General features: G+C 39.4%; 44 protein-coding genes and 1 tRNA gene (2 of these 45 cut by a window edge). 16 read left to right on the top strand and 29 right to left on the bottom strand.

Annotation, left to right across the window (positions count from 1 at the left end):
• Both HDC90_RS12620 and glmM read right to left on the bottom strand, forming a co-directional pair.
• Window positions 1–514, bottom strand: the start of a protein-coding gene (locus HDC90_RS12620) for a cysteine desulfurase family protein (protein ID WP_184466856.1). The gene continues 635 nt to the left of window position 1, outside the view; only the first 514 of its 1,149 coding nucleotides appear in the window; its start codon is at window positions 512–514; its stop codon lies beyond the left edge, outside the window.
• Between the two features lie 128 nt (window positions 515–642).
• Window positions 643–2,028 (bottom strand): phosphoglucosamine mutase, encoded by a 1,386-nt coding sequence (glmM, locus tag HDC90_RS12615; protein ID WP_184466855.1) that lies wholly within the window; start codon window positions 2,026–2,028, stop codon window positions 643–645.
• A gap of 362 nt (window positions 2,029–2,390) precedes the next feature.
• On the opposite strand from glmM, the gene HDC90_RS12610 reads away from it, so the two are divergent.
• The 4 genes from HDC90_RS12610 to HDC90_RS12595 all read left to right on the top strand — a co-directional run bounded on the left by HDC90_RS12610 (window position 2,391) and on the right by HDC90_RS12595 (window position 5,112).
• A complete protein-coding gene (locus HDC90_RS12610) occupies window positions 2,391–3,122 on the top strand; it encodes a bifunctional 2-polyprenyl-6-hydroxyphenol methylase/3-demethylubiquinol 3-O-methyltransferase UbiG (RefSeq protein ID WP_184466854.1) in 732 nt (243 codons plus the stop codon).
• Window positions 3,119–3,682, top strand: coding sequence for a phosphatase PAP2 family protein (locus HDC90_RS12605; RefSeq protein WP_184466853.1), 564 nt, complete (start codon window positions 3,119–3,121; stop codon window positions 3,680–3,682). The genes HDC90_RS12610 and HDC90_RS12605 overlap by 4 nt, the downstream gene beginning before the upstream one ends.
• Before the next feature lie 3 nt (window positions 3,683–3,685).
• The gene (locus HDC90_RS12600) at window positions 3,686–4,402 is read left to right on the top strand and encodes a ZIP family metal transporter (protein WP_184466852.1); all 717 of its coding nucleotides are present in this window, start codon (window positions 3,686–3,688) and stop codon (window positions 4,400–4,402) included.
• A gap of 104 nt (window positions 4,403–4,506) precedes the next feature.
• A complete protein-coding gene (locus tag HDC90_RS12595; protein ID WP_184466851.1) occupies window positions 4,507–5,112 on the top strand; it encodes a Uma2 family endonuclease in 606 nt (201 codons plus the stop codon).
• Between the two features lie 48 nt (window positions 5,113–5,160).
• Here HDC90_RS12595 and HDC90_RS12590 read toward each other — a convergent pair whose 3' ends face one another.
• From HDC90_RS12590 to HDC90_RS12555, 8 genes are all read right to left on the bottom strand, one after another.
• The gene (locus HDC90_RS12590) at window positions 5,161–5,304 is read right to left on the bottom strand and encodes a DUF5522 domain-containing protein (RefSeq protein ID WP_167295111.1); all 144 of its coding nucleotides are present in this window, start codon (window positions 5,302–5,304) and stop codon (window positions 5,161–5,163) included.
• Between the two features lie 83 nt (window positions 5,305–5,387).
• Window positions 5,388–6,329: an exonuclease gene (locus tag HDC90_RS12585; protein ID WP_184466849.1), complete on the bottom strand. Its 942-nt coding sequence runs from the start codon at window positions 6,327–6,329 to the stop codon at window positions 5,388–5,390.
• Window positions 6,330–6,373: 44 nt separating this feature from the next.
• Window positions 6,374–6,991, bottom strand: coding sequence for a dephospho-CoA kinase (gene coaE, locus HDC90_RS12580; RefSeq protein WP_184466847.1), 618 nt, complete (start codon window positions 6,989–6,991; stop codon window positions 6,374–6,376).
• The gene (locus HDC90_RS12575) at window positions 6,991–7,938 is read right to left on the bottom strand and encodes a YbbR-like domain-containing protein (protein WP_255497625.1); all 948 of its coding nucleotides are present in this window, start codon (window positions 7,936–7,938) and stop codon (window positions 6,991–6,993) included. The genes coaE and HDC90_RS12575 overlap by 1 nt, the downstream gene beginning before the upstream one ends.
• A 119-nt stretch (window positions 7,939–8,057) precedes the next feature.
• Window positions 8,058–8,378: a preprotein translocase subunit YajC gene (gene yajC / locus HDC90_RS12570; RefSeq protein ID WP_184466845.1), complete on the bottom strand. Its 321-nt coding sequence runs from the start codon at window positions 8,376–8,378 to the stop codon at window positions 8,058–8,060.
• A gap of 68 nt (window positions 8,379–8,446) precedes the next feature.
• A complete protein-coding gene (locus HDC90_RS12565; RefSeq protein ID WP_184466843.1) occupies window positions 8,447–8,905 on the bottom strand; it encodes a DUF1573 domain-containing protein in 459 nt (152 codons plus the stop codon).
• Window positions 8,906–8,907: 2 nt separating this feature from the next.
• Window positions 8,908–9,858 (bottom strand): transcription antitermination factor NusB, encoded by a 951-nt coding sequence (nusB, locus tag HDC90_RS12560; RefSeq protein WP_184466842.1) that lies wholly within the window; start codon window positions 9,856–9,858, stop codon window positions 8,908–8,910.
• 49 nt (window positions 9,859–9,907) lie between these two features.
• On the bottom strand, window positions 9,908–10,996 hold the full coding sequence (locus HDC90_RS12555) for a Glu/Leu/Phe/Val dehydrogenase (RefSeq protein ID WP_184466840.1): 1,089 nt from the start codon (window positions 10,994–10,996) through the stop codon (window positions 9,908–9,910).
• A gap of 594 nt (window positions 10,997–11,590) precedes the next feature.
• On the opposite strand from HDC90_RS12555, the gene HDC90_RS12550 reads away from it, so the two are divergent.
• Together HDC90_RS12550 and HDC90_RS12545 are read left to right on the top strand one after the other, a co-directional pair.
• A complete protein-coding gene (locus HDC90_RS12550) occupies window positions 11,591–13,381 on the top strand; it encodes an ABC transporter ATP-binding protein (RefSeq protein ID WP_184466838.1) in 1,791 nt (596 codons plus the stop codon).
• A 79-nt stretch (window positions 13,382–13,460) separates the two neighbouring features.
• Window positions 13,461–13,784 carry a DUF3276 family protein gene (locus tag HDC90_RS12545; protein ID WP_108200124.1) on the top strand — a complete coding sequence of 108 codons (324 nt, stop codon included), beginning with the start codon at window positions 13,461–13,463 and terminating at the stop codon, window positions 13,782–13,784.
• 80 nt (window positions 13,785–13,864) lie between these two features.
• Here HDC90_RS12545 and HDC90_RS12540 read toward each other — a convergent pair whose 3' ends face one another.
• A complete protein-coding gene (locus HDC90_RS12540; RefSeq protein WP_184466836.1) occupies window positions 13,865–14,329 on the bottom strand; it encodes a DUF5362 family protein in 465 nt (154 codons plus the stop codon).
• Between the two features lie 288 nt (window positions 14,330–14,617).
• Here HDC90_RS12540 and ychF point away from each other — a divergent pair, with 288 nt between their 5' ends.
• Together ychF and HDC90_RS12530 are read left to right on the top strand one after the other, a co-directional pair.
• A complete protein-coding gene (gene ychF, locus HDC90_RS12535) occupies window positions 14,618–15,718 on the top strand; it encodes a redox-regulated ATPase YchF (RefSeq protein ID WP_184466834.1) in 1,101 nt (366 codons plus the stop codon).
• Window positions 15,719–15,800: 82 nt separating this feature from the next.
• The gene (locus HDC90_RS12530; protein WP_184466832.1) at window positions 15,801–16,343 is read left to right on the top strand and encodes a YcxB family protein; all 543 of its coding nucleotides are present in this window, start codon (window positions 15,801–15,803) and stop codon (window positions 16,341–16,343) included.
• A 462-nt stretch (window positions 16,344–16,805) separates the two neighbouring features.
• Here HDC90_RS12530 and HDC90_RS12525 read toward each other — a convergent pair whose 3' ends face one another.
• From HDC90_RS12525 to HDC90_RS12510, 4 genes are all read right to left on the bottom strand, one after another.
• The gene (locus tag HDC90_RS12525) at window positions 16,806–17,420 is read right to left on the bottom strand and encodes an HAD hydrolase-like protein (RefSeq protein ID WP_184466830.1); all 615 of its coding nucleotides are present in this window, start codon (window positions 17,418–17,420) and stop codon (window positions 16,806–16,808) included.
• Between the two features lie 9 nt (window positions 17,421–17,429).
• The gene (mgtE, locus tag HDC90_RS12520) at window positions 17,430–18,806 is read right to left on the bottom strand and encodes a magnesium transporter (RefSeq protein WP_184466828.1); all 1,377 of its coding nucleotides are present in this window, start codon (window positions 18,804–18,806) and stop codon (window positions 17,430–17,432) included.
• A gap of 450 nt (window positions 18,807–19,256) precedes the next feature.
• Window positions 19,257–20,429 carry a type IX secretion system outer membrane channel protein PorV gene (gene porV / locus HDC90_RS12515; RefSeq protein ID WP_184466827.1) on the bottom strand — a complete coding sequence of 391 codons (1,173 nt, stop codon included), beginning with the start codon at window positions 20,427–20,429 and terminating at the stop codon, window positions 19,257–19,259.
• 86 nt (window positions 20,430–20,515) lie between these two features.
• Entirely contained in the window at window positions 20,516–22,966 is a 2,451-nt protein-coding gene (locus HDC90_RS12510; RefSeq protein WP_184466826.1) for a beta-galactosidase, read from the bottom strand.
• A 513-nt stretch (window positions 22,967–23,479) separates the two neighbouring features.
• Between HDC90_RS12510 and HDC90_RS12505 the strand changes: the two genes are divergently transcribed.
• Window positions 23,480–25,177: a cellulase family glycosylhydrolase gene (locus HDC90_RS12505; RefSeq protein WP_184466825.1), complete on the top strand. Its 1,698-nt coding sequence runs from the start codon at window positions 23,480–23,482 to the stop codon at window positions 25,175–25,177.
• 81 nt (window positions 25,178–25,258) lie between these two features.
• Here the strand turns inward: HDC90_RS12505 and HDC90_RS12500 are convergent, their stop codons facing one another.
• Window positions 25,259–26,533 (bottom strand): alginate lyase family protein, encoded by a 1,275-nt coding sequence (locus tag HDC90_RS12500; RefSeq protein ID WP_221451843.1) that lies wholly within the window; start codon window positions 26,531–26,533, stop codon window positions 25,259–25,261.
• A 550-nt stretch (window positions 26,534–27,083) separates the two neighbouring features.
• On the bottom strand, window positions 27,084–28,751 hold the full coding sequence (locus tag HDC90_RS12495) for an alpha-L-fucosidase (protein ID WP_184466824.1): 1,668 nt from the start codon (window positions 28,749–28,751) through the stop codon (window positions 27,084–27,086).
• Between the two features lie 193 nt (window positions 28,752–28,944).
• Between HDC90_RS12495 and HDC90_RS12490 the strand changes: the two genes are divergently transcribed.
• Window positions 28,945–29,016 (top strand) — tRNA-Arg (locus HDC90_RS12490).
• Window positions 29,017–29,224: 208 nt separating this feature from the next.
• On the opposite strand, the gene HDC90_RS12485 is transcribed toward HDC90_RS12490, so the two are convergent.
• Window positions 29,225–30,304 carry a glycoside hydrolase family 5 protein gene (locus HDC90_RS12485; RefSeq protein WP_184466823.1) on the bottom strand — a complete coding sequence of 360 codons (1,080 nt, stop codon included), beginning with the start codon at window positions 30,302–30,304 and terminating at the stop codon, window positions 29,225–29,227.
• 47 nt (window positions 30,305–30,351) lie between these two features.
• Between HDC90_RS12485 and HDC90_RS12480 the strand changes: the two genes are divergently transcribed.
• From HDC90_RS12480 to HDC90_RS12455, 6 genes are all read left to right on the top strand, one after another.
• On the top strand, window positions 30,352–31,701 hold the full coding sequence (locus HDC90_RS12480; RefSeq protein WP_184466822.1) for a HAMP domain-containing sensor histidine kinase: 1,350 nt from the start codon (window positions 30,352–30,354) through the stop codon (window positions 31,699–31,701).
• A gap of 21 nt (window positions 31,702–31,722) precedes the next feature.
• Window positions 31,723–33,720 carry a cellulose biosynthesis cyclic di-GMP-binding regulatory protein BcsB gene (locus tag HDC90_RS12475; RefSeq protein ID WP_184466821.1) on the top strand — a complete coding sequence of 666 codons (1,998 nt, stop codon included), beginning with the start codon at window positions 31,723–31,725 and terminating at the stop codon, window positions 33,718–33,720.
• A gap of 9 nt (window positions 33,721–33,729) precedes the next feature.
• Window positions 33,730–34,560: a hypothetical protein gene (locus tag HDC90_RS12470; RefSeq protein WP_184466820.1), complete on the top strand. Its 831-nt coding sequence runs from the start codon at window positions 33,730–33,732 to the stop codon at window positions 34,558–34,560.
• Window position 34,561: 1 nt separating this feature from the next.
• Window positions 34,562–36,427, top strand: coding sequence for a glycosyltransferase family 2 protein (locus HDC90_RS12465; RefSeq protein ID WP_184466819.1), 1,866 nt, complete (start codon window positions 34,562–34,564; stop codon window positions 36,425–36,427).
• Entirely contained in the window at window positions 36,424–37,995 is a 1,572-nt protein-coding gene (locus tag HDC90_RS12460) for a hypothetical protein (RefSeq protein ID WP_184466818.1), read from the top strand. Before HDC90_RS12465 ends, HDC90_RS12460 begins: the two co-directional genes overlap by 4 nt.
• Window positions 37,996–38,334: 339 nt before the next feature.
• The gene (locus HDC90_RS12455; RefSeq protein ID WP_184466817.1) at window positions 38,335–38,634 is read left to right on the top strand and encodes a hypothetical protein; all 300 of its coding nucleotides are present in this window, start codon (window positions 38,335–38,337) and stop codon (window positions 38,632–38,634) included.
• 435 nt (window positions 38,635–39,069) lie between these two features.
• On the opposite strand, the gene HDC90_RS12450 is transcribed toward HDC90_RS12455, so the two are convergent.
• The 11 genes from HDC90_RS12450 to HDC90_RS12400 all read right to left on the bottom strand — a co-directional run.
• Entirely contained in the window at window positions 39,070–41,445 is a 2,376-nt protein-coding gene (locus HDC90_RS12450) for a glycoside hydrolase N-terminal domain-containing protein (RefSeq protein ID WP_255497624.1), read from the bottom strand.
• 165 nt (window positions 41,446–41,610) lie between these two features.
• A complete protein-coding gene (locus HDC90_RS12445; RefSeq protein ID WP_184466815.1) occupies window positions 41,611–43,221 on the bottom strand; it encodes a glycoside hydrolase 43 family protein in 1,611 nt (536 codons plus the stop codon).
• Between the two features lie 99 nt (window positions 43,222–43,320).
• Window positions 43,321–44,898 (bottom strand): DUF5013 domain-containing protein, encoded by a 1,578-nt coding sequence (locus tag HDC90_RS12440; RefSeq protein ID WP_184466814.1) that lies wholly within the window; start codon window positions 44,896–44,898, stop codon window positions 43,321–43,323.
• A 9-nt stretch (window positions 44,899–44,907) separates the two neighbouring features.
• Entirely contained in the window at window positions 44,908–46,779 is a 1,872-nt protein-coding gene (locus HDC90_RS12435; RefSeq protein ID WP_184466813.1) for a LamG-like jellyroll fold domain-containing protein, read from the bottom strand.
• Between the two features lie 23 nt (window positions 46,780–46,802).
• Window positions 46,803–48,452, bottom strand: coding sequence for a DUF5008 domain-containing protein (locus HDC90_RS12430; RefSeq protein ID WP_184466812.1), 1,650 nt, complete (start codon window positions 48,450–48,452; stop codon window positions 46,803–46,805).
• A gap of 8 nt (window positions 48,453–48,460) precedes the next feature.
• Window positions 48,461–49,165 (bottom strand): hypothetical protein, encoded by a 705-nt coding sequence (locus HDC90_RS12425; RefSeq protein WP_184466810.1) that lies wholly within the window; start codon window positions 49,163–49,165, stop codon window positions 48,461–48,463.
• Window positions 49,166–49,182: 17 nt separating this feature from the next.
• A complete protein-coding gene (locus HDC90_RS12420; RefSeq protein ID WP_184466808.1) occupies window positions 49,183–50,751 on the bottom strand; it encodes a RagB/SusD family nutrient uptake outer membrane protein in 1,569 nt (522 codons plus the stop codon).
• 9 nt (window positions 50,752–50,760) lie between these two features.
• Complete coding sequence (locus HDC90_RS12415; protein WP_184466806.1) at window positions 50,761–53,889, bottom strand: SusC/RagA family TonB-linked outer membrane protein; 3,129 nt, start codon at window positions 53,887–53,889, stop codon at window positions 50,761–50,763.
• A 49-nt stretch (window positions 53,890–53,938) separates the two neighbouring features.
• Entirely contained in the window at window positions 53,939–55,003 is a 1,065-nt protein-coding gene (locus tag HDC90_RS12410; protein WP_184466804.1) for a DUF5007 domain-containing protein, read from the bottom strand.
• 32 nt (window positions 55,004–55,035) lie between these two features.
• Window positions 55,036–56,244: a fasciclin domain-containing protein gene (locus HDC90_RS12405; RefSeq protein WP_184466802.1), complete on the bottom strand. Its 1,209-nt coding sequence runs from the start codon at window positions 56,242–56,244 to the stop codon at window positions 55,036–55,038.
• A 1-nt stretch (window position 56,245) separates the two neighbouring features.
• Window positions 56,246–57,671: the 3' portion of a RagB/SusD family nutrient uptake outer membrane protein gene (locus tag HDC90_RS12400; protein ID WP_184466800.1), read on the bottom strand. Its footprint extends 146 nt past the window's final position; the window shows 1,426 of its 1,572 coding nt (coding positions 147–1,572); its start codon lies beyond the right edge, outside the window; its stop codon occupies window positions 56,246–56,248.

Here is a 57,671-nt window from a genome sequence, read left to right as displayed (position 1 = left end):
CATTGTATTTCTCGCAGATATCGCCAACTTTAACCATATTGGTCAGGGTACCCAATTCGTTATTGGCATGCATCAACGAAACGAAAGTACGTTCATTATTTTGAAGTAGTTCTTCTAAGTGGTTATAATCGATATTTCCTTTTTCATCAATATTAACGAAACTTAGTTTATCGATCTCACCATTTTTAAGCATCGTATTTAAAGTATGCTCAACAGCATGGTGCTCTATTTTCGAAGTAATGGCATGTTTAATTCCATAGGCAGAAATTCCACAACGGATAGCTGTATTATCGGCCTCGGTGCCCCCAGAAGTAAAAAATATTTCGGATGGAGACGCGTTTAGCAGGCCAGAAACGGTTTTACGGGCTTTCTCTACAAGCGTTCTCACCTCACGGCCAAGCGCATGAATGGCAGATGGATTACCGAAATAGTTTTCCATCACGTTTGTCATTTCTGCGATTACTGCCGCATCTAAAGGCGTTGTGGCTGCATTATCTAAATAGACCCTTTTCATTTCTACGAATATTTAAAAGTTAGTGTTGCAGAGATATCCTGCTAAGGCGGTCTCTGTTTAAATGTTCGGGGTTTAACGTTTTATTAAACCCCGAACGTGTTATGCTTAATCCTGAAATCCTTTAGGGATTAAAGGTGTAATATTTCTTTAATGTCAGAAATAATTTTGTTCGCCAAATTCTCAGCGATGGTTTCATTTTCTGCCTCACTGTAAATCCTAATGATCGGCTCAGTATTAGAACGGCGCAAATGTACCCAAGTTTTATCAAATTCTATCTTCAAACCATCAATTGTACTGTAAGGTTGATTTTTATATTTTTCTTCTACCTGTTTTAGCAAATTATCGATATCCATTTCTGGCGTAAGGGTAATTTTGTTTTTAGAGATGTGGTATTGAGGGTAACTAGCCCGTAATACCGAGATTGATTTGCCAAATTTAGCTAAATGCGTTAAAAATAAGGCAATACCAACTAAGGCATCTCTTCCATAATGTGATTCAGGATAGATAATACCGCCGTTTCCTTCACCACCAATAATGGCATTGGTAGCTTTCATTTTGTTTACCACATTAACCTCTCCTACTGCCGATGCATTGTAGTCGGAGCCTGCATTTTCAGTTACATCGCGTAAAGCGCGTGTTGATGAAAGGTTTGAAACTGTATTTCCTGGTGTATTTTTCAATACGTAATCGGCTACTGCTACCAAAGTATACTCTTCACCAAACATGCTACCATCTTCATTTACAAAACATAAACGGTCAACATCAGGGTCTACTACAATACCTAAGTCGGCATGTTGTTTCTGAACTTCTTTCGATATTTCAGTTAGATTTTCAGGAAGTGGTTCCGGGTTATGTGGAAAATGTCCGTCTGGTGTACAATATAATTCTACCACCTTGTTCACCCCCAAAGCTTTTAATAAGGCAGGTATAAAAATACCGCCTGTTGAATTTACGCAATCGATTACTATTTTAAAATCAGCCTTTTTAATTGCCTCAACATCAACCAATGGTAATGCTAAAACTTTATCGATATGCTTTTGAAGGTAAGTATCGTTTTTAATTACTTTACCTAGTTTATCTACATCAGCAAAATCAAAATCAGCACTTTCTGCTAAATCTAAAACTTCTTTTCCGTCAGCATCGCTAATAAATTCTCCGCTGGCATTTAATAATTTTAGGGCATTCCATTGTTTTGGGTTATGGCTTGCGGTTAAAATAATCCCGCCTCCCGCTTTTTCGTCAGGTACGGCTACTTCTACAGTTGGCGTAGTAGATAACCCTAAATCGATTACCTCAATACCCAGGCCTTGTAGTGTTCCGATAACCAGGTTATTCACCATCTCACCCGAAATACGGGCATCACGGCCTAAAACTATTCTTTTATTGCCTGTTTTTTGTACCACCCAGCTACCGAAAGCAGCTGTAAATTTCACAATATCAAATGGGGTTAAGCCGTCTCCAGCTCTTCCACCAATGGTTCCTCGTATTCCTGAAATCGATTTTATTAAAGTCACTTTATATAATTTATTTGAGGCTCAAAAATAAGAAAAAAAACAAGATAGCCGTTATTTCGACCTGCCTGTGCACGTTAATTTACATTGTTTTTATACGATCAATTTTATAGAATTGGGCAAAGCGCCAAAAACAAACGTATGTTTAATTGAAATGTTCAACTGATTTTTTTGCTAATATTTCCAGGCTTTTAATACGGATGACAGACAAAAGCAATAGTGATGAATTACAGGTTCATTTGCAATGCGATAAAAAATCAATTCATAATATTCTTGCAACTTTATTGCATAAAAACGAATTCTAACTTTACTAGCGATTGTAAAACCTTATATTTGCATCCTTTTAAGATACAAACGGCTTTTATATGCAGCGCAAGTGGTTTCAATATTGGTTCAATTCGCCATATTATCATATTCTTTATCAACAACGAAATGATGCTGAAGCCGAGTTTTTCATTGATAAACTCACGCATTTTTTAAATCCTAAAGCTGATGCTAAAATGCTCGATATTGCCTGTGGAAAAGGCCGGCATTCTATTTACCTGAATAAAAAAGGCTTTGATGTTACAGGAATAGATTTATCAGAACAAAGCATAAAGTATGCAAAACAATTCGAAAACAGTAAACTACACTTCCTTGTTCACGACATGCGGAGATTGTTTTACATCAATTATTTTGATGTAGCTTTAAACCTATTTACCAGTTTTGGCTATTTTGATACAGAAAAAGACCACGTAAATGCGCTTAAAACTTTTCGCAAATGCTTAACCGCCGATGGTATTTTGGTGCTTGATTATTTTAACACCGAAAAGATTATCCGTAATTTAAATTCCTGTGAAACGAAATCACTTGATGGAATAACTTTTCACATCACCAAAAATGTTATTGATGGGAAAATTATTAAAAAGATAAATTTCGAAGACAAACAAAAGGTATATCATTTCGAAGAAAGGGTTCAGGCATTTAGTTTTAAAGATTTTCAGCGTATGCTTACCAAAGCCGGAATGGTGATTGAAAAAACTTTTGGCAGCTATGGTTTAGCTGATTTTGATGAAAACAGCTCAGACCGGTTAATTTTAATCTGTAAAAAAGCATGATAGAAAGCATACAGCAATTTGACGTTGAATTGTTTTTGAAAATCCATCGCGGGCTTTCAAACAGTTTTTTTGATTGGCTGATGCCTTTAATGCGTAACCGGTTCTTTTGGTCGCCACTTTATCTGTTTATTGTTATCTTTTGCATCAAACAATATAAAAAGCAGGGCTACTACATTATCGGCATGGTGCTGTTCACCTTTGCTATGGGCGATTTAATCGCCTCGAGGGTTGTAAAGCCTTTAGTATCGCGTGTAAGGCCTTGTAATGATTTAAGTTTAGCGAATGATATTATTCACCGTGTACCCTGTGGAAGCGGCTTAAGTTTTCCTTCGGCGCATGCTACCAATCATTTTGCTATAGCTGTTTTTTTAATCTGCATTTTTTACAGCAGGTGGAAACCTATTTTACCTATTGGACTCTTTTGGGCATTTATTATCAGCTTTGCACAAGTATATGTTGGCGTTCATTACCCTGTTGATGTAACCGTTGGCGCCTTATTAGGCATAACAATAGGCATTATCTGTTCGATAATATTTAAAAAATTACAACCTGATTTTTAACTTATGGAAATCTGGAAACTCTGTGTACTCTTTTTTTGTGCCTTTTTAGGCGGAACCGCTATCTTTTTGGTTAAAAGTGATAAATCGAAATTACTTAAATTAATTTTATCTTTCAGTGGAGCCTATTTATTTGCCATTACGGTTTTACATTTAATTCCAGATGCCTACAGCGGGCCCGACAAATGGCAGATTGGCATTTTTATCCTTATTGGTTTCTTATTACAAATTTTCTTAGAACAGTTTTCAGAAGGTGTAGAACATGGCCACATCCATAAACATCACGATGGGCATATATTTCCTTTCGGGGTTATGATCAGCCTGTGTTTGCATGCTTTTTTAGAGGGCATGCCATTGGCAAAAGAGCAACATAATGAACTTATTTTTGGAATTTCATTACACCATATCCCTGCTGCCTTTGCATTAGCAAGTATATTGATGCAGAATCATTTTAAAAAAAGCAGCATTGTGTTTTATCTAGTTGTGTTTGCCATTATGGCACCACTTGGTTTTTACGTAAGTGTTGGTCTAAGCAACGGCACTATTGGAGGCCTTGATGCTTATTTCAATAAAATTATGGGCATTGTAATTGGTATCTTCTTACACATTTCTACTACCATATTGTTCGAATCGAGTGCCGATCATAAAATCAATACCCGTAAAATGATTGCCGTTTTATTGGGGATTGGTGTAGCATTGATCGGTTTCTTTGCCGGACACTAGTTCAGTCAGCAGTTTTCCATTGGCCATCTGTAATTAGCTGATTTAAACAGTTATCCCTCCGTATGGACACTAAACGTTTACGAAAATTTTTAGTAAATTCGTATATGGAAAACATTGTAAATGAACCTGCTGTAGCTTACCAGAAAAGATATTATACGGTTGAAGAATACCTGGAAATGGAAAAACCATCGACAGTAAAACACGAGTACTACCAGGGAGAGATATTTGCCATGTCGGGTGCTGGTGATAACCACAATGAGATTTTTAGCAATATTTTTGGAGAAATAGCTAACAAGCTCAAAGGCACGCCCTGCAGGCCTTATGGAAGTGATAAACGAATGAATATTCCTGAAAATACTTTATTTACCTATCCAGATATTTCCATTTATTGCAATGGTTTAACGCATAGCGATGTTGATGAAGATACCTCAATTTTACCTACTGTAATTATAGAAATTCTATCTCCATCAACCAAAAATTACGACAAAGGGAAAAAATTTAACTTGTACAAAGATATCCCATCATTAAAAGAATACGTCATGATCGATTCGGAATCTATTTGGGTTGAGGCGCATTACATCAACGATGAGCAAAATTGGGTACACAATGAACATGAAAAGATTACTGATGTGCTAAATTTTGTTTCGATGGGGTTTGAGGTAGCACTAAGTGATATTTATTATCGTGTTCGTTTTAGTGAGAAGAAATGAGTTTGTAGTCAAAAATTGAGAAGCGCGAACTGAAAACTGCCAACGGCATCACTTCTTCTCTTTCTTCTTCCCATAACCCCATGGACAGTGCTTACATTTATTTTTACAGCAATAACCCCGCTTTAAATGGTAGGATTCTGTAAAAACCATTAACCCATCTTCGTTAAAATAAAAATCTTCGCCTTCTTTCATATATTATCCATTAAAACGTCCTGAAACAAGTTCAGGATGACGGACAGCCGATATTTTGTGCTATTCTCCAATTATTATAATTACTAATTGAGTATTTTAACTTCTAATTTATTTTTAAAATAATCTTTAAGCTGTTTACCATCACCGTGCAGCGTCCATATTTGTTTTGGTTTAACTTTTTCTATGGTTTCCAAAATTGCATCCCAATCGGCATGATCGGAAATATAAAGTGAAATCCCATTTTGTTGCTGCAGGTTCTTCCATCCAGAGGCAAAGGCACGTACCACATTAATCGCTTTATGGTAACTGTGAAAAACCATTGGAGGAACAATATAAACCTGATGTTCTTGATTATTTTTCATCACCTTTCTATCGTACATTTTGTAATTCCCCACTTTTATACCATAATCTTCATAAATTTTAACAAAAGGCATAATACTGTGGTGAACCATAACATTCTTTGTAGGGCAATACTCATTGAGCAATTGGATAATCCGCTGGCTTTTGCCCAAAGCGTAAGAACCCAGCATGATATTCGCACTGGTTTCGTTCAGCTTTTTAATTTCAACTACGGGAGATGGATGTTTCGTTGCTGGATTAGCAAAGGTACTTTCTGTAATCAATACATCTGCTTCTACAAATTCAAAAGGCTCGCAGGTATTATCTGGTTCAATCTTATAGTCACCTGTATAAAGGTATTTTACGCCCTTATATTCCATTAGTACCTGTGCAGAGCCTAAAATATGTCCGGCAGAATAAAAAGTAATGGTAACTTCTTTTATTTTGAATGATTGATGGTAACTTTTAGTAAAAAAATCAACCGCTGCAAATTTGCGGTAACGGTGTTTCATAAAAGTTGCGGTAACAGCGGTACAGTAAACATTCTGGCTTCCACCTATGGCATGATCGCCATGCGCATGCGAAACTACTGCTTCTTTAACCGGCTGTTGCGGATCGAGGTAAAAATCGCCGTAAACACAGTATAAACCCGTTGGGGTAATAATAATAAAATCTGCTAAAATCATATTAGGATTAAGGGATTTAAGGATGATATGATTGGAGTAGATAATTAAATATTAGCGCTTTTAAGGGCTTCCGCAGCCTTTAAAAATTGTTGGTGTAAGGCTAAAACCTGTTCTATTATTGATTGTCGCTCATCATTAACAATAAAATGGCCAGCCATTTTCGATTTTTCTTCATCGCTCAATTGTTTATCCATGCGTGCTTTAACCTGCTCTGCCGTTACTCCATCACGTAACATTACCCGCTTCATTTTAATATCGTGAGGCGCAGTAACCAGGATAGTAGTATCACACATCTTGTAAGAACCACTTTCAAAAAGCAGCGCTGCCTCTTTAAGCGTGTAAGGCGTATTTGCAGGTATGGTTTCTTCCCAGGCATCGAATGCTCTAAAAACCGCCGGGTGAACCAATGCATTTAATTTTGCAAGCGCTTCTTCGTTGTTAAAAACAATGCCAGCAATGTGTTTATTGTTCAATTTTCCATTTTCAAAATAACTATCATTGCCAAAAGCAGCTTTAACCCCTGCTATAAGCACTACATCTTTACACATAATCTCCTTGGCCACAGTATCAGCATAAAACACAGGGATTCCCAATACTTCAAAAACCTTGCAAGCGGTAGTTTTACCACTGCCTATACCTCCTGTTATACCTACTTTATACATTATTTTTCTACAATGAAATCTATTTTAGAAGGGCTTACGCCCACCAATTTACAATAATCTGGAAATTCGGTTATTTTTACCGTAAACTGTCGATGCCCTAAATTTTGCCATTCATCAACATCAATGGTTGCGGTAATAAAACTTTCATCAACCTGATCGTAATTACTTAAGGCTACTAAAAAGGTAACTTTAACTTTTTTAGGGTAAAGTTTGATGCTGTTATAGCTTCGATTATTGGTGATTTTTAAGGGTACCTCGATTGTTTTTTCAGTAAATTCATCAACAGGGAGCTTAACTTCTACAGATGAGGGATAAATGCTTACATTTTTATGGATACTGTGCTGTAAAGCTATTCTGGTTGTACTACTGCTCTGTATTTTTTCCTGTTTAAGCGTATCGGTTGGCCAAAATTTTATTTTTGAAAGCTCTTCCAACGGACCAGCTACCTTTACATATTTGGGATTGAGGATAATTTCACTGGAAATACCATATTGTTTTACAAAACTCAGTTTATCAATCAATTTTACCGGAACTTTTTTCACCACGCGTTTAGTAAAATCGAAATAAAGGGTATCGGGTTTAACAGAAATTACTTTTTGGGTACTTTCTAATTGCCTGTTGATATTAAAAAGCTGATCGGAAAAAACGATAAAATCTTTGGTATTGAGCTGACTCAAGCTAACAGAAACAGAAGGTGGACTGATCCTTAAACGGGCAAACAGTAGCTGCCAGCCTGTTCCTTCTACCTGTAAATCTATCGTGTCTGATTGTAAAGGATAAAATGCTCTTTTGGTGGGGGTATTTTTAAAAACCAATACAGTTTTTGCTACATAAATATACTTGTTGTTTAATGCCATAAAAAGCCATGCAGCTATAGCCAGGAGCAAGCAGGCCAATAAGCTAAATACGCGTCTTTTTTCAATCTTCGTTAACCTAATAAAGGGCATAATAAATTAATGTTAGCTGTAAGCTGGAAAAATATTATCCAAAATGCATTTAATCAAATGTAGTAAAACAAAAACAGTCCCGAAAGTTTTCGGGACTGCGCTTAAATTTTATTAATTTATTAGGCTTTAGGCGCTACAACTGCTTTGGTTGCATCTAAAGAAACTGCTGATTTATCAAAACGGATCTTTACACCACCTTCAACTTCAATTAAAAAAGTTGTTTCATTCATATCGGCAATGCGACCGTGAATACCTGCAGTAGTTACGATTTTATCTCCTTTTTTTAATTCTTCAACCAATTTTTTATGGTCTTTAGCTTTTTTAACTTGTGGACGGATCATGAAAAAGTAGAAAACTACCATGATTAGTACCATTGGTACGATTGTAGTTAGCATGTTACTACCACCTGCTGCTGCCTGTAATATTACTGTTGATGTCATTTCTTATTTATTTGTGTTTTTGTGAATTTTGATCGTTATGGATTATTGCCATAAACAATCGAACCAATTTATTTTTTAGCAAGTACCTCTCCTACTAAATGAACAGTGGTTACTGTTGGATTTGCATTTGATGTTACGGTTACTACTTTATCTTGCATGCCCATTTTGCCTTCGCTATTAAAAACTACGCTAATTACACCTTCTTTACCTGGCAAAATAGGCTCGCCTGGTACCTGAGGAACAGTACAGCCACATGTAGCGGTTGCATTTGAAACAATAAGCGGGGTTTTACCTGTATTTTTAAGTTTGAAATCGTGCTTTACTTTTTCGCCTTGTGTTATTTTACCAAAATCGAAAATATCGCGTTCGAAAACAATAACAGGTGCATCTGCCGGAGCAACTTTAGCTGTTTTTGATGTATCGTTGCCCACTGAAACTGCTGTAGCGGTTTCGCTAATTTTATTATTTGCATTACGACATGCTACAAATGAAAGTGCAGCAATAGCCAAGATAAATGTTCTTTTCATTTTTAATCTTCGATTAATCCACGGCCAATCTTTTTAATTGTGTTGTTTTTCTTAAGATCGCCTAAAATTTTGTCTAAAATACCGTTAATAAATGAATTACTCTTCGGTGTACTGTAATCTTTTGATAACTCTAAATATTCGTTGATGGTTACTTTAACCGGAATAGATGGAAAATTTAACAGCTCGCAAATGGCCATTTTCATTAAAATTGTATCCATCAATGCAATACGTTCTGATTCCCAGTTTTTGGTTCTATCGGCAATCATTTCTTGGTATTTTGCATCGTTCTGTAAAGTATGTACAAAAAGATCCTGAACAAATTTGCTGTCTTCAATCCAATCGGCACTAATCTCGGTTAATTTATTTTTGAAAGGATCTTCAGATGTAAAGTTTTTCAGGGTTTTAGCTACCATGCCTTTCATTACTTCATGATCTACCTGCCAGTTGATAAATTTCTCTTCGAAAACCTGTAAAATGGCCTGGTTTTTTAAGATGATTTTACGGAAAATGTATTTGATGATATCTTTTGAAGATTCTAAACTTTCGTTCGGATCGGCAAGATAATCGGCATATTCTTTTGATGCTTTTAAAGAATTGTAAACGGTTTTACGGATTTCCGGATCGAAACCCCAATCAACCTTATATTTTTTTATTGCAGAAACATACTCAGGATTTTGCTGCAATAAAACGCTAAACTTATTGTGTAGCAATTTCATATTAGGATTAATATCCTCTGCTGTTTTAATAAACTTATTTGCGCGCTCTGCAGCGTCGTTAGCAGTAAATTCGGTAACTTCTACCATTAAAGATAACATCCAGATGTACATTTCATACACGCTATCGATGCTCTGCATTAAAGTTTTTAAATCACCTTTAATGTCTTTTTTGTCTGCCATGTGCCAAGCAAAAATATTTTGCAAAGCTTTGATTCTTAAGTGCCTTCTGTTTAACATGAATGTAAGAACGAGTGCGGTTTTTTAAACCTGTTTTAATAATTATGATTTAATATGACGATTTAATTTTTTTAATGTCTGCAATCCGTTTCTCGGCTATGCGATTGGCAGCAATATTTGTTGATATATTTTCGGTTTTGCTTAACTTAATTACGCTGCGCGTAGCATCATAAATATTCTCTGTAAGCTGTACTGTACGTTTTTTACCAAAACCCGTTAACTCCGAATAGCAAGAAATTAATCCACCAGCATTAATCAGATAATCAGGTGCAAATAAAATCCCTTTCTTTAAAAGCAACTCGCTATCTAAAACCTCATCTTTTAACTGATTGTTTGCTGAACCTGCAATAATTGCAAATTTCATTTTTTCAATGGTTTTGTTGTTAACGGTAGCACCCATTGCGCATGGGGCATAAACATCGGCATCGGTTGTAAAAATTTTATCAGCCTCAATTGGTTTTGCTTTATATTTCCGGGCAACATAAGTTAATTGCTCCTGGTTAATATCGCTAATTAAAACTTCGGCGTTTTCTTTTCTTAACAGTGCAACCAGATGCTCACCAACGTTTCCGATACCTTGTACTACAATGGTTCTTCCAGCCAGCATATCTGTACCGAATACTTCTTTAACACTGGCTTTAATACCTAAATAAACACCCTGAGCAGTAAAAGGAGCGGGATTGCCTGCGCCGCCGATCGACTCAGGAACACCGGTAACATAATTGGTTTCCATACGGATATATTCCATATCACGTGTATTGGTACCCATTTCTTCTGCGGTAATAAATTCGCCATTTAGGTTTTTAATAAACCTACCGTAGCTCCGCATTAAGGTTTCTGTTTTATCTTTCCTGGAATCGCCGATAATTACGCCTTTTCCACCGCCCAGATTTAATCCTGTTATTGCGGCCTTGTAAGTCATTCCACGCGATAAACGCAGTGCATCTTCTAATGCTTCGCCTTCTGTACTATAACTCCACATGCGTGTTCCACCTAAAGCAGGACCCAATGTAGTATCGTGTATAGCAATAATTGCTTTTAAACCTGTATCTGGATCGTTGCAAAAAACCAATTTTTTATGGCCATAGGCACTTAATTGATCTAAAATTGAAAAATCTGACGGAGAATTTGCTGGCATATTGAACGTTCGGATAACCTGCTGCAAAATTAAAATAAAAAACCATTATTACACCTATTTAACGAAACTATAACGAAATTAATTCGATGGAGATTCTTTTTTGAGCTAAACCTGGCAGGTTTGCGAAGCCTGTAAATCTAAACCATAACACGATTAGGTAGCCATATTATTTTAGAAAAGCAGGGTTCGGTACGTTTGGGTTACAAAAGCCCCGCTATGCGCTTCAAATCCTTGACTCGTACCTCACCTGCGGGTTTTACGCTCCTATCGGGTTTAGGTGGCAGGGACTTCCGAAGCTTCAAAGGACAAAGTGCCGACCAACTTCGGAAGCTTGAGATAACGCGAGAACGCTGCGTTAGGGATTGTAAGGGTTCAGTACCGATCCTTAATCGGTACCGCAGCGAAGCGGAGCCCTGAAAAGCCCGCCCCTTGCGCAGCTTGGGTAACGCCCAAATTACTAAGCCATAATTAGCCATAAAACTCACGGGCTCCTAAACCTGCGGCGTTTGAAGAAGTGTCACTAATTTTTAAAGCTTAGCGCATAATAGATAAATATGTATTATGAAATAACAAAATTAGCTAAGTTTGTATGGAATGAAACATTTAAGCCGATTAAACAAATACTTTCTTAAATACAAATGGTGGATTATACCTGGAAGTATTTTTGTGGTAATTTCTAATATTTTTGGAGTAGTGCCTGCCCAGGTAATTGGCTATGCCGTTGATCTGATTACCGAAAACATTCAAATATTTAATCTCTTTTATGGTTTCGATCGGCAGGCCATTATTTACGACATATTTAGTAGTAACCTTTTATTTTTTGGGCTGCTGGTTATTGCACTCTATTTATTACGAGGACTGTTTCTATTCTTTATGCGCCAAACCATTATTTTAATGTCGCGGCATATAGAGTTTGATATGAAGAACGACATTTACCAGCATTACCAGGAGCTGAGTTTAGGTTTTTACCGCAGAAATAATACCGGCGATTTAATGAACCGCGCTACAGAAGATGTTAACCGCGTAAGGATGTACGTGGGCCCGGCGATTATGTACACGATTAACACTTTTGTTTTATCGGTGCTTATTATCTGGTCGATGTTTGATGTAAATGCTAAACTGGCCATTTATTGCTTATTGCCACTTCCTTTCCTGGTGGTAATTATTTATTATGTAAATACGCTGATCTTTAAGAAAAGCGGAAAGATACAGGAACGTTTATCGGATCTTTCGAGTTTTGTGCAGGAGCGTTTTTCGGGTATCAGGATCATAAAATCATACGTTCGTGAAGATTATACGCGAAACATGTTCTCCATACAGAGTAACGATTACAAAAAAGATTCGATGAGCCTGGTTAAAGTATCGGCCTTATTTTATCCTACCATGCTTTTATTAATTGGCCTGAGCACCATTTTAACCATATACATTGGCGGTATCCAGGTCATGAATGGCAGCATCACCGCAGGAAATATTGCCGAATTTATAATTTACATCAACCAGTTAACTTTTCCGGTAACCATGCTGGGCTGGGTTACTTCTCTAATCCAACGAGCAGCTGCATCACAAAAAAGGATAAACGAGTTTTTAGATATCCCGTCAGACATTCAATCGAAAGAAACTGCAGAAATTGAGCTAAGTGGAAATATCAAATTTAATAATGTGAGTTTTACCTACCCTGACACAGGTATTGAGGCTTTAAAAGATGTGAGTTTTGAGATTAATAGTGGTGAATTTGTGGCCATTATTGGAAAAACTGGATCAGGAAAATCGACATTGGCCAATCTGATTATGCGGATGTATGATGTAGAAAATGGTATAATAGACATCGATGGAAAGAATATAAAAGCACTAAACCTTAAAGATTACCGTAACCAGATTAGCTTTGTACCACAAGAGGTTTTCCTATTTTCTGATACCATAAAAAACAATATAGCCTTTGGTTTAGATAAGGTTACGGATGAAGAGGTACATGCGGCAGCAAAAAATGCCTCGGTTTATACCAATATTATAGACTTCGAAGAAAAATTCGAAACGATGCTGGGTGAACGGGGAATAACCCTCTCCGGGGGACAAAAACAGCGTGTTTCTATTGCAAGGGCATTGATTAAATCGCCTAAAATTTTAATCTTCGATGATTGCCTTTCGGCGGTTGATACTAAAACCGAGGAGGAAATACTACAAAACCTCGGTAAAATCATGGCCGGAAAAACAAGTATTTTAATTGCCCATAGGATTTCGACCATTAAAAATGCAGATAAAATTTTGGTACTGGATAATGGCAAAATCATTGAACAAGGCACACACAATGAATTACTTAGTTTAAATGGCAGCTATACCGATCTTTATAACCACCAACTTTTGGAGGAGGAAACACGAACTATTTAAATTGTATTAAAATTGTATTTTGAACTTTAAATATTTGCTTTATATTTACCGAAACCAAAAACCAACATCAATACCAACCATGGGAGAATTCGACAACAAGGAAAGAGAAGAAGTTTTTTCAAAGAAAGTAAGAGCAGGTAAGAGAACTTATTTCTTCGACGTGAAGGCTACAAGATCGGGTGATTATTATTTAACAGTTACCGAGAGTAAGAAAAGATTAGAAGACGGTGTGTTTGTAAAACATAAAATCTTTTTATACAAAGAAGATTTCGAAAAATTTGCAGAAGGATTAAATGAAACTGTGGATTACATCAAAACTCACCAGGATGTGGTTGAAAAACGTTATGAATATTCTGAAAATGGAGAACATAGCACTAAAGCAAATGACGATTTTACTTTTTAAGTAATTATAATTTCAAATAAAAAAGCCTCCCGATTTTAAAAATCTGGGAGGCTTTCTTTTATCTGTGTACAGTTTATTTTTTATTTTACACCTACACTACTAACGGCTACTGCAAGAATTAATAGAAAATAACTCACTAATAATACAATGGTGAGTATTCCCCAAAATTTAAAAAGCGATTTTACATTCGCGATGGCATCATTTAAATTTTCCTGATCGCCAAATAGCACTCCTTGTTTACCCTTGGCTGAAAAACGGAAGAGCAATAAACTTGGGTAGAAAAAGAGTAAGGCCAACAACAGGTAAAATATGGTAATCCCTGTAGCCCCTATACTGGCCAATGGTCCTAATTGATTGAGCATTGCAGGGTTTGCCGTTATTGCTGCCCCTATTCCAAATGAACTTAAAGTTAAAAATGCAGAGAGAACAAAACCCACCACCGATAAAAATCTGGCCCATTTACTCATATCGTAAAAATAGCTCCGCATTTCTTCGGTAACAACCAATTTTACTTCCTGGGGCACTTCATTTTCAAAATCTTCCATTTATCTCTATTTATTTTTGGCTAAACATAGATAAAATATAGATTTGATACAATAGCAAGGGTTTAAATAAAGGTTTTAAAAGCTTATCTTTGCGCGGAATTTGAGGCGGAAGGCGGAAGGCGGAAGGCGGAAGGCGGAAGGCGGAAGGCGGAAAAAGGTAAAATGGTTGATGGTTTGATAGATCATAGCCTAGAGCCCGGAACTAACGTTCAAAAATGAAACACCAGGCTATTGACCATAAGACAATGCACCAATAGCTCAAATTAAAGATATAAAGACTAATAAATAATGGCATTACAATGTGGTATAGTGGGTTTACCAAATGTTGGGAAATCGACTCTTTTTAACTGTTTATCAAACGCAAAAGCGCAGGCTGCAAACTTCCCCTTTTGTACTATTGAGCCCAATGTTGGCGTAATTACAGTACCTGATGATAGATTAACCAAACTGGCCGAGTTGGTTAAACCAAACAAAGTGCAACCGAATACAATCGAGATCGTAGATATTGCAGGTTTGGTAAAAGGTGCATCGAAAGGTGAAGGTTTGGGTAATCAGTTTTTAGGAAATATCCGTGCTACAAACGCCATTATCCACGTTTTACGTTGTTTTGATGATGGAAATGTAATCCACGTAGATGGCTCTGTTGATCCGATCCGTGATCGTGAAATTATTGACACTGAGCTACAGCTTAAAGATTTGGATAGCGTTGATAAACGTATTCAAAAAGTGGAGAAAATGGCTAAAACAGGTGGCGATAAGGATGCAAAACGTACTTATGAAATTTTAACGGTGGTTAAATCTCATTTAGAAAGTGGCAAATCTATTCGTACGGCACCATTGGCTCAGGATGATTTCGATTTTATTGAAGATTTAGGTTTACTTACGCAAAAGCCGGTAATGTATGTTTGTAACGTGGATGAGGCATCGGTTGTAACGGGCAACAAATATGTTGATCTGGTTAGAGCAAGTGTTGCTGATGAAAATGCTGAGGTTTTAGTGATCTCTGCTAAAATTGAATCAGAAATTGCGGAACTGGATAGCTACGAAGAGCGTCAGGAATTTTTAGCTGATTTAGGTTTAACTGAATCAGGCGTAAATAAATTAATCCGCGCAGCTTATAAATTATTAAATCTTTATACCTATTTCACCGCTGGTGTACAAGAAGTTAGGGCCTGGACCATCACAAAAGGCTTTACAGCGCCACAAGCTGCTGGTGTAATCCATACCGATTTCGAAAAAGGTTTTATCCGCGCGGAGGTAATCAAATACAACGATTTCGTAACCTTAGGTTCTGAAAATGCCTGTAAAGATGCGGGTAAGCTAGGTGTTGAAGGAAAAACTTACGTTGTGGAAGATGGCGACATTATGCACTTCAGATTTAATGTTTAATACCTAAATTTCCTAAAGGGAACTTAAAATATATAGAGCCACTCTTACGAGTGGCTTTTTTTTTAAATTCATAATATTCAAAATGACACTCAAATACACGCTAAGAGAAGATGATTATCTAAATTCACAGCTCTTTATTTCTTCAAAAAGTAAAATCACTAAAAAAAATCGTAAAAAAAATTACCTGATAGTAACCTTTAGTTTATTAATAATTGGATTTCTAATGCTTATTCGGGAAAATAATTTTTTCGCATATTATCTATTGTTTTTGGGAATACTAGCTCTTTTCTTATATCCAAAATACCAAGCATGGTTTTATAAAAGACATTATAGAAATCATGTAAAGAATAATATGCAAAACTGGTTTAATGAATCAAATGTCATTGAATTTAACGACAATTTTATTGAAACTTCGGATAAAACGGGGCTAGTTAAAATCAATATTACAGAGGTTGACCAAATCACTGAAATAAATGAATACTTTTATATCAGAACAAAATCCAATCAATATTTAATAGTTCCCAAAGATAGGGTGGATGATGAAAGTACTAGATTCTTTTTAACAACCTTAGCTAACAAATTAAATATTGAATTTGTTAGTGAGTTAAACTGGAAATGGCGCTAAGCAACCAATTTGTTGGTAAATGATACTTTATCAGGGCCTTCAACTATGAGAAACAATAATCGGTTAATCACAATCTCTTTTTTTGAGTTTGGTGTCAGAATCGAACTGACTACACTGGTTTTGCAGACCAGCACACATCCATTGTGCATACCAAACGATTAGAAATAAAAAAGCCGCTTATTACATTTGTAACAAGCGGCTTTAAATCTTTTTATGTTTCCTATCAGATAAATAAAGTCAACCCGTTACTTTTTGAGTAACAAAAACACGAGTTTAAACAATATTTTTCTGTTGTATTTTTCACAGCGTAAAGATAAATATACTTTTTTAATCGGCAAGTATTCTTTTTAATAAGAGTTGCCAATTTAAAATTAGAGGTATTAAGAAATTTAAGATAGATCTCTCCGTTTCGTTGATCTTCAGTCTAGATGACGATCTTCAGTCTAGATGACGATCCATTTATTAAACCTCTAACCCGTAAGCAGCTAACTGTGCCTTGGTATCTTCATAACTGCTATGATGAATGCCTCTTAGACCTAAACCTTCGGCAACCTGTACAAAAAGCATCCGATCGTCTATATATAAACTCGTTTCTACGTCACTCTGCGAAATATCGATCGCAACTTTGAAAATATCGGCATCGGGTTTACGAAAATGCACAAAGCTTGATGACACAAAGAAATCAACAAATTCATTCAGTTTAAAGGTATTGATACGGTACTGATTTAGCTCTCTTCCTTCGTTGCTGATTACGGCGACCTTTAGGTTATATTTCTTTTTTAAATTGCAGATTAATCCAATCATTTCCGGATAAGGAAGCGATTTTTTGAACATAAATTCTTTAAAATCATCGTAGGTAAAGCTCCGTTCTTCGAAGAAAACGATGCGTTCTAAATATTCATCAAGTGTAAGTTTACCCACTTCATAGGTATCGAAGGTAAGGTGATGGCGTTCTTCGAGATCAACCGAGTCGAGGTTAAAAAGTACCGAAGCCTCTCCCCTTGCCTGCCTATCCCAGCCATTAGTTAACAAAACACCCCCGATATCGGTAAAAAGTGTGGTAATTTTCTTTTGCATGATTTATATTTAAAGTAAAACGCCTTTTAAAATTAATACGGCTACACTGAAATAGATTACAATTCCGGTTACATCTACCATGGTGGCTACAAATGGTGCTGATGAGGTTGCGGGATCGAGTTTTAGTTTTTTCAAAATAATTGGCATCATTGAACCGATTAAACTGCCCCATAAAACAATTCCAACGAGGGTAAAAAATATAGTTGTGGCTATTAAAAACCAATGCGGACCATAATTATAGAGGTGTAACTCTTGCCAGGTTACAATACGGATAAAACCAATTGTGCCTAAAATGATACCAAGTAAAACTCCTGAAACAAGCTCTCGGCGCATTACGCGCCACCATTCTGCAATGGTTACCTCGCCTAAGGCCATGGCCTGGATAATTAATGTTGACGCCTGAGAACCGCTGTTACCACCGCTACTCATAATTAATGGGATAAAAAGAGACAGCACTACTGCCTTTTCGAGTTCGATTTCAAAATGCTGCATGGCTGTTGCGGTTAACATTTCGCCTAAAAACAGAACAATTAACCAACCAGCACGTTTTTTAACCAGTTTTAAAATTGGGATATCGAGATAAGGCTCATCCAAAGCTTCGGTACCTCCAATTTTGTGCATATCTTCGGTATATTCTTCGTTGGCAATCCACAAAATATCATCAACGGTAACAATCCCTAAAAGAATATTATTTTCATCTACAACGGGTAAAGCCACACGGTTGTTCATCCTGAAGATATTGATCGCATCTTCCTGCGGATCGTTTGCTTTTAAGGCAATAAAACGTTTATCGGTCAGTTCACCAATAATGGCTTCAGGATCGGCCAATAAAACCTCACGTATCCTGATATCATCCAACAACACACCATCTTTATCGATAACGTAAACAACATCGATGGTTTCGGAGTTTTTGCCATAACGCCTAATATGTGCTAAAACTCTGTTGATAGACCATTCTGGTTTTACGGCGATGTAATCGGGCGTCATTAAACGACCAATACTATCTTCTTTATAACCAAGGAGTGCGAGCGATTCTTTACGTTCTTCGGGTGGTAAAAGTGTGATCATTTTTTTTACCACATCACCTTTTAACTCACTAAAAAGTGCGGTACGATCATCTGGAGGCAGATCTTTGATAATCTGATTGAGTTTATTACCTGAAAGTTTTTTAATGATCCGCTCCTGGGTAGGAAAATCAAGAATACGAAAAACGTTTACGGCCCTGTTAAGAGATAAGGTTTCGATAAATTTAGCGGCATATTGTGGAAGTTCATCAATCAGTTCTTCAACATCCGAAATATTCAGTTGATCGAGATATTGCTTTAAAGCCTTATCATTTTCTTTTTCAAGTAGTTCCTGAATTTCTTCCACAACCATTTCTTCCATACACAGCTATTTAATTTGTTACATGCCTAAACCTCAATTAACGGTTCGCAAAGGTGCATTTTTATTTCTTAAAATGCCAACCTAAGCCCCTAAAATCGGCACCAGAAAGCCTAATTTAAAATTACAGGAGCACAAAGTCAATGCTAGTGAATGTTTGGGGCAATGATTTAATCATTTTTTAACATAAAATACATCAGGTTAAAAGAAAGGGTTAACTATTTTGCTTAAATACCGAATCCCTCCTGCCTTAATAGATTGTGAATCACTTTTTTTTAAAAGCAGAACAAAACTTAAATAACATATTTCTTTTGCAATAAATGAGATTTCCATCTTATTCTAAATAATTAATTTTTAACAGTAAAAGGCAAATCATTTGACTGAAACAAAAAGACAATGCGATATTTCAAAGCCTTCACAATCGTATGTTCACAAATTGAAGTTGTTTAACTTTTATCTGATCTTACTAAAATTTGCTTGCAAACCAAATCTTATGGTATTTCTTAGCGGACTCTGAACTGATCCTATCAGATAGGAGAAATCGAAGGTAAAACGGCTATAACGAACTCCCAAACCAAGGGTAAGGTAAGAAGCGTCTGCCTTTTGAGGATTTTGATAAAGGTAACCTGTACGCAGGTATAGTGTTTCTTTAAAACTGATTTCTGCCCCTGCAGATACGCCCACCTCCTGAAGTTCTTCCCTGAAACCCCCAGGTGCATCGCTGAAAGAACCAAATATACCGGCGGGAACAGAACGGTCAGGATCTTTACCTTTTACTATATTTCCATCAGCATCGTAAATGGGTTGAGTAGGTGCCATCAATTTATTAAAATCGAGGGCAAAAGTAACTTTTGTTGGGCCTTCTCCCATTTTTAGTGCAGAGCCAATTTTAAAATTTGCCGGGAGGAAATACGATTTTAACGAAGTGCCATAAATCATCTTGGTACCAATATTGGAAAGGCCAAGGCCAAAACTCAATATTGCAGGGGTTCCACCCAACTGGATCTCCGATTTTTCAAGCGCTGAAACATCTACCGCCACCGCTTTACCTGCCCTGACATTATTAACTGCCCCTCCTCCAATTAAGTTACTGTTAATGTAGCGCAAATTACCCCCAAGGGCAAATCCGGGACCGAGTTTTAGTGCATAACCTATGTCTAAAGCAAATTCGTTTGGATTATAAACGCCGAGATCCTGAAAATTATCATCACTAAAATTTACATTCCCGATTGAAAAGTACCGCAATGCAGCCGAAACCGTATTCCGCTCATTTAATCTGTAATAGCCCGTAAGAGATGAAATACTCATACCGGAAGCAAGCTGTTTAAGCCAGGGACTATATGAAAATGAAGCTCCTATATTTCCTTCTGGCAGAAAGGCTAGTGCCGAGGTGTTCATCATGCTAGCATTAGCATCTGCCTCAAGTGCAACTCCCGCATTTCCCATAGCAGCAGACCTGGGCTGTGTAGTAATAAGCAGAAATGGTACCGCTGTATAGATATTACTCAAACGACTCGCATCTGCCTGGACGCCATTAATAGACTGGGCATTAAGGCTATAATGCACTACAACAAGACTTAAAGAGAGCCAATACTTAAAAGGCTTAACTGGTAAATAATTTTTCATAATAGTTTCCTGGTAATTGACCGGTTTATTCTGTTCGTTCTTTATGCCAAAGTGCCTGGCAGTAAATTTTCAGCCTGTTTGCTTATCTAATTGTTATCGTTATTATAACTGCAGATTTCCATTGCCCTGATTACAGCGCCGTTAACGGTTTGCCTTAAGCCGAGCGTAATGTTATTTTTCTCTCCCTCTTTAAGATTCAGCCAACATTCGGGTATATAGAATTCCCGCTGTGGGCCAGCCTCCCAATGGCGGCCTATGTTATGGCCATTTATATAAATAAATCCATTACCAGAAGCATTGATAAGTAGCCTCCAGGTTCTTTTTCCATCATTTTTAGGCAGCGTAAATTCTGACCGATACCAGGTTAAAAGTGCATTTTGTTTTCCTTTGGGTTGCACGTTATTTCCTTTGCGTGGGATCTGAAAAGTGGTATCCAGTGGTATAAATTTCCATTGCTTGGTATCGAAGCCATTTTCAGTAAATTTTTGCGCTATACCAGATAAGTTAGGAGAATAATCCCACTCCAATTTTTTATCAATCGTCGTGGTACCGTCAGACAGGCCTGCAATGCGGATGCCGCAAAGTTCTTCCATCGGAAAATATCCATGTTCATGCCCTATATTCTCATAAACCAACCATACTTCATTATGGCCTTCTTTCAGTAGCCCGGTCAAATCAAATTGGTTATCGTATTCTGTTTCTTTTAAAAAAGTAAACGATTTGTCGCGCTGGCGGGTAACCTCTGAAACCCACTTTTCAGCAGGAAATATACGGGGAGCAATTTTGCCGTTAACTTCCATATTTATAATATCTCTCGAATAGGTATTGAATAACATCCGTGTATATTTACCAACTTCTTGTTTATTCAGATTGAAACCTGAACGGTAACGAACGTAGCGCAAATCATTTATACCCATTTCAGGTAAAGATTTCCCTTGGTATAAGGGCCGCCAGAGGCCTTGTGTATCTTCATTGTATTGTTGTATTGATTTAAAGCGAAAGCTAAGCGGCAAGGATACTTTTGCTATTGGTGCCTGGTAATACCACCAGAGACCTTTTTCAGCACTACCAGCAGGAGGAATGATCAATACTTTTGTTTCAAGCGGGCCCAAATCGTAACGGATTAAAAGGTCCGTTAATATCCCCTTTGTTGTATCAGCATTATTTTTACTTTTGATCAGGACTTTATTTTCATCCTGATCTATGTTGTACATAGGTTGTCCGGTATCGCTTTTACCCGCTTTAACAGTTGCAGTGCCGCTATTACTTTGTTCTGTAGAACTGTTATGCATAAATACAAAGCGTGTTCCATCTGCAGATATACGTTGTGCACCCACAATTTCAGCTGGAGCACTTTCAAAGCTGCATAAGCCACCTTTTGAATTAATAAGCTTATGCCCATACTTTTTAATGAAATCGCCTAAATTTTGTGCAGCATAATATTTTGGAGATAATGCCCCGTTTTCACGGATCGCCGCGTTATAATCATAAGTTGTGGTTTGCCCTCGGGCACCCCAGCCTGCAAAATGCGTTCCTCCAACAAACACATAAGGAAAAATACCTGTCGCACCTCCTGCAATTGACATCATTCCGAGAGCATAAAAATGTTTGTCGTTAGAGTAATGCTCTTCACTCAGTTTTCCCCCTACGGTTGCAAACCAACCACCTTGCAGCTCAGTAACGAATCCAGGGGCATCGGGTTGCTGTTGCTTTAAATCGCCCATGCGCTTTGCACAACTAATAGCATCTTTCAAACCAACATAATAATTATCGCAATCGAAAACCTGCGATAATAAAGGGTCTTTGCTTCCGCGGGTTTCAGATGTCAGACAAGTAAATACAGGTATCGTTATCCCTGCGCCACGCACACAGTTATACATACGCTGCAAGGCATGAGATTTATTTGTCGTTTTGTGTGCATTGTACTCATTTTCTATCTGTAAAAGAATAATTCCTTTCTTGCCTTTTTGTTTCGCGGTGATCTGCTCTTTCTGAACAACTTTACACACTGCTTTATACCAGTGATCGTGCCAGTCCAGATAGCGGTCATCGGCACTTCGAAGCCAAAAGCCCTCTACGTCATCAGGACGAAACTTAGCCAGCCAGCGGGGATAACCCCCTCCTGCAAATTCGGCACAGATAAATGCCCCTGGCCGGATAACGGTATAGAAGCCAAATTCTTCCTGAGCCATATGAATCCAGTCTGTAAGGTCTTTGAAATCAAATTGAGAATAGTCATCTAGCCCTTTTGGCATATTTAACTCACAAAGATTCCATGGAACATAAGTTTCAACTGTATTAAAGCCTGCTGATTTTATTTTGGAAAAACGATCACGCCAAAGCGCTTTGGGTGTACGGAAATAGTGAAAAGCTGCACTGTAAACAAAAGTTTGTTTACCTTCTATGTATAAACAGGCCCCATCGTACCTGATTTTATCGGGAAAGGGAAAAGACTTCTGCGGTTGAAGGTTTTGGGACTTTGATGACAAGGTTATTGCCATCATGATAAGGAACTGAAAAATTGTTTTTTTGAACATTCGAAAAAATAGGTGTTTAAATCTAATCTGGCTGAGAATAGATACTTTTACAATTGACAAAGCAAAATGAAAACAATACTCTATGTGCTTGGTCTTATTTGAAAAAAACAGTAAATAGAGCAGCATTATTGCTTTTAAAAAACTCCTCCAGATAAAAACGACAAGTAAAATTTTAATCCAAAATATTACTTATTTAATAGATACAATTCATAGTATTATATCTATAAATTAACCTGATAAGTCATCAAAACCGACCCACTATAAGACGGAATTAACATGTTGCTATAGCAACCATTCAGGCTTTCTGCGATAGTTAATAACAATTAATGGTATTGAATCTTTTTGTTTTTGTTTCATCAATTGTTTTTGCACTGTTACAAATTATGGCTAACATATGTAGATAATAATTTAACAAATGAGCCATTATATTTATACATAAGCTACTAATTTCGTTAACATAAGGGACTGAAAGGTGCTGCATCGACTATAAAATCACTAACCAAATACCATAATATGAGAACACTAAATTACCTAACAGGCATGCTGTTGGCCGTTTTAACGGTGGGCTGCCAAAAAGCAAAGATTGAAAACCCTACTGTCCTTCAATCTACAAAACGAGCGGTTACCATGCCAACCTCTACCAGTTATCCCAGTTATAATACTTCGCCGCAACCCGCAGACCAATCAGGTGTTGGCAGTACTGCTGCCCAGCTAGCTGCTAAATTTACACTGGGATGGAACAGCGGTAATAGTCTGGAAGCCATAGGTGGCGAAACCTACTGGGGCAATCCAGCAATGACCCAGGCACTTATTGACCAAGTAAAAAGAAGTGGATTTACGGCGGTACGGCTTCCCTGCTCATGGAACCAGTATATGGCTAACACCAGTACTGCCCAGCTTCAGCAATCGTGGCTCAACAGGGTAAAAGATGTGGTCCAATACTGCATAAATGATGGTTTATACGTAATCCTGAATATCCACTGGGATGGAGGATGGCTTGAAAACAACTGTACCACAGCCCAACAACCCTATGTAAATGCCATGCAAAAAGCATTCTGGGAACAGATTGCCACAAACCTGCGCAATTTTGATGAACATCTTATCTTTGCCAGTGCCAATGAACCAGCAGTTTCTGACGCTACGGGAATGGGTGTACTATTATCTTATCATCAAACTTTTGTAAACGCGGTACGATCTACCGGTGGTAAAAATAGCTACCGTACACTTGTAATTCAGGGGCCTAGTACTAATATAGACCATACCAACAACCTGATGAATGCTTTACCGAATGATTCGGCCCCAAATCGGCTAATGGTAGAAGTACACTACTATACGCCATTCAATTTCGCAGGGCTGGCAGATGATGTAAGTTGGGGAAATGCATTTTACTATTGGGGTAATGGTTATCACTCCACAACCAATGCGTCGCGCAATGCAACTTATGGAGAAGAAGGAGATGCCGGGCCACAATTTGCCCTGATGAAAACAAAGTATATTGATAAAGGTATACCGGTTATACTCGGGGAGTACGGTGCAATCAAAAGGCCCAATACTTTATCGGGCGATAATTTAACTTTACACCTGGCCAGCAGAGCTTATTATATCAACCATGTTACCCGGCAGGCAGTGCAATATGGATTAAAACCGTTTTATTTTGATGATGGATCTTCAGGAAACAATGCATTCAGGATCCTCGACAGACAAAATATTGGTTCAGCCGACCAACAAGCTTTGGCAGCGGTTGTACAGGCAGGCCAAAATGCCAGCACTTCAAGCATTCAGGCCGGACAAATTTACCAGATTTACAACAGGTATAGCTTTAAAGCTCTTGAGGCTGCCGGATGGGGCAGCTCAAACGGAACAGTTGCACAGCAATGGCTATATGGTGCTGGCGCCAACCAACAATTTAAGGTAGAAGACGCGGGCAGCGGATTATTCCGTCTTACTCCTGTACACGCACCTACCAAATGCCTGGAAATTAGCGGATTTAGCACTGCTGATGGCGGACAGGCAGCTTTGTGGGATTACAATGGTAGTGCTAACCAAAAATGGTCTATACAAATAACCGACAATGGCTATTACCGGATAACGAATGCGAATAGCGGAAAAGCCCTGGATGTAACGGGTTCATCGTTAAACAATGGAACTGCGGTTGTACAGTGGTCGTATTCGGGTGGAAGAAACCAACAGTGGGGATTTGTAAAAATCTAAAGAGCAGGCCCTGCGGTTAAATTTAAGACGTATTATTTACAACAAAGGCTTCATCTTAATCGATGAAGCCTTTATTATTATTTAACGGGAAAAGGTCAAGGTACCGAAGCCTAGCTGATCGTAGCTTCCGCTGGTAGAACCGTAGTCTCCGCCTCCTCCCTCAGGTCTCACCTTTTCGGCAAATTGGGTTGTATATGGGGCAGACTTACCTTTTACCTTCACATAATAATTGTAAACCAGCTCCCATCCCGGACGGATGTTACCCCTACCACCACTTGAGATGACCGTTTGATTTGAATTTTCACAGTTATTATAAGTGGTAAACGGAACGGTGTTGGTGGTATTGATGTTATAGGCTGCTATATATTCGCTAACCCCTAAAAGTGGTGGATTAACATGACTCCAAGGGTTATAATCAAAAAAGTTCTGACCCTGGTTATACAGCATCTGGCAAAAGGTTCCAAAAAGCGGAACCTCCATCGTGGCATGTCCCTGGTCTCTCCCTGCCTCCTGTGCCTGGTCCATACCATTTGGATAAGTTGCTGTTGTTACCCTTCCGATATAGGCGGTACCAGCTCCACTATGCTGGTAATAATTTATTGCATAATTAATTTTGGCCACATCATCACAAAGAATGCCAATAGCTAACACCGTGCATAAGTTAGACATATCCCAGTTAAGCCAGTAATGAGTGCCGCAGGTGTTGTTATGCCTGTTCAAAAAATCGCTCGAAACCGGATAGTATACATTAAGCATGAAATTTTTAAAGGCCGTAAAATCTGCTGCCGACCAACCGCTGTAACCACGCATAATTTCTGCAGCATTTGCCCACTGGTACCCTTGCAGGCCAGCCGCCAGTTGTTTGTTGCTATCACCATCAATATACTTGCATTTAACCGCCCAGGCATTCATAATGGCTACTGCGTTCGCGCCGCAGGCGGCATCGCCTTTAATTTTCCATCGTAAGGCATTTTGATAAGCTGCGGCAGCATCCTGGCATGCCTGAATGTAATTTTCTCCTCTTCCGCTTGCTGCTCTTCCACGCACAATGGTATCAACCGGCCGCGGAACATAGGTGGAAGCAGAACGGCCATTGGCGACCAGTTTATTCCAGCCATCCAGCCAGGGTTGTGCCCCTGCATTTACCTTGGCTGTCATTCGGGTAAAATCAGCTGCAGAGTGAAGCATGCCAGGGTGTACAACAGTAGTTACCTGCCCAAGGGCAGTAGCAACCATTTGTTTTCCGGGCAACAGACTGGTGCCCAAATTTGCCGTATCCTCAGCAACGATTGGCTTACTGCATCCAAATGACAGTAACGCGATGCATAGGATGATTTGATTCTTTTTTGTTTTCATAGGTATATATAATTGAAGATTAACTACTCTATTTAAATTAATCTAATAGTCTGCTTGTTCTAAAGGTTATACGCTTTTTTAAAGGCAAAGGTTGCCGGATTGGCCGTACCAGATGTGACAGGTACTGTTCCGTACGTCAGCTGCTCTTTGTAATACATGGTGATATGCTTCTACCCTATTGTAATTTTACAAGGATTCATTAAAAAACAGCGTTTAAATTGCCAAGCATATCGATTTATAGTCATTAACGGTGATTTTTTCGCTTTATTTCTTATAAGACAAAACCAGTATTTTTCTATACTCTTTCTGCATGATTTTTCTTAAAAAAATCAACGCAACAGGTTGAAAATTTGAAATTTAAGCAAAAAATCAATTATTTATTTGTGCACCAGGACGGTTACAGGATTTCATTGCGTAGACTAAATTAATTCAGTGGTATCAAGAGACAATATAGCAACCAAAACTCTTTCAGGAATAGTAAAATACAAAGATTGGATCACCAATACAGGTTGATCCAATCTATAACTGTTAAGCAATTATTATTTTAAGCTTATGTAATTTTCAGGGCATTAGCGTAGGAAGCTTGTGGCTGATTTGCGGGAAAATAAACCTTTAAACCTTGTGAATTTCTTTCAAAACGCAAATTTTCTTTGGTGGCAAGCAGTTGCACATTGCTTATTTTTCCGGGATAGTTTGATGATCCCTCGGCCAGACTGGAAATCAAAACCGAACCTTCGGCCGGCCAGCCCATAACCGTAGCAAACAGTTCTTTTTCTTTAACGGCAAACCGGATATCTTTATCACTAAAAGGAACACCTTTACCTTCATTAAACCCTTGTGCGCTTAATTTAGGGGATTTTTCCTGTGCGGGGCCTTCTCCAAAAATTTTCCATGGCCAGGTACCATATATACTCTCTCCGTTCGCTTTCATCCATACGCCAATATCTTCTACAACCTTACGCTCGAGTTCATCTATTGTACCATCACCACGCACCGGGATATTGAGCATTAGGTTACCATTTTTGCTCACCACATCAATTAAGGTATGGATGACCGTTTTTGCCGTTTTATAGCCATTTCTGTTGTAAATTCCCCTTTCGTAATGCCAGCTTCCTATACAGGTATCGGTTTGCCAAGGCAGGGGCTCAATGTTGTTGCTCTGCCCGCGTTCTATATCCCATACCATGGCCTTACGTTGTGTTTCGGTAAGTATTTTTCCGGTAACTACCGCGGTGAGCTTGCCTTTATCCTTAATACTTTTGTTGTAAAAGTGTGCGGCAATTTTTAACCCTACATCACTGATTGGCCACATAGGCAATTGTGAATCGTCAAAATATATCATATCCGGGTGATATTTGTTAATCAGATCGATAGTACGGTTATAAAACTTGTTGATGTATGCACTGGTAGGCGGTGTAACACCATTGCCCCAATCCCATTGCTTGTGTATAGTTCCGTTATTCAGGCTGTTTTGACTCAGCTGATGATCCTGTGCATAAAGTTCCTGTGGATCAAGCCCCTCCCACCATTTACCTTTCCCATCGGCTTTTGTAAGTTTCCCATCGTATGGAACACCTGCCATAGGGCCGTTTTTGTCTGCACGCTGGCTGGTTTCAAACCAGCTCCAGGCGTGTGCAGCATGCACACTAACACCAAATGGCAGTTCATGTTTTTTAGCGGCAGCAGCCCAGCCGCCAATGATGTCTTTTTTCGGACCTACTTTGGTAGAATTCCAGTTCTTCTGGTATTTACTCTTGTAAAGATCCAGGTTATCGTGGTGGTTGGCCAGCGCCATAAAATATTTAGCCCCAGCGCTTTTATATAGTAAAACAAGCGATTCAGGGTCCCAATTCTCTGCTTTCCAGACATTGATTACATCTTTAAAGCCGAATTTAGAAGGGTGTCCGTATTTTTCAATATGATATTTATACTTCCAGCTTCCCTCCATATGCATTTCCCTGGCATACCAATCGCCGGCTTCCGGTTGGCACTGGGGCCCCCAGTGCGCCCAAATGCCAAATTTTGCATCCCTAAACCATTCAGGGGTTTTATAATTAGCGAGCGATTCCCATGTTGGGGAGAATGGCCCTGCGAGAATTTTCTCTACAAAATCTTTTGCTCCATCATTATTATTTGATTGAAATGCGGAAAGTTTATTGGAAAGTAAAACTCCAGGAATACCAATAGCAAGGCTTTGGATTAGTTGTCTGCGGTTCATAAAATTTGGTCAGTATTAATTGTTAAAACAAATTTATCGCAGCAAGCTTCCATATCTTTGTATTTAACAGACTATTTTTTGCAAAAATCCGACATTCCCTATAAGTTCCTGTATCCGTTTGTATAGAAATAAGTGTATTTTTTTATTCAAAATGCAAAAAAAATAAGTTTTCAAATCCTATATTTGCAGCCTTGCTCCCGTAGTTCAATGGATAGAATTATGGTTTCCGGTACCATCGATATGAGTTCGAATCTCGTCGGGAGCACCTCACGAGACAAATCAGTTTTTACGCTGTTTGTCTCGTTTTTTATTTTATATAACTCGCTATTAATCAGATACATTAACTCAATCCTTTTCTTCAACAACCAGTTCCTTTTTAAACGGGCTTTCAATGTCTTAAAAAAGCCAACTAGTACCACCGCTAAAAAGCAAATTCGCTGTCTTATAAACTAAGTTTTAAGTATAACTTAACATTACTTTCTGAACAGCTCTAACATACAGGGGCTCAATCTGCTAATACTCGGTTTACCTTGAAAAATGGAGAAGTTTTCATCATACTCCCAGATCATCCAGGGAATAGACAGCCGATCGAGTTCGTTTTTAACAACGGTTAAATAATTGCATATGCTCTGCTCGGATGCAAATTTCCGGTATACGCCATACTCACCGCACAATATCGGTACATGGTGGGTGTCCGACCATTGCTTTATCATCAGCAATTTGTCATGTACAGCCCCAGCCTTTCCCTCATTTTGATAATTTTTATAGTTTGCCTCTCCAGCCGTACTCTTAGCAGAGGGGGCCAATGAGGGCATCTGATGTTCAAGATAAGGAAAAGGGATGCCCGTGGTAGATACCTGTTTCCCAATCCAATCAGCCCCTTGGTGGGTAAATAAAAAGGGTTCGTAAAAATGAAAGGTATATATGATATTTTTAAACGGTAAAGGGGTTATCCTGCTCAGTTCGTAAATACTGTTATAATTTGATGCACCCAAAATAATTGTTCTATCGGGCGACATCTTCCTTATACGCGCTACCAGCTTCTGAGCAACCGTGAGCCATTGTTTATCACTAATTACCGGTTCGTTCAGCAATTCAAAATAAAGGCTGTTGCAACTAATTTTTCGGTAACGTTTTTCAAGAAATGTCCAAAGTTCCAAAAGTTGTTGTGTATCGTACTGCAGATGATCTGCCCTGAGGTTGCCATAATGATTTACCAGCACCAACCTGATCCTGTATTTGATCGCTTTTCTGATTACCGCATCTATATCAGAAAGCAGTTTAGTTTTCTGTATATCGCTGCCCTGGATATAGAACTGCTGAAAAGCAATTGGCAAGCGGATAGTTTTAAGGCCTAAACTACCAATCAAGCGAAAGTCGCTATCAGTTAATTTATCAAGGTCCAATGCCTTGGGATTCCAGTATTGTTCAAGCCAGGATACATTAATACCACGCCCCAGCTGGCCAGCCTGCAAGTGAGACAAACTACGTTGTGCATAGCCGAATTTCCAAAAAGCCATCAAAAGCAATAGTATGTATTTTTTTTGTTTCAATTGTTTTTTTTTGTTATGTTTAAAAATCATCCCCTGCTACGATTAATATGCCAACCAGAACTGGTACCTCCGCCGCCATTTATGTCAGTGATGCTGTATACGAAAAGCAATTAACAAAAAAATCGACATACTACGCCAATATCATTATCTGGACGGTTATATTCTTATATCCCTTGCTTGGCATATTGGACTATATTTACGCCTACCCTATCTATCAGGCACTTTTTCTCACCAAAATCATCATAGTAGTGCTCATATATGCCGTTTACGACATTTCGATGAGGCTGGGAAAACCTGCATATTTTGCATTGCATACTACTGTTATCCTCATATCAATTAATGCTTCCATTATCTGCAATATCGTACCATTCGATATTGCACCTGTATTTTTTATGGTTTTTGCGAGTTTATCGATGCTTTTCAACCTCGCCGTTTTTTGGCATCCTGCAAACTCATTCGGTCATTTCTTCTTAGCGCTCATATTTCTGGCAGTAGGTTACCACCTCTTTAACACAGTTAGCATAGAAACCTACATTACCCAAGGGGCCGGACTGTTTATCATCACTTTTTTTTTCTCCTGTTTTATCCCGATGGCCAGGTACAGCATTATCAGAAAAAATACTTTAAACGATCTGCGTGTGAAAAATACAACGGCCAAGCTCAATCTGCTGCATGAAGAACTGATAGATAAAAACCAGCAGGTTGAAATATCAAATTCCAGGTTAACCAACTTGGTAATGCAACAGGATAGCTTTATGGCCTTTGTGCGGGAGGATATCCTGAATTTTATCGGTTCGATCAATTTATCGGCCAATGCCATGAGAGATTTTGGACACGAGCGCCAGAATTTGCATCACATAGAAACCATAAACGAAAATATAATCAGGCTGGAACAGCTTGCTGAACTTTTCCCTAATGATCATTCAGACCTATCAAGTGATATTGTACTATCTCTAAAAAAAGTCGACCTTCTTGCCAGTACCCAGGCAGTAGCCAATTGCATGATTAACAGTTTTGGGTATCCCGACATAAACTTTAGTATTGATCTGCAAAAAAAATGGCCGATGGTTCAACTTGATCAGCTTTATGCCGATCAGATCCTTTTTAACCTTTTTGCAAATTGTTTTAAGTTCTGCGACAAAAACGACTTTATCGATTGCCGGATGAAGGAAAGTAACAGCAAACTTCACCTTATCATCAACTGCATACCACCCGGCATAGAAGCAGATCGTGTGGCAAATGAATGGGAGTCTGCAGTACCAACAGCACAAAGCCTTCAACAAGGCCTTGGCCCGGGTTTTTACATTGCCAAGCTGCTTGCCGAAAAAATGGAAGGCGAACTCATTTACCACAAATACCAGACTCATACCTGTTATGTACTGGCTTTTAACTTATAATATTTTCGAATTTTGTCCCATATGAAAAAACTATTGATCCTTTTCGCACTGTCTATTTGCACCTTAGCAGGTTTTGCACAAAAATCGTTCGAATCTTACGGATTTCAATCCCAGGTGATCAGGGGAATTGAAGGACAGTATATTTATTACATCCGCGTATTACCCAACCAACAGATGGATAAAAGTACGCTTATCATCGATTTCCAGGCGTCAAAGATACTGAACACAGCAAAATCATTTATCCATATACTGATTAATGATATACCTACCCTGAGCAGCAGTTTTCAAACAGATAGTATCAACAGACTTAAAGTGCCCATACACCAAAGCAGCAAGGGTTCTTCTGATTTTTTAAAAATTACCGTCAGATCACAACTGATTATCGGCAATGATGTATGCCAGGATGATAAAAATGCTGGGTTATGGCTAAACATTTTGCCAAGCTCTACCATATACTGGGCAAAAAACAAGCAATATGGGCCTTCTGCCATAAATCTTTCCAATGCCCTTTTCAGTAAAAAAGCAATTGTTTACCCCAACAATATTTCGGCTTCCGAACTGCAGACAGTTGCATTAACCTATGCTAAACTGTTAAGGAGCACGACTGACCGCATCGACCTTTACCCGATTTCGCAGATGCCACAAGGTCTTGATAATTTTATTGCTATCGGACTGGCGCACAAGCTTAAATCAAAATTTGGTTCCAAACTTAATATCGCCCCCAAAAAAGGTCAGGGCATTCTCTATCTGAACAAAGAAACCGATACCGCAAAGGCTGGATCGCTCAGGCAGATCCTATTTGTAACCGCAGCGGACGTTGCTGGTATGAGTAAAGCTGCTGATGCACTGCTAACCCCGGGAATTTTGGAAAGTAGCTTTCAGGATATACTAAAAGTTGACAGGGCAGGTTATAAAAAATTCGAAAAAAGAAACAGGCTTAATCTTTCAGATCTTGAAGACAGTAACAATCTGATGACGGGTACGGGAAGCTTAAATCATGATTACCGATTTAAAACATCGGCATTCAGCACACTTCCGGCAGCACTAAACTGCCAGTTTGAAATCAGGTTTTCCGGCATTGGACAAAAAGACAGGGGCTATTTTAATGTTTATTTAAATGATATCCTACTTACAAGCAGACAATTGAATGAATCTGGCACATTGCAGGTAAGCGCAACAGTTAACCGCTACCAGATCAAAAAATTCAATGTACTTAGAACAGAATTTGTTTTTTATCCGGTTAATGGAGTATGTCAGGGTAATTTTCGGCATTTTATCGGACAGGTTGATGCTTCAAAATCTTATCTAGAGGTATCTGATGACCTGGAAGAAAAGCAGGCCAGTTTTTACAGTTACCCAGACGTTTTTCAACAGGAAACGGCCATATTGGTAGCAAAAAATATGCTTTCTTATGCTGTAAGAGCAATTTGTGAATTAACCTACCAATTGAACGATCATCCCAGTAATGAGATCAAATACCGCCCCGTTGTAGATTTCAGCAACAATGCGGCTAAGTATAAAGGACACAACATTATATTAATAAGTGATAGGCAGGATCAATTGCTCAATAATTTTCAGGAGATGCCATTACAGTATAAAACTGATTTTACCATTTATGGAGAACAGCCTGATAATGTGATATACAAACTTTCCTCACCAGAAGCTTCGGCAATTTCGCAGATATTCAAGGATCAGAATTACCCCATGGTGCTTTCGGTTACCGCGCAGCCAAATGATGCCGCCGCAGGGCTTTTAGAAAACAGCATCCTGGATTTAAATGAACAGTTAAACCTGCTTTCGGGAAACATACTGATCAACAGCAAAAACAGTCACTTGGTATTCAACCTCGACAGAAACAGCAACAATATTGTTTATCAGGGCGATGGCAATGGCCGTTGGCAAACGTTTTGGCTCAAATACAAATTGGTTCTGCTTGCGGGCGCACTGTTTCTGATTTTCTTGGCTTATCTATACGTCCGTTCAAAAGTAAATAAATCACAAAAAATTGTAACCCAATAACATATCGCCATGAATACCAAAGCTGTAAAATTTATTTTCGCAACAATTATCCCATTTTTCATGGTACAGTATGCCGTGGCAAGTGGTTTTCCGATGCGAAAGGGCAAAGCGCTACTTGCTCCTTATTTAAGTTATTTTGTGGCCAACCAATACCGCGACCTTAACGGGCAGAAGTACAGTTATGCCAATGGCGGAAAATACAGTTCTTTCACTTTTCAGCTTTATCTGGAATACGGTATTACCGACCACCTCGATCTGGTGGCAAAACTTCCGTTAACTTCTGCGCAGTTTAAAGATAATATACAGCGAAACAGCAATACGGCACTTTCGGATATGGAAATAGGGTTAAAATACAACCTTTTGGAATTTAACCAAAAAAAGTATTTTCTTTCGGCACAAGCACTGGCAGCAATTCCGCTGTATGGCAAAAATGGCAATCCAAGCACGGGTTATGGCCAGTTTGGTTCGGAACTTAAACTACTTTTTAGCGGGAGCACTCAGGCAGCTTATTTTAATGTAGAGGCTGGTTACAGGCAATATTTCGGTAATACATTCGGCAATGTAGGGCAGCTGAGCTACATTGTAACATCAGGATTACATCTAGGCAAGAACAATCAGCTTATGGGGGAGATAAACGGCATCAGTTCGTTAAGATCTAACCAGTTTAATCCCGAAAATCCTGCTTCGAATACTGAATTTACCTTTATAAAAGCCAATATCAGCTTCGGACAGCGCATTACTGGTGAAAACTGGATATATGCAGGCCTTTTCCACGATATATTCAATAGAAACTCAGGCATTGGTCAGGGTGTTACCGTTACCGGGATTATACGCTTTTAAAATGGGCAAAAAACAACAGCGTTATATTATAGGAATACTGTCTGATCGTGGTTATATAACGCAAGATGATGTGGTGCGGATTGCTTCATTTGGGGAAACCAGCGGATTATCGCTGGTGAAGATCCTGCTTAATTTTGGATATATTAGCCGAAAGGATTACCAAAAATGCCTATTGGAAGAGGGCTACGATTTTAAAGATGTACGGTTAGAAGAAACTGACCTGGAGGTAATGATGTGGATGGACCTGAAAACGGTTGACCGCGACCTGATCCTGCCGTTGCGAATAGAAGATGGTTACCTGGTTGTTGCTGTTGCTGATCCTACTGCAACAGCAGATCTTCTTTTGCTTGAGGAAAAATATGGCTGCCCCGTAAAAGTACTACTTACCTCCGATCTGGATATCCTTTGGCTCGGACATAAGCTACTGGGCGAAAAGTACGTTAAAAAAGCGGTATTTGAACTGCTCAACAGGGATCCGGAAAGTTCAGCACTTGTTACCTTTACCAAAACCCAGCTTATTATTATCTTTTCAGTTATTGCACTGGTTACCGCTTCCCTCTTTCTCAGTTTTATCAACACCACTATAATCATCAACATATTGATGAGCAGTTTTTTTTTAGTAGCCATTTCTTTTAAGCTGTTTCTTGCCCTTACCGGCTCAAAGCTCGAACTTTTTCAGGCAGTGAGCAAAAAAGAGCTAAAAAAGGTAAAATCGAAAGACCTGCCTGTTTTTACCATTCAGTTACCTGTTTATAGAGAAGATAAGCTGATCAAAAAACTGATCTGGAACCTACAGTCGTTGGATTACCCCAGAGAAAAACTTGATATTAAACTCCTGATAGAAGAAGATGACGACAAAACATTAAATGCAGTAAGAGATCTTGATTTTCCGGCTATTTTCGAAGTGGTTGTAATTCCTTTCCACATGCCAAAAACAAAGCCGAAAGCCTGTAACTATGGCCTGTATTTTTCGCGTGGGGAATACCTTACGATATATGATGCAGAAGATGTACCAGACCAGGATCAGCTCAGAAAAGTGGTGGTCATGTTTAACAAGTTGCCCAAAAACTACATCTGTATACAGTGTGCACTGAATTATTTTAACAGGAATGAGAATTTTCTTACACGGATGTTTACCCTCGAATATTCGTACTGGTTCGATTATATGCTACCTGGCCTAAGCACCCTTGATATTCCCGTTCCATTAGGCGGTACCAGTAACCACTTTAAGTTTGCCAGCCTGATGGAACTGGGCGGTTGGGACCCTTTTAACGTTACCGAAGATGCCGACCTTGGCATAAGGGCTTTTGCAAAAGGCTATAAGATTGCACTAGTAAATTCCACAACTTATGAGGAAGCCAACAACGAACCTTTCAACTGGATTAGGCAACGTTCCAGGTGGATAAAAGGTTATATGCAAACTTACCTAGTGCATATGCGCAACCCTTCAAAACTGATAGAAAAAATAGGTTGGAAAGGCTTTTTAGGTTTTAATTTTTTTATCGGCGCAACACCTGTTACTTTCCTTATCTATCCGCTGCTGCTCCTGCTTTTTATCTGCTACCTGATCTTCGATCTTGATGATATCCGTACCATATTTCCTGATTGGGTACTTTATATTTCGATATTTAACCTGGCCATAGGTAACATACTTATTATCTATGTTAACATGATCGCTGTTTTCAAACGGAGGTATTATGAACTCATCCTGTTCTCTATTCTTAACCCATTTTACTGGTTAATGCACTCCATTGCTGCTTATAAAGGACTTTGGCAACTGATTACCAAACCTTTTTATTGGGAAAAAACAGATCATGGCCTAAGCAAGGTGCAGATGAACAGGGACACCAAATCGGAGATCATATGAGCGCAAAATCCAATAAATCCCTATACCTGATATCGTTCTTATTGTTCGGATATTATATTTATATCGCTTATCTGCTTTATTCAGGGGGCGTGCATAGTAATGAAGCGCTTTTTTTTACCGAAAAATCTGCTCTTCTGCACGAAGGCGATGTGGATGAGATCAAGCTCGCCGGGCTTACTTTTCCTCAGTTGCCTTTCATTTTTTCTTGGTTTTTCTCTTTTCTGGGTATGCGGTTTTCTCCGGTTCTAGCCTCAGCCTTAGGCACTTCAGCGCTTTTCTTCATTATTGCAAGTTCGATCAGCGCGCACCAGTACCGAAACTGGTTGTTTTTGGGCATACTCATTACTTTTATGTTGCACCCTGCGTTCATTTTTTTTGCCGTATCGGGAAAAAGTTCGTACATGGTGCTCATCTTCTTCTATCTTTTTGTAATGAGCATTTTCAGGTATTTCCGCACCAATACATCTTACCATATTTCGGTAGCCAGTATCTATTTCACACTGCTTATTTTCTGTTCGTTCAAGTTTTCGTGGCTAATGCTGTTTATTCTTCCCATTATTTTTTTTGTAGCCCTTCAATCTATGACAGTTGCAAAAAACGACCCAATGGACAAGATCGCAATCGCATTCAATACCGAATCGATAAGGCGTAAACTGGCCAATAAAACCCTGGCTGTATACCTCATCATATTTGCTCTTCCGATAACCGCGATATTGATTTTCAGGATGCTGAACCAGACCTACACCGGAGATGCAGATTATTATTTAAACAGTCCTTATGCAAATTATAGCGCAATTACAGATCAGACAGATAGCCTTAATAATTTAGCAGATAATAAATTGGAGCGTATATTTCCTGAGGTGCATTTTTTGGTAACGGTAAGAATATTGATGTTTGCGCCCCTGCTACTGCTCTGCCTGGGTATTTTCAAGAGCATCAACCGCAACATCTTTATGGTTTTTTCCCTTTTCTTTTTTATGGAATTCTTAAAGATAAAATATCCCAGTGTTTATATCCCCATTCATTTTTACGCGGCCTTTATATGCCTTTGTTGGGCCGTTATAGCAAACGCAAAAAGTACCAGAACACTTAGGTTCAGTAAACATTTTTATCTCTCGATTATCATTTTGCAGCTTGTTACCGCTTACTTTACAATGAATTCAAGTCCAGTGCCCGAAGAAAAAAAATACCAGGCTGCACTTGTGTCCATAATGATGCGAAAACCGCTTGAGAGAGACGATGATGAAAAACTATCCAGCTATATCAAAAGGATCAGCGCCGATGATGGCATACTTGCAGATGATGCCAATGCCTACCAGATCATAGCATTAACGGGATCAGCCAAAATTTTTCTGACTCCAGGAGAAAATAGATTTTTGGCCGCACTTGCTCAGCCAGTAAACCATGTATCATACCTATTGGCTACCAAAAAAGAAAGCCAATACGATTCCTTTGGACTACTGAACACCAATATGGTACAAACATTACGTTCAAAAGGAATTTCGCTGCAGCCGGTCTGCTCCAATAAAAACTGGATATTGTGGAGTATCAAAAACAAGAAAAAATAACAATTCCTGCACCTTTCCTTAACAAAAGCTAAAAGTAGCGACACTTGTTGGCATGCGGTTCTTTTTCGGTCATTCTGATCATTCGCAGGGACAATAATGATCTCTCGTTATTTCTTCCCTGCCCCTCGCTTGACATGATTATTCTTTTAAGCGTTCTATCTTTGTTATACGCATTTTATAAATTTCGGCATTACTAGCATCTTATAACCGTTCGTATCCTACCGCACCCGCCGCGTTTCCTTTTTTACCAATATTTTTTAGTGGCCCTAGTTAATTCTTATTAAAAATTGTTGCGAAATTTTGTGTAATTTGTTTTTTCTTCATATTCAAGCAAAAAATATGGCAAAAATCTTTTTGGTTGCAATGCTATTGGTGATAACATTGGGCTGTAAAAAAAATGGTGATGATGATATAACACCTTACCGTTGGAAGAGGGATCTTTACAGAGCACGGGTTCAAAGTGAAAGTCCTGCAGTTTTTAATTCCAAAGATCCAAATGTCTCCTTAAATAAAGATGCTATCTTTTTAAGCACCAGCTATGTTACTTTAACAGCGCACCGAAAAAACATACAACAAGATAGCATTTATAATGCCAGTGGAAGAACACAAATCTATAAGTATGAAAAAGTTGATAATTAATTTTTCTTTAATGATTTATAAATATAAAAATTAATCACATCATATCTGGGCCAATTAGCTACTGGCTTACAGAAAAATTTCAATAGCTTATGAAATTAGCGTAGGTGGGGTCAATCAAATTGGTTTACGCAATCAAAAAGGACAACCATCGTTTCGTTGATATAAACTTTTTCCCTAACGTTTTTTTCGTCCAGACTGGCACAATCGTCAGGAGGAGTTGTTCCTGATGATTGTGCCAGTAAATCTTTTAAACCGAGAAAAAAATATTCCTATGAATATATATCTTTTATATAAAGTTATAAAAGACACGAATTGAAAAAGTTACAGATTTCAAGTTGCTTAGGGATTGATTATAAATTACATTTTAGCCTACAAAGTGAAAATTTTATCCATTGATTACCTGACTGTTAACACTTTCACCAGATTTTTCCATATTTAGCCTCTTATTTTATAAACCTTTCCTTTAGTGGTTAAAAACGTTGTGAGGTATCCATTTGCAGATTTTACAACTTTGGTTTTAACTCCTTCTACCTGAATCTGGTTGCTGGTTCTGATTACACAATTACCGCCATTTCCGGACTTAATTAATGCCGACTTTAATTTACCTGCATCCCATTCCATATCAACTGTAAAAGCACCTCTGGCCTTTAGCCCTGATATGCTTCCACTTGCCCATGATGTTGGAAGTGCCGGCAAAAGATGCAACTCATCGAGTTGGCTTTGCAGGAGCATTTCTGTCATCCCGGATGTTGCACCAAAATTTCCATCGATTTGAAATGGAGGATGGGCATCAAAAAGGTTCGGATATAAACCACCTCCTTTTGAGACACTTAAATCGCGCATTAAATCACGAACCAGTTTATAAGCATGGTCACCATCAAGTAAACGGGCCCAGAAATTGATTTTCCAGGCAAGGCTCCAACCGGTTCCTTCATCTCCGCGTAATTCCAGTGTTTTTTTACTGGCTGCAGCGATATCAGCATTGATTAATGGAGATATTTCACGTCCGGGATGTAAGCCATAAAGATGACTTACATGGCGGTGATGCGGTTCTACATCTTTCCAATCTTTATACCACTCCTGTAAATTACCTTCCTTACCGATGTGAAGCGGGTATAGTTTCGCTAATTTTGCTTTGAGCAGCTTTCTGAATTCGTTATCAATTTTTAATGCTTCGGAAGCTTCTATACAATTGCGGAAATGGTCGCGAACGATCGACATATCCATGGTTGTAGCGATAGAGGTATTTGCTTTTTTCCCTTTATCGTCGTAATATTCGTTTTCGGGCGAGAAAGAAGGCGCCGTAACCAGGTATCCATTTTTATATTCTACCAAATAATCTACTAAAAATTCTGCTGCACCTTTCATCACCGGATAAGCCTTTTTCAAAAAGTCTTTATCCTGGGTAAACCGATAATGTTCATATAAATGGCGGCTTAGCCAAGGGGCGGCCATATACCAGTTTGCCCATTTAGGATCACCTTTTCCTAAATTCCCTACCGGGTTACTTAAAGCCCAGATATCGCTGTTATGATGGGCAACCCAGCCTTTCATGTGATAAAAATCTTTCGCTGTATCTTTACCCGTAACAGCTAAATTGTTGATGAATGCAAACAAGGGGTATTCCATTTCTTCCAAGTTACTGATGGCAGCAGGCCAATAGTTCATTTGGGTGTTAATGTTGATGGTATAATTTGAGCTCCATGGTGGTCTCATGGAAGCATTCCAAATCCCCTGAAGATTAGCTGGTGGCCCACCAGGTCGCGAAGAACTGATCAGCAGGTATCTTCCGTATTGGTACAAAAGTGTTTCAAATGCCGGGTCGGCTATACCTTTACTAAATTCTATAAGGCGTTCATTGGTTGGAAGCTTCGCATTCGAATGATCAGTTGCTGTACCCAACTTAAATTTAACGCGGTTAAAATAACGCGAATAATCGGCTACATGCTCAGTATACAGCTCCTTCCATGGGCGCTTAATCACTGCCGTAAGATTATTACCGCAAATTTTTATCTCATCTTTACCTTCGCTTACGGGACACTTATCAAAACCGTTAAAACTGGTGGCAGCACAAATAAACAACAATACTTCGTCGGCATTTGAAACCTTTACACCAGTAGTATCTGACTTAACGCTCCCTCCTTTCAAAACAGCTCTAAGCTGCATGGCTACCCGCATACCACGGCAATCTGCATCGTCATAGCTTATTGGCTTCGGGTTATAGTTCACGTAATTAGGATCAACCTGCGATGGAGCTTTTCCTTTAAAAATAATCCCATTGTTCCCATCTGCAGTTATAGCCCCTTTAAGCTGACTACTTACACTAGCAAAAAAACTGATCATGCCGGGCTTATCCGCACTTAAGCGAATAACAATAGCTTTACCCGGAGCTGTAGCTATAACCTCACGTTTGTAAGCCACTCCGTTTGCCTTGAAATTAACAGAAGCCAGACTTTCATCAATAGACAGGTCTCTTACATAACCTTCAAACTGACCGGGGCCAATATCTTGCTTCAACTTAAGGTCAGCCAAGGGCAGGTACGATTGAGAATAAACGCCCTGCATTTTCCTGATCTCGGTATTTGCCTCCTGGTAATTCTCATTTTTTAAAAGCAACTCCCGGGTGCGCGTCAGGTATTCGGGTGCTTTGGGGTTTACATTTGCTTTTACCGGACCGCCACTCCATAAAGTTGCCTCGTTAAGCTGGAGCAATTCATTTGAGGGATCGCCGTAAATCATGGCGCCCAACATTCCATTTCCAACGGGCAAAGCCTCAGTCCATTTTTTTGCAGGTGTATTATACCAGAGCAAGTCATTTTTCTGCCCAAAGCATCTTATGCATAAATTGGAAAAAATTGTCAGGAAAAATAAAAAACGAATCATTGATTAATATTTGTGTGTTTAATTTTAAAAATGGGTGGGATAGTGCTTGTATTCTCCTAATTTGAATGACCAATAGCCATAAATACCTACCCTTTATTTAGAATATTTGTAATTAAAGTAATCTATATCCACAAAGCCTTTCTCTGCGAGTTTATTATAATTGAAGATGCCGATTCTGTCGCCCCTGTAACTTCCCCAGGTTAACTGGGTAGCATTGCCAATCGGCAAAAATGCTTTCCCATCTAAACTATAAAAGTAATGGTTTTGGCCCTGGTAATCCCAGGTCGATCTCAGCCAAACTATATTTTCTTTTATTTTTATTCCAGGCGATTCCTGCCCATCTGCATGGTACACCATCAGTCTCTCCTCACCTTGCTGTTTAATACCCAGCATACTCAAAGATGTTGTAGAAAAGTGCGTCAGGCCTGCAAACTGTCCGTCGGCCATTCCACTGATATCCAGTTTAACAGTAGCCTCATTAGCCCTGGTGCGCATACTCCGTTGCGTAATGGTATTACCGGCCCTTAATAATATTTTTTTCGGATCTTCAGGTTTTATAGGTTGAAAAGCCTTAAGGCGAAGAAAGCCTTTTCTTTCAGAAAGCGACCACTTGTCAGTTCTGGGTTGGTAGTTCCACTCCCATTGCGGGCGTAGCACCACTGATGAAAAATCGTCGTCTGTTTGGATCTTTATATTTGGATTAAGGGGAATCGGGGCTTTTCCAGACCATACCATGTTCCCAATATTATCTTCGCCAACCTTACCGATTATAGGCCAGCCATCTACCCATGTTACTGGAAGTAAACTTGCTGCCCTTCCTTCCCAATCGCCAGAGCCATGATGCGTAAAAAACCACCATTGTCCATTTTTCAATTGCATTAATCCGCCCTGGTTAGGCTCCCTGTCGGTATGCTTATTTACGTGGTTCAACTGTTTGATTTCCCACGGACCAGTAATATTCCGCGATCTTTCCATCATCATTACACGGCCTTCGGCTTTCACTTCACTAAAAAAATGGTAGTATAGCCCATTGATCTTATACAATTTATTTGCCTCACTACCAGACGATTGATGAATAATAGTATCCGTATCCATACGCAGGCTCTTGCCATCCTGAGCCATCTTAAAGAGGTGAATATTATACTTTTTATTGGTCTTAGGATCCAGTTTAAAGTTTGTGGCGATAAAATAAAGCTGTCCGTCATCATCGCAAAAAGAAGAACAATCGTCCCATCCCGATACATTCCAAACCTGATGCAATGGTTCCCAGGGCCCTTTTGCATCAGTTGCCGAACTCATAAAAAATCCATCGTCAGGGCTGCCGAAATAGACCCAAAACTTATTTTTATAATACCGGATAGACCCTGCCCAGATCCCCCTGCCATAACTGTTCATCTTCGTCCAGTTTAAATTAGGGCTAATCTTGGTAAGATCAGCTACCACATGCCCTGCAATTTCCCAGTTCACCAGATCTTTAGAATGTAAAACGACCATTCCGGGCGAAAACTGCATGGTTGACGATATGGCATAAAAATCATCGCCAACACGGATAGCATCTAAATCACTGTAATCGGAAGGTATAACTGGGTTGTAAAAAGTACCATCTTTTTGCGCACCCCAGCTTTCCGTTTTCTGACCGAAAACAGTGGCACTGAGTGTAACAAGCAAAAAAATCTGACATAAAAAATTAAGTGTAAATTTCATAAATAAAGGTGATCAAGGATGCTTTAAACTCATCTGATTTTAAAGGCTTTAACTAAGTTACCATTTTGACTTCCAATTCAAGGATATTTCTAATAAACACTAAGGATTTAACGTACGCGTTAGTGTTACCCCCGATATATTAACGGCCTGGTTACCGGAAAGCGTAGCAACAAAGCCCATTGATACGGTAGCTGCGGCATTCAGCGTGAAGGTAAATGATTTGCTTCCTGATCCATTTATAGCCACCCTGCCTACAAAGTTTGCAGGAGTTGTTGGGGCAGCAATATCGGGTATGTTTGTGCCAATTGCAGCAACACTATATGCACCTTTGGTATTATCGGTTGTTACACCGCCGCGTACATTTGCATCAAGTTTGTAAGTACCTGCAGGTAACAAAACGGTTTGATAGATCTTGCCATTTGTAATATTGGGCGCAGTAGGAGAACCTCCCGGCTTTCCGGCATCAGCAGCAGCATACCCAGATTCGAAAGCAATCTGGGTACTGTTGTTATTATCAAATGAGCCATACGAACCATTCAGTTGATTTGTCGGGCTGTAAGATTGATGGGTATTTCCCTGCGAATTAAATAGCCAGCCCGCCAGCACACCCCATCTGCCCTGATTTGGGTCTATTGTGCTGGTTTTAAACGGCTGTGAGGTATTTTTCAGCACTTTTGTGATATCCGAGAATATACGCAGGGGATCTATTAAGTAAACCAATGTGCTTTTTGCTGCGTTAACCTGGTATTTTTCGGGATTAGACAAGGTAAATGCCACTGCAACCTTTGATGGAAACCTGGCAAAAATACTATCAATGTTAACCCTCATTTCAACAACGGCCGAACTCTTATAATCGCCCAGATCAACATCAGTAAGATCAAATGCGGCATTTGTAAGAATAGCGGTACCTGCAGGGAGCAGTCCTTTAGCCATCAATTTTTTTAGGGTATCGGCATTATAGGCAATTGATGTTCTAAAGCCCCTGGAAGCTTTTCCACCTAAATCTACCCGGGCTTTTATCGAGAAACCAGTATTATCAAAGCTTATATTATTAGCAGCCAGATTAGGAAAAGTGAGTTGCGTTACTACCTGGTTTGGGTTGGTTGCCGCAGCAGTAAACGATAAAAAATGTAACTCGTCCATTTTAGCTATATCTGCAGTATTTAATGTAAAAACCACAGATTTTTTATTTTCATCCAATTTTTGCGATTTAGACGGACTAGTAAGCGTTATGGCAAAAACCAGGTTTTTACCATAATTCCGCTCGATAGCACTTGCAGAAACAGCTACATTAAAAGTTACACTCTTTGTACCAAACCTCACTTCAACAGATTGAGGCATTGAAAAATCGGGGAAATTGATTACTGCAGCATTGGCCACCGTTTGCGAAATTGCCAGCTGTGGTTCAGGCTGAAGATTAACCGTGAAGGTAGAATTTGCAGGGTTTTCCAATGCTATCCGAACTGGAAAAACAATTCTGTCGTCACCTTTTGTTACATCGCCAACATTCACGGCATTAACCAGCGATGGATAGTCGAATCTAAGCACTCCGGGAGAGGAATTCACCTCGTCTACAAAGCCTTCCCTTTTACAAGAGTACAGAAAAGTAAGCGTCAGTACGAAAAGAAAACAAATGCCGGTAACCAGTTGAGTATTGTATCTATATAAAGTTTTCATATCGACGAATTAATTATTTAAAAATACTTTCCCATCCAAATTCCAGTTTTCCTTGATCGGAATACTTAACCACGACAAGATCTGTGCTGTTATATCATCAGATCCCGGCACTGTTGCAGAGATATCGGGAAGCGAAATCGGGCAAACGATGTAATTGCTTTTTTCCCATACGGTACTATTTCCAAGTTCAGGACCCTTTACAAGAGGTGTACCTCCCTTAAGCACTTTAAAATCATAATTACCATTTTCAGTTAATATTTCATTCTTAAACCTCCCACCAGCTCCATCTCTGCAAGGCCAGTAACTTGCGAGATAACTGTAATCCGGGTGAGAACTGCTCACATAGGTATCGCATGAAAATTGCTTGATGGTCTCATCAGATAATGCTTTTCTCCATATCCTTATATCAGACACATTCCCATCGAAGGGGTCTTTATTTTCGTCGGGAATATAACCTATAGTATAGGGAGCATTATAAGTATCGATCAAAGGCCACAGGGTCTCAGGAATTTCTGCTTTAGTGTTAAAAATCCCATCTGTATACAGCGAGACGAAACGCTTTGTGCCCTCCGTTCTGATTACAACGGCAAGCGCATGCCAGTTTCCATCGGCAATAATAACCTTCTTATCATCGGCATTTACCCCTATCTCGTTGGTACCTGCGGGTGTTGCCCCTCTGGCAAGCGAAAAACGCCAGGTCAGTTTTTCTATAGAAAGGCACCAGCCGGTACCTCCGGTATTGTTAAGCCTGGTAATCTTTCTGCCAAAGAAACTTGGCCACTGAAAAGTATAAGTGCCTATATTTTCCTTTGCAAAAGTCCCTATTGTGTTTTTGTTCTTCCGCACCTTCATTTCTATGGTAAAATCGCCGTTAATACCAAAATTCAGTGGATTTACAGAAGACGATTTTAAGGCGTCATCAAATCTAAGTTCAGCTCTGATCGCACCACTTTGCAGCGCGGCTTCAGATGCTACCCCCGTAGATGAATAAAAACGAACGAAGTTTCCGTCATAGACATTGCCGGTAAATGGCTTGTCTATTAGTTTTGACTGATATTTATCATTATAGAAAATAGTAAAGGTATTGGCCTTTGGATTTGAAAATATAGTATTGTCATTCACCACACTTGCTGCCGCTCCTCCACGACTTGAAGTAATGATAACCATCCAGTTTTCCTTGCTATAATTCTTCCTATTTTTTAATGCGTCCATGGCCTGGCCCACATAAGTATCAAACTGAAGGATAGCGTTTTTGTACTGTTGATTTGAACTCTCGTAAGCATTGGTGCTACCTGCTATATTTACACTTTTATACATACCCACTACCACTCCGGCATTATCATCAGCCAATTCTTTCAAAACAGCATTTTGAATTTCAGTATCACTATTATAGGTTCCCCTCGAATCAACAGAAGCGCTGCTTGTAAAATTGTCTGTAAATGCACTGCTGTAAGAAAAAGTTGCTATCCTAATATTTGCATTTGTCTCCTTAATACGCTGAAATACTACAGGATATAAATTCAGTTTGTTATTGCCAAGCGTTGCACTTGTTACCTCGTGCTTAGCTTTTGATACCCCGGTAAACAAGTCTGCCCATGTGGTCGCCTCATCATAACCTTCATCGCTTACGGAGTAATATGAATAGGTCGACTTTTTTAGAAGGCTGGTCATATTAGGAGGTCCAACTTCTTTTAAAGCCACGCCGCGCAATCCATCAACAACCAAAACCAAAACTTTCCTGGCTTTCGGATTATTGAATGTGGTATCGTTTATAACCAAAGGGGCTACCTTGTCAAATTCACTTTGGCAAGAACTTCCCAAAACGGCCACCATCCAAAAGCAGAGCAGCCTTACCATTACCGTTGTAAAATTCTTTTTCATAATTTAATCAATACTTAATTTAATTAGTCCTCAAGCACTAAACCTTTGATATTTTGAACAGCCTGCGAATCGAATTTCCTAAACGAGCCGAGCAAAACAATGCTTCGCTTATTATCTTTATTTCTCTCCTCTAACACCCTGTTAATTGTTCCTGTTAACTCACCCAACGTGTTGTAACCTTGAGCCAAACTGCCTTGTGGCGATAAAATCATAAATCCTCCACGCCGCACATTGTTATATTTTTTAAAATTACCCGACACGACAATCAAGCCGTTAGACAACTGCTGTGCAAACGACGGATAGCCACTATCGAAATTTCCCGAAACAAAGGCATCATCAATTGATCCGTCGGCTTTGAGCAGCAAAATATTCTGAATAGAACGGTTGTTAAATGAACTAAAAACGCCGGTGAGTACAAATCGCTGTGTAGTGCTGTTCCAGTTGATGCTGGTGATATAGCCAGTAGCACCCTTACCTACCTGGAAAGAATCGTCAACAGTTCCGTCAGTGTTCAGTCTAACAATACCTCCTGCAGCCTTATTATCAAATTTTGAAAAAGCCCCTACCAATACCAGCTTGCCATCTGCCTGCATCACGGCATCTAAAATATTACCGTTACCTCCTTCAAGGGTAGTTCCGCCAGAGAAATGGTAAGTATTGTCAAGACTTCCATCCAGTTTAAAGCGTACCACCTGTCTGATCGGAATAGAATCGCGAACAAGACTATCTCTATAGCCGGTTAATGTTGTAGTTCCAGATGTATAGGTAAACGTTCTCCCTACATCATATCGATGAGAAATATAATATTTGAATCCTCCTACGGCAATTATTCCGTTGTTGAAGTGAAAAATCCGCTTAATCGGGGCATCTGTTCCGCCATTAAAAACTGGAACTGTAAGTTTTGGATAGGTTGGCCCCCCATTCTTTGAAGAATAAGTATCAACCTGCTTCAGGTCAATCGCTCCAAGAGAAGTAAGTCTTGTGATATTTTTAACCGGTCCTTTCAAATCGAACGCAGACATATTTCCGGCTACGAAAATATTGGCATCATTCGTACTTGAGGTAACGGCACTCAAGTAGCCACTAACCACTCCTGTACCCAATTGCAAGGTTCGTTGAACTTCCCCTTCATAAGTAGTCTCCGCTATTTTTTTGATAGCCAAAACAATTCCTTTATCATTAAAATCGGTAAATTCTCCTACCATCAAATATTTTCCGGTTTTCAATTTATAAGCATCATAAATGGTGTTATTGGCACCTATTTTTGCCTTGAAGTAAGGATCATCTGATATTTTGCCAAAAACCTTAAACTGCGGACCGAAAAAGACCTGGTCGCCGATTTGTATGGAAGTTGATCCTGAACTTCCCGCAGCTGGAACTTTAACTTTTACCACATCGCCAACAATCGATACGATTTCAGCCTCTTCACCACTAAACTGAAAATGAAGTTGTGTTTTGTATTTTTCTGCTCCGATTATACTTACCGTTACCACATCATTGGCACTGCCTTGTGTAGGTTCTATAAAACTCGCGGTGTTAAATTTTAAATCTAAAGGTAATTTTCCGCCTGAATAAGGGTTTTCAAATTCTTTAACTTCGTCCTTACAGCTCGCAAACAACAGCAATGCAAGGCTGCAGACAGTAAACCAAATTTTTATTTTAAAAACTGACATATTTTGAATTACTTAGTTAATAATACGTCCTGGATTAAATTCTGAGGATCGGCTCCAAATGGAAAATCTGTGCTCAGCACATGCACTACAGCGTGCTTTGGTTGCACATCAGAAGAGGTGATGGGGATACTGACCCAATTATCTAAAGGTTGGGATATGTTGGGTATATAGGATAGCAGTAATTGCCTGTACCCTGTGTATTTTACCCCGCCGGCATCGGCATATCTTACTCCAATGTTAAATACATCTCCGCTATAGGCTACATAATTTTGACCAGGAAATATGGCTTTTGCGCCAACATCTATTTGTGGATAATCGTTAAGCTTGTTCGCTCCCTTAAAAATATAGTTTGAAAGATACCTGCGCCAAATCAGTCCATCAATATCGGTAAGAGTCTTCACCGTATCTTTTCCGTAGGTAAATAATGTTGAATTGACTTGTTTGATCAATAGTGCAACGGCATAATCCTGCGGGGCGAAAAATGTAAGGGTATCTTCGTTAAACTGGCGTTCCATGCCGGCTATTTTAATGATGTTTACAATCGTGTCAAAGCTCCTTGGATTTGACTTTAGGTACTCCATAGTAGTTCCTGGAAAAATGGGATTGGATTTACCACCATCAAAATAGTATTGATCTTTTTTGCAGGCAAAAACTAACAAGCAAGAAAATAATACTAATAGCCAGGGGGTCGATATTTTTTTTAAATAGTTCATAGTGATCATCTAAATTGTTAGAACCAGTAATCATTTAAAGTCATAAAAGGGTTTCTATCTCGGGCAGCCGGATCGATCGGCCATGTCCATGCCCCCCGGTTGAACTGATCAGGCGAAAGTGGATTAGAACTCCATTTCGGATCAAGAATTCGTTTGGTCCGTACCAGGTCGAAGAAACGGTAACCTTCCCCCAGCAGTTCACGCCCTCTTTCCTTAAATATCTCATCTTTCAAATCCTGGCCTACCAAGCCAGATAAAGCTGGCGCATTAGCCCTCATCCTGACCATATTGACGATACCCGTCGCCTCTCCGTCTCTTCCTAAGTTAGCAAGGGCCTCGGCCTGGAGTAATACGGCATCTGCGTATCTAAAAAGCACAAGCCCCCAGTCTGGAAAGCCTAGTACAGATACCGGACCTTCAAATTTAGATAAGGCAAACCGCCCATTCTCCTGGTCCCTGTTTTGAATCATGTCTGCCCGGTAATCATTTCCGTTACCGAACAGAAAATCGATATACGCTTTTTTATAATGCAGGTGTGTTGTTGTTCCGTTTTCTTCATGTTTGGTTAACACAACCGGCTCACCAGGAAATGCTGATTTATAAAAAAGATTGGAGCCCGATGCAAAAGCAGAAGTTTCCTTTAATTCAATTAAACTTTCACTGGTTCCTCCGAGGAATATCCGGCTTGTTTCTTCAATGGGAATGAGCGAATGCTGGTTACTCTGAATAAGTTCGTTTCCTAAAACCGCTGTTTTTTCATAATAACCGGTTTTGTTTGCCTCATCAAATCCGGCATTCCACATATACATGTTCATGAGCAGAGAGATTGCCCCGGCCCTGTTAGCCCGTACTCCATTTAACGCCGGGTCATCATATTTCCATGGAAGGTTATTTTTTACGGGCTCAAGTTCGGCGATACATTTGTTCAATACACTCACAAATTTCTCTCTGCCAAGTGGAGTAGAATGATTTGCATCAGTATAATAAGCAACATCTCCATAAATTCTGACCATGATGAAGTAGGTAAGGCACCTGATAAATACGGCTTCGGCCATGTACCTTTGTTTATCGGTATCGCTTAAACCCGGAATACCTTTGTTTACCTCGTCATACATGATGTTAACTTCCTGAATAACCCTGTAAAAATCAGTCCAATTGGTATTGGCCACAAAGTTAAAAGCCAATATTGTATTAAATGTTCTTGGCGATGAACCATTGGTTAGCCATGGTGAGTTAGCTGCTATTCCGTAAACAACAGCCTTCATATCATTTTTAGCCAGGTAATCATAAACTACCCTTCGGTTTTGGTCATTGGATTGGAAACTTGTTACTCCTGCAACGGCTGTATTCGATCTGATCTCTCCAAGCCTAAATTCGCCTGCAGCTGGCCAAAAGCAGGAGTTAGAGAGTTTATCCCAAAGCCTTGCATAAATATCAATGGTAAATGCTTCCACATCTGCACCTGTTTTCCAGTAGCGATTTCCAGAGAACCTTTCTATCGATTCAACCTCAAGAAACTTCTTGCAACCTGTACCGGTTAACACAAGTGCAAGAATTAAATAAAATCGTATATTTTTAATGTTCATATTCGTAATTTATAGTTCCAAATTCAAGCCTACTGTATACCTTCTTGCCAAAGGATATCCACCAGAATTATCAAAACCGAGTGCAGTTACATTTTCGGGGTTTGGTCCGCTGTATCTGGAAAAGGTTGCCAGGTTATCTCCGGTTAAATAGATCCTCAAATTATTAAGCCTAAGTTTATTTGCCAGTTCCTTTGGAAGCGTATAGCCCACTGTAACGGCGTTTATTTTAAAGTAAGAACCATCTTCCATAAACAAGCTCTGATTGGTTCTGAATGGGGCAACCAGAACTGCCCTTGTGTAGTTGTACGGATTTGGATATTTTGCAATGTCGCCCGGTTTAGTCCAAAAATCCAATCCGGTTAACGGTAAAACGGCTTGTGTCCCAAATGGATTTCCAGTCATTACCAATCTTTCGGCAATGGCCGTATTCATAATATCGCGGTCAATAGTGAATGAACCGTTCACTGAAAGAGAGAAATTTTTATAACTTACTGATGTAGCAAATCCGCCTGTGTATATAGGCTGTGAATTTCCGATTACTGAACGGTCATCCTGATCATTAATAATATAATCGCCGTTACGGTCAGCAAAAATTGGGTCTCCCGCCTGGAAATAACCACCGCCTGAGCCTCCCTGTCGCAATGGGAGCCCGGTTACAGGGTTTACAGGAACATTTGATTGATTCGCATAAACGCCATTATTTTCATAGATATAATTTGAAAGTGCGTTACGCCCTACACGCAGCACTGTACCGCCAATTACAATTTGTTGCACCCCACCAGGTAACCTGGTTAACATATCCCTGTTCATTGCCCCATTAATCGTGAAAGACCAGTTCACCTTGCTATTTAACGGAAGTGGGCGAAGCGTAAGGGAAATTTCGTTACCCCAGTTGCGGATCGATACCTCATTGCTTAAAACATTGTCAAATCCCACCATATTTGGAAGGGCTAAGGTTCTGGCCTGGCGGTCAATAGCGCGATAGTATGACTCAAAAGTTAGCTGAATCTTATTATTAAACAAACCTAAATCATAACCCAGGTTGTAGGTTGTTCCTTCAGCCGAACCCAGGTTTTTATTTGGAAGCAAAGCCTGGTCGATGGTTATTCTTGATTGACCATTATAGGTTCCATTCGGATTATAAGTTCCATAAACCGTAAATATGTTTCCCGTTGGCGTTATATTCTTACCCCAAGTTAACCTTAATGCACTATATGTCAGCCATTTCCATTCACTAAAAAAAGTTTCCCTTTCCATATTCCACCTCAGACCGATAGAAGGACTCCTGGTATATGGATCGTCGACACCACTGAAAGATGTGGCATCCATCCGGTAACTGGCATCAAAAATATATTTTCTTTTATAATTGTAAGAGAAGCTTCCTGCGAAAGAGACTGCCCTTAAATTACTGTAGGCCCGTAGCCCCGCTCCCCTTGTAGAAGAAGCCGCGCTGATGAAACCAAAAGGCCCCAGGTAGTAATCTGAAGAAAGCCCAACCTGCTTAAGGTCGTTTGCCTGATATTTTTTAAAATAAACCTCGTTAAAGCCAAATATGGTAAAGTCATGTCCGCTTTTTAAACTTTTCGAAAAGGATATTAAATTCCGGTTATAAAGCGTCTTACGCGTATCATTGAAATATTGTATTGCAGCCTGTTGCGTATTGGCAATTGCAGGTGTAAAAGTATAATCAACCGAATTTACGATATCATAACTACCGGTTGTACGCAGTGTTAATCCCGGTATAGGGTAATAGGTAAATTCAAGATTGGTCTTTAAATTCTTAGTTGGGTTGCTATTGTCTACATTAAGGTTGGCAAGGGCATCATTAGAGGCTAAAAATAATGAGGGGCCCGGTAAGAGAGACGAAGCGGCCGCACTTCGCGCAACCCCTGTATTCAACAGACCAACACCATTCCCCTTTTTCCGGTCCATAATACTACCATTAACCAAAGCAAAAAGTGAAATTTTTGAACTTGGCTTATATTCAAAGTTATTACTGAGTGTAAAGCGGGTAACGCCTGTATTAACCTGGATACCTGTCTCCTTGTAATAGCCAAAATTGGTCTTGTAATTAAAACTTTTATCGCCGCCTTCTACACCGATGTTGTGCGTTTGATTATAGGTAGTTCCGTAATAGATGTCCTGCCAGTTTGTAGAGTTACTGTAATAAGGATTTAAACTATCAACCAAAGCTGCAGTCGAGTTTAGAAGCGAATTAACATCTCTAAAACTTCCGTACTGGAAAATCTGTTGCAATTTTAAGTCGCGCTCTGCCTTACCTCCAATTGTAGCCCGTAGCTTCGGAGGGGTACTGATAAAAAAATTGGTGGTGTAACGCAATCTGGGTATAGCCGACATGCCCCGGCGCGTGGTGATCAGAATAACGCCGTAAGCCCCTCGCGAGCCATATAATGAGGTTGCCTGTGCATCTTTGAGTACCTCTATGTTGGCAATATCTTCCTGCGGAATCAGCGAAAGCGGACTCGCACCACCAAAAGAATTAAAACTATCGGCAGTGGCAGGGTCTACGTCGGTTGGCACGCCATCAATTACATATAAAGGTGAGGTTGGACTAAGAAAAGCGTCGGCATCATTGCCTGTAGACGATGCACTTACATCCACATTCGAAAGCCCCCTCAGTAATACGCTACCCCGAAAGCCCGGTGCCCCGGTATTTACCTGGATATTTAATCCTGCCACTTTACCTTGCAGCAACTGTTCGGCATTCGAAACCGGAACCTGCTGCAGATCGTCGCCAGAAATCTTTACCGAAGAACCAGAACTTAAATCGCGGGTCTTGGTAACAAATCCGCGTATAACCAGGTCATTTAAAGTGCTTACATCGGGATTTAGCACTACATTAAGGGTCTTGGCAGCATTAACTTCTCTCGACTCAAAGCCTATTATACTAAATTTCAATCTCGAATTGGCCGGTACGGTTACGGTGAAGCTACCGTCGGCTCTTGTTGAACCAATTGCCCTATCAGGAGACCCTTTCAGTGTGATATTTACTGCCGGAAGGCCAACATCTGTCCCTTTTTCTTTAACAGTACCGCTCACAATCAAGGTACCCTGAGCTGAAAGGTCCTTTATTGAAAATAAAAGGATAAATGTGAGTACGGAAAAAAATATTTTCATTTGAGTAAAATCTAAACCAGATAATAATTGATTTTTAAGTTGCATGCCCTTATTCATCTTCAAACTTTGGATTCTCGTTATGAAAGAAAAACACAATTTCCCAATCGCCAGCCTGATAGATATTAAACGGCAAGGTCATGGTTGCTACCACCCTGAGGCCACTAAAACCAATTCTGTTGTAACTAAGTGTCAGTAATGACTGAAGCCCATCAGGGGTAGTATAAGGCGTGGGCAAGTTTGTTAATGGAATGGGATAGGCTACATCATACTTCACCGAAGTTGGGCTAATTACAGGGTTGAATCCGTGAATCAGTTTCTGCCAGTTTGTACCATTGAATTTTAAAGGATTAATAGCGATCGAATCCTTATCAAAAAATTTGATGGTAAGCGTATTTCCATCACCTTTACGCTTAAAATATACCCAAACATCTTGTTTCAATGCGGTGGTTCCTGCACCTGTTTCCCTAACTAAGGGGTTACCTGTAGTTACACCAACCATGTTTACCAAAGTAGCTGGAATTAGTCTTTTAACAGCACCAGAAACTTCTTTTCGTGGAAGCGCAGTAATTTCATTAAGATGATAGGATGGTTCGTAAGGTCTTGTAGCTAAAGGTGCAAGGAACAGCGGCCCTAAAACTCTTTCGCCACCACCATTGCTTATCTTCACGTTGAACCGGTAAGCGGTGTCTGGCTGCGGCTTCAGAAAATCGGCATCAGTAGCAGATGACCACATAATAAATTCGCCAGCCGAATTAACCTCAAAAAGTGGGCGCTCTTCTATACTTCGTTTGGCATTTATTTCTTCGATACTTTTCTCGTTACCCGTATAAGCCTGTTTCCAAACCAGCACATTGCGCTTCAGGTTTAATTTATCCGTAGGAGATCGGTCGAGATTACTAAAATTGATAATTTCAAACTTAATTGGGAAACTTGAATTATCCGATTTGAAATAGCTGAATAAGGTATTACGGCCCAGAATTGGCCTTAATACGGGTGCTGAGGTATAATTCGCATCCGGACTAAGGTAGGGCTTCTCTTCAGGTAAATTGAATATTTTTTTACATGAAGAAAGAAAAAAAACTACTATTGCTACAAATAAGATATTTTTTTTCATTATCAATGAGGTTTTTAGATTGGTTTGGTTCATTAGTTAACGCGTTTAAATACGAAAGCATCGAAACTTAAATCGGGTACAGAGGTCATTGTACAAAAAGTGAGGTAATGAATTCCCTTTATTAAATAAAAGGTGCCTGCTTTCAATTCATCCATCTTTCCTGTGGTTATTGGCAGTGCAACACGCCTGGCCAATGGCTTCCAGTCAAGCCTAAGGTCGCAGTATGCAGGAGGATTGCCCGTACTATTTTGTACACTATAGTGTAATTTGATTTCGTAATTACCATCTGCAGGTACCTCAATAGAATAGTTTGTCCATTCGCCGGTTCTCATCGCAGCAATCCTGTACCCTTGCCGGTAAAAAATGCCTTTATTGTATGCCGCGGGCTGTCCCCAAAGATCTACCCCTTCAGCAGTTCTGTACTGCCCTCCATCATTCCAGTATCTCCCGTCAATCTCATTGCAAGGGCTTCTGGTATCGTGGTAGGCTACACCGCAGCCTCCATTATCGTAATCTTCTGCTTCTAAAGGTTCCGAATCAATATCGAATGTTTCTGGCAACCTGAATGCAAAATCCCGAAAAGGTGTTGAAGGTTGCCTACTGTAATATCCAAAACCAAAATAGTGCTTATCGTCGATTACATGTACCAGGCCGTTCCTGGTTGGTATGTCTATAGAATAGGCTATGGCCGATGACCAGTTAGCTTTAAACTCGGTCCTATTTTTACTGCTATAAACGATTGATGATGGCCCTGCTCCCACCTGTCCCATCGCAGATGAAGCGGTTGCCTTAGCATTCAACTCATATCCATATTTGTATGCAAAAACATTTATTCCATTAAGGACCGATAACTTTTTAGATGAAAAAGTACCCTTGAGTATATAACGGCACATCAGGCTATCCAATTGATCAAGGCGATAATCTTTCAGGTAGATAGGCTTTTTGCCTGTACGCAATCTTTGTGCGTTTAAATCGTCAGAAGCCAATTTAAAACTGGTATTTGTAACAGCAAAAAGGGTCAGTGAATCTGACTTCAGCACGTCGGCCAATTTCAGCCTGTCTATCACAAATAATAACGAATCGAAGATTCCGGGTTTACTCTTCAGGTAATCGTAAGTATTGCCAGAGAAACCTCTTCCTGTTTCTGAAAGACCACCTTTTAACTCGTTTTTTTGACAGGAATTTAATAATGCACCTGCTACCAGGCCCAGTGTCATTATAATGAAACTAAATCTCTTCATATTATTTCCAATAAGGATATTGTGTTAACATTGGATTTTGACTGATCAACGTACGGGAAACTGGCCAGTAGATACCGCCACTTTGGATGAGCTGGTTAAATTTTGGATCGTTATTTTTGATTTTCTTAAACCTTACATAATCGTACCATCGCCAACCCTCCCCCATCAATTCACGCCTTCTTTCCTTGAAGATGGCATCAATGAGCGGACCGTTATCGCTTTCGCTTACATAGGCAGGCACACTGTTATTGCCCCTTACCTGATTCAAGATGGCTATGGCGCCATTCTTATCGTTCAATGCAGCCCTGCACTCGGCTAAAAGAAGTCCCATTTCTGTAAATCGGCTAAAAATGATAGGGCTGGCAAAAACGCCTAAGTCTGAAGGCACATTAATACCCTGCTTATTGGGGAAACTAAACCATGGCACGAATATTTTCCTGAAAACGGGATAGGGTTTATCAAATCCTGTAAAAAAGCCATCCGCAGACCTCACAAGCTTCGTTACACTATCTACAGCGAAGCGCGCATCTGTTCCCTCGTTATAAATGGAGAATAAACTATCTTTAGGTACATAAATTGCCGGGATTCTTCGGTTTGGCACAATGGGATCAGCGGCAGTTAATTCTTCTATTACGTCGGAGGTTGCCAATTCACCGCGGGCTACTGCAAACAGTACTGTGGTGTTATTCGCGCTCCATATGTACCCAACGTAACGAACGTTTACTGTAAGCCCGTCATTTACATTACGGAATGTTCCGGCTAATGCTGGTCCCGATCCTGAAACCCTTGTTGTTTTATCAACTATCTTTTGCGCATAAATGGCCGCATTCGCATAATCACCTCTCCAGGCATACATGTGGGCAAGTATTGTCCAGACGGCTTGTTTGCTAACGAGGTAACCATAGCCGTAATAATTTGCTACGTTCTGCCCATAATAAGCTCCTGTTTGTTCGGGATCAATACCATCATAAGCATAAGGTAATCTGGGTTCTGCCTCAAGCAAATCCTGTTCTATAGCAGCAAAAATCTTGTCCTGCGGATCGCGTGGCTTGTTGGTAAAACTTCCTTCGTGCGAAGATAAAATGAGCGGCACGTCGCCCCATATCCTGCACATATAAAAATAAGAGAAAGCCCTTAAAGCTTTTACCTGCGCCCTGTCTAAATTGTAAGTTTGCTCTACAAATCTTTTGTCCTTTTCATACACTTCATGGATTCTTTCCAGGTATAAATTAGCCGCATTAATGGTTGCATAAAACGGGCGCCAATCTGAAAGGTCGTTAATTAGCTTATAATCGGCATTCAGCATGTTATTGTGAATGGCCCTAAGATCAAGTCGCGAAGTAGGCTCAAAATCGGCCAACCGAACATCGCCGTAAATAACGTGCCGGTTATTGTCAGACATGGCTGCCCTGTTAAGTGCATAAACC

Source organism: Pedobacter sp. AK013 (assembly GCF_014205835.1).
Lineage (GTDB): Bacteria > Bacteroidota > Bacteroidia > Sphingobacteriales > Sphingobacteriaceae > Pedobacter.
The sequence above is the reverse complement of the archived record's forward strand: the minus strand, read 5'-3'. Positions and strand labels throughout refer to the sequence as shown.

Excerpts from the sequence above, each read along its gene's own strand:
- HDC90_RS12610 (WP_184466854.1), top strand. The coding sequence starts at position 2,391 with ATGCAGCGCAAGTGGTTTCAATATTGGTTCAATTCGCCATATTATCAT.
- HDC90_RS12605 (WP_184466853.1), top strand. The coding sequence starts at position 3,119 with ATGATAGAAAGCATACAGCAATTTGACGTTGAATTGTTTTTGAAAATC.
- HDC90_RS12600 (WP_184466852.1), top strand. The coding sequence starts at position 3,686 with ATGGAAATCTGGAAACTCTGTGTACTCTTTTTTTGTGCCTTTTTAGGC.
- HDC90_RS12595 (WP_184466851.1), top strand. The coding sequence starts at position 4,507 with ATGGAAAACATTGTAAATGAACCTGCTGTAGCTTACCAGAAAAGATAT.
- HDC90_RS12590 (WP_167295111.1), bottom strand. The coding sequence starts at position 5,304 with ATGAAAGAAGGCGAAGATTTTTATTTTAACGAAGATGGGTTAATGGTT.
- HDC90_RS12585 (WP_184466849.1), bottom strand. The coding sequence starts at position 6,329 with ATGATTTTAGCAGATTTTATTATTATTACCCCAACGGGTTTATACTGT.
- coaE (WP_184466847.1), bottom strand. The coding sequence starts at position 6,991 with ATGTATAAAGTAGGTATAACAGGAGGTATAGGCAGTGGTAAAACTACC.
- HDC90_RS12575 (WP_255497625.1), bottom strand. The coding sequence starts at position 7,938 with ATGCCCTTTATTAGGTTAACGAAGATTGAAAAAAGACGCGTATTTAGC.
- yajC (WP_184466845.1), bottom strand. The coding sequence starts at position 8,378 with ATGACATCAACAGTAATATTACAGGCAGCAGCAGGTGGTAGTAACATG.
- HDC90_RS12565 (WP_184466843.1), bottom strand. The coding sequence starts at position 8,905 with ATGAAAAGAACATTTATCTTGGCTATTGCTGCACTTTCATTTGTAGCA.
- nusB (WP_184466842.1), bottom strand. The coding sequence starts at position 9,858 with ATGTTAAACAGAAGGCACTTAAGAATCAAAGCTTTGCAAAATATTTTT.
- HDC90_RS12555 (WP_184466840.1), bottom strand. The coding sequence starts at position 10,996 with ATGCCAGCAAATTCTCCGTCAGATTTTTCAATTTTAGATCAATTAAGT.
- HDC90_RS12550 (WP_184466838.1), top strand. The coding sequence starts at position 11,591 with ATGAAACATTTAAGCCGATTAAACAAATACTTTCTTAAATACAAATGG.
- HDC90_RS12545 (WP_108200124.1), top strand. The coding sequence starts at position 13,461 with ATGGGAGAATTCGACAACAAGGAAAGAGAAGAAGTTTTTTCAAAGAAA.
- HDC90_RS12540 (WP_184466836.1), bottom strand. The coding sequence starts at position 14,329 with ATGGAAGATTTTGAAAATGAAGTGCCCCAGGAAGTAAAATTGGTTGTT.
- ychF (WP_184466834.1), top strand. The coding sequence starts at position 14,618 with ATGGCATTACAATGTGGTATAGTGGGTTTACCAAATGTTGGGAAATCG.
- HDC90_RS12530 (WP_184466832.1), top strand. The coding sequence starts at position 15,801 with ATGACACTCAAATACACGCTAAGAGAAGATGATTATCTAAATTCACAG.
- HDC90_RS12525 (WP_184466830.1), bottom strand. The coding sequence starts at position 17,420 with ATGCAAAAGAAAATTACCACACTTTTTACCGATATCGGGGGTGTTTTG.
- mgtE (WP_184466828.1), bottom strand. The coding sequence starts at position 18,806 with ATGGAAGAAATGGTTGTGGAAGAAATTCAGGAACTACTTGAAAAAGAA.
- porV (WP_184466827.1), bottom strand. The coding sequence starts at position 20,429 with ATGAAAAATTATTTACCAGTTAAGCCTTTTAAGTATTGGCTCTCTTTA.
- HDC90_RS12510 (WP_184466826.1), bottom strand. The coding sequence starts at position 22,966 with ATGTTCAAAAAAACAATTTTTCAGTTCCTTATCATGATGGCAATAACC.
- HDC90_RS12505 (WP_184466825.1), top strand. The coding sequence starts at position 23,480 with ATGAGAACACTAAATTACCTAACAGGCATGCTGTTGGCCGTTTTAACG.
- HDC90_RS12500 (WP_221451843.1), bottom strand. The coding sequence starts at position 26,533 with ATGAAAACAAAAAAGAATCAAATCATCCTATGCATCGCGTTACTGTCA.
- HDC90_RS12495 (WP_184466824.1), bottom strand. The coding sequence starts at position 28,751 with ATGAACCGCAGACAACTAATCCAAAGCCTTGCTATTGGTATTCCTGGA.
- HDC90_RS12480 (WP_184466822.1), top strand. The coding sequence starts at position 30,352 with ATGCCAACCAGAACTGGTACCTCCGCCGCCATTTATGTCAGTGATGCT.
- HDC90_RS12475 (WP_184466821.1), top strand. The coding sequence starts at position 31,723 with ATGAAAAAACTATTGATCCTTTTCGCACTGTCTATTTGCACCTTAGCA.
- HDC90_RS12470 (WP_184466820.1), top strand. The coding sequence starts at position 33,730 with ATGAATACCAAAGCTGTAAAATTTATTTTCGCAACAATTATCCCATTT.
- HDC90_RS12465 (WP_184466819.1), top strand. The coding sequence starts at position 34,562 with ATGGGCAAAAAACAACAGCGTTATATTATAGGAATACTGTCTGATCGT.
- HDC90_RS12460 (WP_184466818.1), top strand. The coding sequence starts at position 36,424 with ATGAGCGCAAAATCCAATAAATCCCTATACCTGATATCGTTCTTATTG.
- HDC90_RS12455 (WP_184466817.1), top strand. The coding sequence starts at position 38,335 with ATGGCAAAAATCTTTTTGGTTGCAATGCTATTGGTGATAACATTGGGC.
- HDC90_RS12445 (WP_184466815.1), bottom strand. The coding sequence starts at position 43,221 with ATGAAATTTACACTTAATTTTTTATGTCAGATTTTTTTGCTTGTTACA.
- HDC90_RS12440 (WP_184466814.1), bottom strand. The coding sequence starts at position 44,898 with ATGAAAACTTTATATAGATACAATACTCAACTGGTTACCGGCATTTGT.
- HDC90_RS12435 (WP_184466813.1), bottom strand. The coding sequence starts at position 46,779 with ATGAAAAAGAATTTTACAACGGTAATGGTAAGGCTGCTCTGCTTTTGG.
- HDC90_RS12430 (WP_184466812.1), bottom strand. The coding sequence starts at position 48,452 with ATGTCAGTTTTTAAAATAAAAATTTGGTTTACTGTCTGCAGCCTTGCA.
- HDC90_RS12425 (WP_184466810.1), bottom strand. The coding sequence starts at position 49,165 with ATGAACTATTTAAAAAAAATATCGACCCCCTGGCTATTAGTATTATTT.
- HDC90_RS12420 (WP_184466808.1), bottom strand. The coding sequence starts at position 50,751 with ATGAACATTAAAAATATACGATTTTATTTAATTCTTGCACTTGTGTTA.
- HDC90_RS12415 (WP_184466806.1), bottom strand. The coding sequence starts at position 53,889 with ATGAAAATATTTTTTTCCGTACTCACATTTATCCTTTTATTTTCAATA.
- HDC90_RS12410 (WP_184466804.1), bottom strand. The coding sequence starts at position 55,003 with ATGAAAAAAAATATCTTATTTGTAGCAATAGTAGTTTTTTTTCTTTCT.
- HDC90_RS12405 (WP_184466802.1), bottom strand. The coding sequence starts at position 56,244 with ATGAAGAGATTTAGTTTCATTATAATGACACTGGGCCTGGTAGCAGGT.